Origin of the sequence: Modestobacter sp. VKM Ac-2978 (assembly GCF_026968025.1) — a bacterium.
Classification (GTDB): Bacteria; Actinomycetota; Actinomycetes; order Mycobacteriales; family Geodermatophilaceae; genus Modestobacter.
In genome coordinates this window covers 1-57,671 of sequence record NZ_JAPVBP010000008.1, presented here as the reverse complement: position 1 = coordinate 57,671, position 57,671 = coordinate 1, and the positions used below count along the sequence as shown (strand labels likewise).

The 57,671-nt window shown below is 73.6% G+C and carries 49 protein-coding genes (1 of these 49 running past the window's edge); 14 read left to right on the top strand and 35 right to left on the bottom strand.

Going from position 1 to position 57,671, the window contains the following annotated elements; genetic code table 11:
* The 10 genes from O2W53_RS18535 to O2W53_RS18490 form a co-directional block, all read right to left on the bottom strand.
* Window positions 1–258: the 5' end (the start) of a ComF family protein gene (locus O2W53_RS18535; RefSeq protein WP_269164549.1), read on the bottom strand. The gene continues 621 nt to the left of window position 1, outside the view; the window shows 258 of its 879 coding nt (coding positions 1–258); its start codon is at window positions 256–258; the stop codon falls past the left edge of the window.
* A 95-nt stretch (window positions 259–353) separates the two neighbouring features.
* Window positions 354–2,093 (bottom strand): LpqB family beta-propeller domain-containing protein, encoded by a 1,740-nt coding sequence (locus tag O2W53_RS18530; RefSeq protein ID WP_269164548.1) that lies wholly within the window; start codon window positions 2,091–2,093, stop codon window positions 354–356.
* Window positions 2,090–3,838, bottom strand: coding sequence for an MtrAB system histidine kinase MtrB (gene mtrB / locus O2W53_RS18525; RefSeq protein ID WP_269164547.1), 1,749 nt, complete (start codon window positions 3,836–3,838; stop codon window positions 2,090–2,092). Before mtrB ends, O2W53_RS18530 begins: the two co-directional genes overlap by 4 nt.
* 19 nt (window positions 3,839–3,857) lie before the next feature.
* Window positions 3,858–4,565, bottom strand: a complete 708-nt coding sequence (gene mtrA / locus O2W53_RS18520; RefSeq protein WP_269164546.1) for an MtrAB system response regulator MtrA — start codon at window positions 4,563–4,565, stop codon at window positions 3,858–3,860.
* 178 nt (window positions 4,566–4,743) lie between these two features.
* Entirely contained in the window at window positions 4,744–6,228 is a 1,485-nt protein-coding gene (ahcY, locus tag O2W53_RS18515; protein WP_269164545.1) for an adenosylhomocysteinase, read from the bottom strand.
* A gap of 183 nt (window positions 6,229–6,411) precedes the next feature.
* Window positions 6,412–7,587 (bottom strand): mannose-6-phosphate isomerase, class I, encoded by a 1,176-nt coding sequence (gene manA / locus O2W53_RS18510; protein WP_269164544.1) that lies wholly within the window; start codon window positions 7,585–7,587, stop codon window positions 6,412–6,414.
* A gap of 147 nt (window positions 7,588–7,734) precedes the next feature.
* The gene (locus O2W53_RS18505) at window positions 7,735–8,877 is read right to left on the bottom strand and encodes an SIS domain-containing protein (RefSeq protein ID WP_269164543.1); all 1,143 of its coding nucleotides are present in this window, start codon (window positions 8,875–8,877) and stop codon (window positions 7,735–7,737) included.
* On the bottom strand, window positions 8,874–9,089 hold the full coding sequence (locus tag O2W53_RS18500; RefSeq protein WP_269164542.1) for a Trm112 family protein: 216 nt from the start codon (window positions 9,087–9,089) through the stop codon (window positions 8,874–8,876). The genes O2W53_RS18505 and O2W53_RS18500 overlap by 4 nt, the downstream gene beginning before the upstream one ends.
* Window positions 9,086–10,465, bottom strand: a complete 1,380-nt coding sequence (locus tag O2W53_RS18495; protein ID WP_269164541.1) for a phosphomannomutase/phosphoglucomutase — start codon at window positions 10,463–10,465, stop codon at window positions 9,086–9,088. Before O2W53_RS18495 ends, O2W53_RS18500 begins: the two co-directional genes overlap by 4 nt.
* A gap of 80 nt (window positions 10,466–10,545) precedes the next feature.
* On the bottom strand, window positions 10,546–10,896 hold the full coding sequence (locus O2W53_RS18490; RefSeq protein WP_036333830.1) for a DUF3499 domain-containing protein: 351 nt from the start codon (window positions 10,894–10,896) through the stop codon (window positions 10,546–10,548).
* Between the two features lie 142 nt (window positions 10,897–11,038).
* Between O2W53_RS18490 and O2W53_RS18485 the strand changes: the two genes are divergently transcribed.
* From O2W53_RS18485 to O2W53_RS18475, 3 genes are read left to right on the top strand one after another with little or no spacing between them, the layout of a single operon-like run.
* Window positions 11,039–11,803, top strand: a complete 765-nt coding sequence (locus O2W53_RS18485) for an SDR family NAD(P)-dependent oxidoreductase (protein ID WP_269164540.1) — start codon at window positions 11,039–11,041, stop codon at window positions 11,801–11,803.
* Window positions 11,804–11,847: 44 nt separating this feature from the next.
* Window positions 11,848–12,306: a metallopeptidase family protein gene (locus O2W53_RS18480; RefSeq protein ID WP_036333828.1), complete on the top strand. Its 459-nt coding sequence runs from the start codon at window positions 11,848–11,850 to the stop codon at window positions 12,304–12,306.
* A gap of 40 nt (window positions 12,307–12,346) precedes the next feature.
* The gene (locus tag O2W53_RS18475; protein WP_269164539.1) at window positions 12,347–13,819 is read left to right on the top strand and encodes a hypothetical protein; all 1,473 of its coding nucleotides are present in this window, start codon (window positions 12,347–12,349) and stop codon (window positions 13,817–13,819) included.
* On the opposite strand, the gene O2W53_RS18470 is transcribed toward O2W53_RS18475, so the two are convergent.
* On the bottom strand, window positions 13,794–14,657 hold the full coding sequence (locus tag O2W53_RS18470) for a hypothetical protein (protein WP_269164538.1): 864 nt from the start codon (window positions 14,655–14,657) through the stop codon (window positions 13,794–13,796). The genes O2W53_RS18475 and O2W53_RS18470 overlap by 26 nt on opposite strands.
* A gap of 157 nt (window positions 14,658–14,814) precedes the next feature.
* On the bottom strand, window positions 14,815–15,078 hold the full coding sequence (locus O2W53_RS18465; RefSeq protein ID WP_269164735.1) for a WhiB family transcriptional regulator: 264 nt from the start codon (window positions 15,076–15,078) through the stop codon (window positions 14,815–14,817).
* 384 nt (window positions 15,079–15,462) lie between these two features.
* Between O2W53_RS18465 and cofD the strand changes: the two genes are divergently transcribed.
* From cofD to O2W53_RS18445, 4 genes are read left to right on the top strand one after another with little or no spacing between them, the layout of a single operon-like run.
* A complete protein-coding gene (cofD, locus tag O2W53_RS18460) occupies window positions 15,463–16,425 on the top strand; it encodes a 2-phospho-L-lactate transferase (RefSeq protein ID WP_269164537.1) in 963 nt (320 codons plus the stop codon).
* On the top strand, window positions 16,422–17,504 hold the full coding sequence (locus O2W53_RS18455) for a coenzyme F420-0:L-glutamate ligase (RefSeq protein ID WP_269164536.1): 1,083 nt from the start codon (window positions 16,422–16,424) through the stop codon (window positions 17,502–17,504). Before cofD ends, O2W53_RS18455 begins: the two co-directional genes overlap by 4 nt.
* A gap of 50 nt (window positions 17,505–17,554) precedes the next feature.
* Window positions 17,555–18,157 carry a dTDP-4-dehydrorhamnose 3,5-epimerase family protein gene (locus O2W53_RS18450; protein WP_269164535.1) on the top strand — a complete coding sequence of 201 codons (603 nt, stop codon included), beginning with the start codon at window positions 17,555–17,557 and terminating at the stop codon, window positions 18,155–18,157.
* Window positions 18,158–18,182: 25 nt separating this feature from the next.
* A complete protein-coding gene (locus tag O2W53_RS18445; protein WP_269164534.1) occupies window positions 18,183–19,964 on the top strand; it encodes a hypothetical protein in 1,782 nt (593 codons plus the stop codon).
* A 9-nt stretch (window positions 19,965–19,973) separates the two neighbouring features.
* Here O2W53_RS18445 and O2W53_RS18440 read toward each other — a convergent pair whose 3' ends face one another.
* The 7 genes from O2W53_RS18440 to O2W53_RS18410 form a co-directional block, all read right to left on the bottom strand.
* A complete protein-coding gene (locus tag O2W53_RS18440; protein WP_269164533.1) occupies window positions 19,974–20,909 on the bottom strand; it encodes a DNA-3-methyladenine glycosylase family protein in 936 nt (311 codons plus the stop codon).
* A 26-nt stretch (window positions 20,910–20,935) separates the two neighbouring features.
* Window positions 20,936–21,706 carry an SDR family NAD(P)-dependent oxidoreductase gene (locus tag O2W53_RS18435; protein ID WP_269164532.1) on the bottom strand — a complete coding sequence of 257 codons (771 nt, stop codon included), beginning with the start codon at window positions 21,704–21,706 and terminating at the stop codon, window positions 20,936–20,938.
* A 68-nt stretch (window positions 21,707–21,774) separates the two neighbouring features.
* Window positions 21,775–22,155: a DUF2304 domain-containing protein gene (locus O2W53_RS18430; RefSeq protein ID WP_269164531.1), complete on the bottom strand. Its 381-nt coding sequence runs from the start codon at window positions 22,153–22,155 to the stop codon at window positions 21,775–21,777.
* Complete coding sequence (locus tag O2W53_RS18425; protein ID WP_269164530.1) at window positions 22,152–22,907, bottom strand: glycosyltransferase family 2 protein; 756 nt, start codon at window positions 22,905–22,907, stop codon at window positions 22,152–22,154. The genes O2W53_RS18430 and O2W53_RS18425 overlap by 4 nt, the downstream gene beginning before the upstream one ends.
* A gap of 73 nt (window positions 22,908–22,980) precedes the next feature.
* Window positions 22,981–24,084: a mannose-1-phosphate guanylyltransferase gene (locus O2W53_RS18420; protein WP_269164529.1), complete on the bottom strand. Its 1,104-nt coding sequence runs from the start codon at window positions 24,082–24,084 to the stop codon at window positions 22,981–22,983.
* A gap of 25 nt (window positions 24,085–24,109) precedes the next feature.
* Window positions 24,110–25,024, bottom strand: coding sequence for a glycosyltransferase family 2 protein (locus tag O2W53_RS18415; protein WP_269164528.1), 915 nt, complete (start codon window positions 25,022–25,024; stop codon window positions 24,110–24,112).
* On the bottom strand, window positions 25,021–26,121 hold the full coding sequence (locus tag O2W53_RS18410) for a glycosyltransferase family 4 protein (RefSeq protein ID WP_269164527.1): 1,101 nt from the start codon (window positions 26,119–26,121) through the stop codon (window positions 25,021–25,023). Before O2W53_RS18410 ends, O2W53_RS18415 begins: the two co-directional genes overlap by 4 nt.
* A gap of 105 nt (window positions 26,122–26,226) precedes the next feature.
* Between O2W53_RS18410 and rfbA the strand changes: the two genes are divergently transcribed.
* Entirely contained in the window at window positions 26,227–27,102 is an 876-nt protein-coding gene (gene rfbA / locus O2W53_RS18405; RefSeq protein ID WP_269164526.1) for a glucose-1-phosphate thymidylyltransferase RfbA, read from the top strand.
* 39 nt (window positions 27,103–27,141) lie between these two features.
* On the opposite strand, the gene O2W53_RS18400 is transcribed toward rfbA, so the two are convergent.
* From O2W53_RS18400 to O2W53_RS18390, 3 genes are all read right to left on the bottom strand, one after another.
* Window positions 27,142–28,533 carry a hypothetical protein gene (locus O2W53_RS18400; RefSeq protein WP_269164525.1) on the bottom strand — a complete coding sequence of 464 codons (1,392 nt, stop codon included), beginning with the start codon at window positions 28,531–28,533 and terminating at the stop codon, window positions 27,142–27,144.
* Between the two features lie 68 nt (window positions 28,534–28,601).
* Window positions 28,602–30,335 (bottom strand): DUF6077 domain-containing protein, encoded by a 1,734-nt coding sequence (locus O2W53_RS18395; protein ID WP_269164524.1) that lies wholly within the window; start codon window positions 30,333–30,335, stop codon window positions 28,602–28,604.
* A 202-nt stretch (window positions 30,336–30,537) separates the two neighbouring features.
* Entirely contained in the window at window positions 30,538–31,635 is a 1,098-nt protein-coding gene (locus tag O2W53_RS18390; protein WP_269164523.1) for a glycosyltransferase family 4 protein, read from the bottom strand.
* Window positions 31,636–31,713: 78 nt separating this feature from the next.
* Here O2W53_RS18390 and O2W53_RS18385 point away from each other — a divergent pair, with 78 nt between their 5' ends.
* Window positions 31,714–32,796 (top strand): glycosyltransferase family 4 protein, encoded by a 1,083-nt coding sequence (locus O2W53_RS18385; protein WP_269164521.1) that lies wholly within the window; start codon window positions 31,714–31,716, stop codon window positions 32,794–32,796.
* On the top strand, window positions 32,751–33,851 hold the full coding sequence (locus tag O2W53_RS18380) for a glycosyltransferase family 2 protein (protein ID WP_269164520.1): 1,101 nt from the start codon (window positions 32,751–32,753) through the stop codon (window positions 33,849–33,851). Before O2W53_RS18385 ends, O2W53_RS18380 begins: the two co-directional genes overlap by 46 nt.
* A gap of 21 nt (window positions 33,852–33,872) precedes the next feature.
* Here O2W53_RS18380 and O2W53_RS18375 read toward each other — a convergent pair whose 3' ends face one another.
* The 4 genes from O2W53_RS18375 to O2W53_RS18360 all read right to left on the bottom strand — a co-directional run bounded on the left by O2W53_RS18375 (window position 33,873) and on the right by O2W53_RS18360 (window position 40,556).
* The gene (locus tag O2W53_RS18375) at window positions 33,873–36,377 is read right to left on the bottom strand and encodes a glycosyltransferase (protein WP_269164519.1); all 2,505 of its coding nucleotides are present in this window, start codon (window positions 36,375–36,377) and stop codon (window positions 33,873–33,875) included.
* Window positions 36,377–37,651 (bottom strand): ABC transporter ATP-binding protein, encoded by a 1,275-nt coding sequence (locus O2W53_RS18370; protein ID WP_269164518.1) that lies wholly within the window; start codon window positions 37,649–37,651, stop codon window positions 36,377–36,379. The genes O2W53_RS18375 and O2W53_RS18370 overlap by 1 nt, the downstream gene beginning before the upstream one ends.
* Window positions 37,648–38,481, bottom strand: coding sequence for an ABC transporter permease (locus O2W53_RS18365; RefSeq protein ID WP_269164517.1), 834 nt, complete (start codon window positions 38,479–38,481; stop codon window positions 37,648–37,650). Before O2W53_RS18365 ends, O2W53_RS18370 begins: the two co-directional genes overlap by 4 nt.
* A 122-nt stretch (window positions 38,482–38,603) precedes the next feature.
* Window positions 38,604–40,556 (bottom strand): methyltransferase, encoded by a 1,953-nt coding sequence (locus O2W53_RS18360; protein WP_269164516.1) that lies wholly within the window; start codon window positions 40,554–40,556, stop codon window positions 38,604–38,606.
* Between the two features lie 562 nt (window positions 40,557–41,118).
* Between O2W53_RS18360 and O2W53_RS18355 the strand changes: the two genes are divergently transcribed.
* Window positions 41,119–42,384: a glycosyltransferase family 39 protein gene (locus O2W53_RS18355; protein ID WP_269164515.1), complete on the top strand. Its 1,266-nt coding sequence runs from the start codon at window positions 41,119–41,121 to the stop codon at window positions 42,382–42,384.
* Window positions 42,385–42,884: 500 nt separating this feature from the next.
* Here O2W53_RS18355 and O2W53_RS18350 read toward each other — a convergent pair whose 3' ends face one another.
* The 5 genes from O2W53_RS18350 to rfbB form a co-directional block, all read right to left on the bottom strand.
* Window positions 42,885–45,314, bottom strand: coding sequence for a hypothetical protein (locus O2W53_RS18350; protein ID WP_269164514.1), 2,430 nt, complete (start codon window positions 45,312–45,314; stop codon window positions 42,885–42,887).
* Window positions 45,311–45,883, bottom strand: coding sequence for a hypothetical protein (locus O2W53_RS18345; protein ID WP_269164513.1), 573 nt, complete (start codon window positions 45,881–45,883; stop codon window positions 45,311–45,313). Before O2W53_RS18345 ends, O2W53_RS18350 begins: the two co-directional genes overlap by 4 nt.
* A gap of 151 nt (window positions 45,884–46,034) precedes the next feature.
* Complete coding sequence (locus O2W53_RS18340) at window positions 46,035–48,929, bottom strand: N-acetylmuramoyl-L-alanine amidase (RefSeq protein WP_269164512.1); 2,895 nt, start codon at window positions 48,927–48,929, stop codon at window positions 46,035–46,037.
* A 164-nt stretch (window positions 48,930–49,093) separates the two neighbouring features.
* Complete coding sequence (rfbD, locus tag O2W53_RS18335; protein ID WP_269164511.1) at window positions 49,094–49,987, bottom strand: dTDP-4-dehydrorhamnose reductase; 894 nt, start codon at window positions 49,985–49,987, stop codon at window positions 49,094–49,096.
* Complete coding sequence (rfbB, locus tag O2W53_RS18330) at window positions 49,984–50,979, bottom strand: dTDP-glucose 4,6-dehydratase (RefSeq protein ID WP_269164510.1); 996 nt, start codon at window positions 50,977–50,979, stop codon at window positions 49,984–49,986. Before rfbB ends, rfbD begins: the two co-directional genes overlap by 4 nt.
* A gap of 170 nt (window positions 50,980–51,149) precedes the next feature.
* Between rfbB and O2W53_RS18325 the strand changes: the two genes are divergently transcribed.
* Complete coding sequence (locus tag O2W53_RS18325) at window positions 51,150–52,670, top strand: LCP family protein (protein WP_269164509.1); 1,521 nt, start codon at window positions 51,150–51,152, stop codon at window positions 52,668–52,670.
* A gap of 86 nt (window positions 52,671–52,756) precedes the next feature.
* Here O2W53_RS18325 and O2W53_RS18320 read toward each other — a convergent pair whose 3' ends face one another.
* From O2W53_RS18320 to O2W53_RS18305, 4 genes are read right to left on the bottom strand one after another with little or no spacing between them, the layout of a single operon-like run.
* Window positions 52,757–53,512, bottom strand: a complete 756-nt coding sequence (locus tag O2W53_RS18320; protein ID WP_269164508.1) for a decaprenylphospho-beta-D-erythro-pentofuranosid-2-ulose 2-reductase — start codon at window positions 53,510–53,512, stop codon at window positions 52,757–52,759.
* Complete coding sequence (locus tag O2W53_RS18315) at window positions 53,509–54,870, bottom strand: FAD-binding oxidoreductase (RefSeq protein WP_269164507.1); 1,362 nt, start codon at window positions 54,868–54,870, stop codon at window positions 53,509–53,511. The genes O2W53_RS18320 and O2W53_RS18315 overlap by 4 nt, the downstream gene beginning before the upstream one ends.
* Window positions 54,863–55,960 carry a decaprenyl-phosphate phosphoribosyltransferase gene (locus tag O2W53_RS18310; protein WP_269164506.1) on the bottom strand — a complete coding sequence of 366 codons (1,098 nt, stop codon included), beginning with the start codon at window positions 55,958–55,960 and terminating at the stop codon, window positions 54,863–54,865. Before O2W53_RS18310 ends, O2W53_RS18315 begins: the two co-directional genes overlap by 8 nt.
* A gap of 2 nt (window positions 55,961–55,962) precedes the next feature.
* Window positions 55,963–56,499 carry a phosphatase PAP2 family protein gene (locus O2W53_RS18305; RefSeq protein ID WP_269164505.1) on the bottom strand — a complete coding sequence of 179 codons (537 nt, stop codon included), beginning with the start codon at window positions 56,497–56,499 and terminating at the stop codon, window positions 55,963–55,965.
* Between the two features lie 101 nt (window positions 56,500–56,600).
* Here O2W53_RS18305 and O2W53_RS18300 point away from each other — a divergent pair, with 101 nt between their 5' ends.
* Together O2W53_RS18300 and O2W53_RS18295 are read left to right on the top strand one after the other, a co-directional pair.
* Window positions 56,601–57,383 (top strand): TIGR03089 family protein, encoded by a 783-nt coding sequence (locus O2W53_RS18300; RefSeq protein WP_269164504.1) that lies wholly within the window; start codon window positions 56,601–56,603, stop codon window positions 57,381–57,383.
* A 41-nt stretch (window positions 57,384–57,424) separates the two neighbouring features.
* Window positions 57,425–57,671 (top strand): CoA-transferase (locus O2W53_RS18295; protein ID WP_331253809.1); only part of this gene is annotated, 247 nt, incomplete at its 3' end.

The following is a 57,671-nucleotide window of genomic DNA, read 5'->3' as shown; positions in this document are numbered from 1 at the left end:
GCCGTGCTCCTTGAACGCCAGCACCGCCGGGCGGACCGGACCGGCGTAGGCACCCGCCGCCACAGTCGGCGGGAAGCCGGGCGGATGTCGCCGCGGCTCGGCCAGCCGGGGCCGGGTGAGCCGGCGACGGCAGGCCGGGCACAGGACGTCACCGGGCCGTGCGCAGCCGGCGCAGCTGCGCGGCAGCACCAGGTCGGCCAGCACCCGGCTCCCGGCCCGCAGCACCTCGGCGACACCGCCGTCCGCGTCCCGTCCCATGCCGGGAGCCTGCCCGTCCCGTGCCGCACCCCGGCCGCCCGGCGAGGAGCTGGGGACCCAGGGTGCGGATGGGGACGACGGCCGGCGCCGTCCGGTCACATCGGGTAGAAGGGCGCCCTTCCTGCCAGCGGCTCGGCACCCCGTACCGCGGTCACCCAGTTGCCCCCGGGCAGTTGCCACAGCGTGCCGCCGGCGCTGACCAACGGCTGACGCCCCGGCGCTGCCGCGACGGCGGTCGGCTGTGCGGGCAACCCCGCGGTGGTCAGCTCGGTGAGCCCCCAGCCGTCGACGCTCACCTCGTAGGGGACGGTGCGCCCGGTGCTCGGGTCACCGGCCAGCAGCAGCAGCGACCCGGCGTTCCGCCAGGCGACGTCCACCACCTGCCGGATCGACGGGGTCACCGAGCGCAGGTCCCGGACGCTGACCGCGTCCTCGGCCCGTACGACCGTCCCGACGTAGAGCTGGCCGCCCTCGGGGCCCTCGATCACCACGGCGGCCCGCAGTCCGTCCGGGGAGAGCTGGAACGTGGTCGCCCGGCCCAGACCGGGCAGCGTGGGGGCACTGACGGTCTGCGGCGCACCGCCGTCGGGCAGCCGGATCACCTCGGCACCGTCCCGGACGGTCCAGACCTCCGCCCGGGTGCCGGCCGTCGTCGGCTCGGTGAAGCTCGCGCCGGTCAGCGCGGGCACCAGCTCCCCGCCGTACTGGCCGGCGTACAGCGTGGCCGGCGCCCCCGACGGCGAGACCGAGGTGGACACCCCCACGGTCAGCCCGAGCGCGCTGGTCCGGCCGTCGACCGAGACCGCCGCCGAGTCGAGGCGGTACACGCCCTCGCCGGCGGGACCCGGCGCGGCGCTGCCGTCGGACGCGCGACGCAGCGCACCGTCGGCGACGTAGTGCCCGACGGCATCGGCCGGGACGACGTCCGGGTCGTACTGCTGCCAGTCGTCGACGCGCTGCTGTCCGGGCACGTCCGGCAGGCCGAGGTCCTGGCCGTCGCGCAGCACCTCGACCGAGGTGAGGTCCAGCTGGTCCAGGGACCAGACCAACTGCGCGGAGGCCGCCTGCAGGGTCGCGTCGTCGACGTCGGCGGGGAAGCTGAGGTCGACCGTCGCCGTCCGGCCGGAGGTGCTCACCGTGCTGCGCAGCTCCGCGCCGCTCAGCGGGTTGAGCACGCCGGCGGCGATCTGCGGGGACGGGCCGTCGAGCAGGCGCTCCACGAGCGTGTTCGGCTGGGCACCGCCCTCGACCAGGTAGCGGGGATCGGGCACCACCCGGGTGCCGGACTGGTCGAGGAAGTAGGCGTCGACGGGTTCGTAGGTGCGGGCGAAGTCCGGCTCGAGCATCAGCAGCCCGTCGGGTGGGTCGCTGATCCGCCACTCCCCCGACTCGTCGGTGAGCGTGAAGTCCCGGTTGTAGACCTCGCCGGTGCCGACCGTGAAGCTGCCGCGTTCATCGACTCTCCCCACCTCGGCTGCGGTGACCTCGACGACGCCGGGTTCGGTGCGCACCGGTGCGTAGTCGCCGCTGATGACGGTCAGCCCGTCGCTGTCCCGCCAGGTCTCGGCGGCCTCCTCGGTCAGGTACTGACGGGCCACCGGGTGGTTGCGGACGGTGCTGGCGTTGGCGTCGATGAACCCGCGGACGACCTCCTCCGGCGTCGCCCCCGGTACCGGCGCCGGCGGCTCGATGCCGACAGCGCCGGCCGGCGGAGCGGCCGCCTGGGTGATCCGCACCGTGGGGGAATCGCTGGGCACCGTGCTGCAGCCGGCCAGCAGGAGCGCGGCGAGCACCGCGACCAGCGGCGCGCGCCGGGCGGTGCTGCGCCCGGTCACGGTGCACCCCCGACGACGCGCGCCGGCGCCGGGCGCAGCGGGAGCGGTGAACTGGCCAGCCCGGCGCCGGCGGTCAGCGGCAGGGTGAGCCGGAACTGGGCGCCCTGCCCGGGCTGGCCCCACACCTGCAACCAGCCACCGTGCAGCCGGGCGTCCTCCAGGCTGATGGACAGACCGAGGCCGCTGCCGCCGACGGTGCGCATCCGCGAGGGGTCGGCGCGCCAGAACCGGTCGAACACGTGCTGGGCGGCGACCGGGTCCAGGCCGACACCGTGGTCGCGGACCGTGATCGCGGTCGCCGACCGGTTGGCCGCCAGGACGATCTCGACGGGCTGCCCCTGCCCGTGCTCGATCGCGTTGCCGATCAGGTTGCGCAGCACCCGCTCCACCCGTCGACCGTCCACCTCCGCGATCACCGGCGACGTCGGGACGGAGATCTGCAGCGCACAGCCGTGCCGCTCGGCGAGCGCGGACATGCCGCCGGCCACCCGCTCGACCAGCGGGCCGAGATCCTGCGCCTCCGCCTCGAGCGTCGCCGCACCGGCGTCGTAGCGGCTGATCTCCAGCAGGTCGGTCAGCAGGCCCTCGAACCGGTCGAGCTCGGCCCGCAGCAGCTCGGCGGAGCGGGCGACGGCCGGGTCGAAGTCCGCGCGCGCCTCGTGCAGCACGTCCGCCGCCATCTGCACCGTGGTCAGCGGCGTCCGCAGCTCGTGCGAGACGTCGGAGGTGAACCGCTGCTGCAGCTGCGAGAGCCCCTCCAGCTGGGTGATCTGCTTCTGCAGGCTCTCGGCCATGGCGTTGAAGCTGGTGGCCAGCCGCGCGAGGTCGTCCTCGCCGCGCACGGCCAGGCGCTCTTCCAGGTGCCCGGCCGCCAGCCGCTGGGCCCCTCCGGCGGCGCTGCGCACCGGGCCGACGACCAGCCGCGTCACCAGGACGCCGATGCCCACGACGAAGAGCACGAGCGCGGTCCCGCTGATCACCACGGTGCTGCGGATCAGCCCCAGGCTCTCCTGCTCCTGGTCCAGCGGGAAGGCGAAGTAGACCTCCACCCGGTCGCCGCTGCGGGCATCGGTGGGCACGGGCGCCCCGACCACGAGGGTGGGCACGGGCTCCCCCTGCCCACCGGGCACCGGGGCGTACTTGTAGGCCGGGGACCCGTCGGCCACCTCGGCGCGCAGGTCGGGAGGGAGGGCCGGGTAGATGTCCAGCCGGCTCCACGCCGGGCGTTCCTGGTCGCCCGAGCCGTAGACCATCACGACCTCGAAGTCACCGGCCGCACCACCGCGGGAGGTCAGCCCCTCGACCGTGCGGGCCAGCGTGGACCGGACGCTCGCCGAGTCACCGGTGGCGATGCCGCTGACCTCGGTCTGGGCGTACGCCACCCCGTTCAGCACCTGGTCGATGGCGGCGTCGCGCTTGACCCGGAGCAGCTGGTCGCTGATCTGGCTGAACAGCACCAGGCTCACGATCACCACGACGGTGCTGGCGACCAGCATGGTGATCGCGCCGATCCGCAGCTGCAGCGAGGACCGCCAGGCGTGCACCGCGCGGCGCAGGGCGCGCGCCCCGACCACCAGGGCGCGCCGCCGTGCCCGGCGCGCCCGGCGGCGCACCCGTGCCGCCGGCGGACGACGGTCGGGCCGGGGCCCGGGCGCGCGGACGGCGGCGGTGCCCGGTGCAGCCACGCCGGCCCGGTCGACGGCCGGCTCCCCGGTGTCGGTGCCCACGACCGGCGAGGTGCTCACGACCGGCGGGGTGCCCTGGTCACGGCGGGCCGGCCTTGTAGCCCACGCCGCGGACGGTGAGGACCACCTCGGGCTTCTCCGGGTCGCGCTCCACCTTCGCGCGCAGCCGCTGGACGTGCACGTTCACCAGCCGCGTGTCGGCGGCGTGCCGGTAGCCCCAGACCTGCTCGAGCAGCAGCTCGCGGGTGAAGACCTGACGGGGCTTGCGGGCGAGGGCCACCAGCAGGTCGAACTCCAGCGGGGTCAGCGCGATCGGCTCGTCGTCCCGGATGACCTGATGGGCCGGGACGTCGATCTGGACGTCGCCGATGGCCAGGGTCTCCGCCTGCCCGCTCTCCCCGCGGCGGAGCTGGGCACGCACCCGGGCGACCAGCTCGACCGGCTTGAACGGCTTGGTCACGTAGTCGTCGGCCCCGGCCTCCAGCCCCTGGACGACGTCGATGGTGTCGCCCTTGGCGGTCAGCATCACGATCGGCACGGCGGACTGGGTGCGGATGTCGGCGCAGATCTGCAGGCCGTTGCGGCCGGGCAGCATCAGGTCCAGCAGCACCAGGTCCGGGCGGACCTGCTGGAAGGTGGCCACGGCTCGGGCACCGTCGGAGACGAACGCCGGGTCGTAGCCCTCCCGGCGCAGCACGATGCCCAGCATCTCGGCGAGGGCGGCGTCGTCGTCGACGACGAGGACGCGGCCGCGGCTGGTCCCGGAAGTGGGAGCTGAAGGTGGCACGGCCCCATTCTGCGCGACGAAGTCCAGGAAGCGGTCCGCCCCGCCCGGGAGATCTCCCCGGACGGGGCGGAACGTGCAGATCAGAGCCGCAGGTGACCGTCCGAGGTCACCAGCCGCCGGCCCCCTTCCAGAGGCCCACCACGAGCTTGCGAGTGGTGGGGAGGGAAGGGGTCCTTTCTCAGTAGCGGTAGTGGTCGCTCTTGTACGGACCCTCGACCGGGACGCCGAGGTAGTCGGCCTGCACCTTGCTCAGCGTCGTGAGCTTCACCCCGAGGGCGTCCAGGTGCAGCCGGGCGACGTGCTCGTCCAGCTTCTTCGGCAGCACGGTGACGCCGGGGGTCTGGCCCTCGTAGGCGGCCCGGTTGCCCCACAGCTCGATCTGGGCCAGCGTCTGGTTGGAGAACGACGCGCTCATCACGAAACTGGGGTGGCCGGTGGCGTTGCCCAGGTTCAGCAGCCGGCCCTCGGAGAGCACGATGATCGTGTGGCCGTCGGCGAACCGCCACTCGTCGACCTGCGGCTTGATCGTCGTCCGCACCACGCCGGGCGTGCGGGCCAGGCCGGCCATGTCGATCTCGTTGTCGAAGTGGCCGATGTTGCCGATGATCGCCTGGTGCTTGGTCGAGGCCAGCTGCTCGGCGGAGATGATGTCCTTGTTGCCGGTGGTGGTGATGACGATGTCGGCCTTGCCGATGACCTCGTCCAGCGTGGTCACCTCGTAGCCGTGCATCGCCGCCTGCAGGGCGTTGATCGGGTCGATCTCGGTGACGATGACCCGGGCGCCCTGGCCGCGCAGCGACTCCGCGCAGCCCTTGCCGACGTCGCCGTAGCCGCAGACGACGGCGACCTTGCCGCCGATCATCACGTCGGTGGCGCGGTTGAGGCCGTCGATCAGCGAGTGCCGGCAGCCGTAGAGGTTGTCGAACTTGCTCTTGGTGACCGAGTCGTTGACGTTGATCGCCGGGAAGAGCAGCCGGCCCTCGCGGGCGAGCTCGTACAGCCGCAGCACACCGGTGGTGGTCTCCTCGGTGACGCCCTTGATGGCCGCACCGATGCGGGTCCAGCGCTGGTCGTCCTCGGTCAGGCTGGTGCGCAGCGCGTCGAGGATGACGCCGTACTCCTCGGAGTCGGCCTCGGTGGTGTCCGGGACGACGCCGTCGGCCTCGAAGCGGGTGCCCAGGTGGACCAGCAGCGTCGCGTCGCCGCCGTCGTCGAGCAGCATGTTCGGCCCGATGATCGTACCGTCGGCGTCGGTGAACTCGAAGAGCCGCTGGGTGCACCACCAGTACTCCGGCAGCGTCTCGCCCTTCCAGGCGAAGACCGGCACGCCGGTCGGCTCCTCGGGGGTGCCGTCGCCGACGACGATCGCGGCGGCCGCGTGGTCCTGGGTGGAGAAGATGTTGCAGCTGACCCAGCGGACGTCGGCGCCGAGGGCGACCAGCGTCTCGATCAGCACGGCGGTCTGGATGGTCATGTGCAGCGAGCCGGCGATGCGGGCCCCGGCCAGCGGCTGGGCGTCCCCGTACTCGGCGCGCAGCGCCATCAGGCCGGGCATCTCGTGCTCGGCGAGGCTGATCTCCTTGCGGCCGAAGCCGTGCAGGGAGAGGTCGGCGACCTTGAAGTCGCCGTCGGTCAGGGTGCGGGTGCCAGTGCTGGCGGTCATGTCGCTCCAGTGTCCGGCCCTGCCCGGGGTGGGCGGGCTCTGTCGGTCGCTGTGGTCCCCGCTCGTGCGGGGCGAGCGAGCATGCCGAGGCTTCGGCGGGGCTCGTGCCGTCGTCCAGGGTACCGCCGCGAGCGCGGGATCGTGCTGGAACGACCCCACTGCAGGGGGTAGGAGGGTCCTTCGTCAGCGCAGCGCGGTGGTGGCGCGGTAGAGCACCGCGGGCCCGCGGGCGGTGACCGCCTGCCCGGCCGGTACGAACACCGACTCCCCCTGCCGCACCGTCAGGTCGCCGTCCGTGCCGGTGAGCACCGCGTCGCCCTCCGCGCACAGGACCACCTGCGGCCCCGCCGTGGTGAGCACCCCCGGGTCGACGTCGACCTGCACCCGGGTCAGGTCGAAGTCGTCGACCGGCGTCGGGTAGCGCAGCCCGCCGGGGCCCAGCACCGGGTGGATCACCGGCACCCTGCCGTCGGTGAAGTCCAGCACCTCGATCAGCGCTGCGAGGTCGACGTGCTTGCTCGTGAGCCCGCCGCGCAGCACGTTGTCCGAGCTCGCCATGACCTCGATCCCGGCCCCGCACAGGTAGGCGTGCAGGTTGCCGGCCGGCAGGAAGACCGCCTCCCCCGGAGCGATCCGGAGGTGGTTGCACATCAGCGAGATCACCACGCCGGGGTCACCGGGGTAGGTGCCGGCGAGCGTCGCGGCCCAGCGATAGGTGTTGATGAACTCGGGGTCGTGCGCGGCGACGAAGGACGCCGCCCGGGCCGCGACGGCGCGGACCAGCGACTCGCGCCGGCGCTTCGACAGGGCCAGCAACTGGGGGATGGCGGCCCGCAGTCCACCGCGGGCCAGGGCCGCGATGGTCGGCATCAGCTCCGGCAGCTGGAGCTTCGCCAGACAGTGCAGCGACTCCTCCACCGGGCGGAACCCGCACAGCGCCTCGACCGGGGTGATCGCGAGCAGGATCTCCGGCTTGTGGAAGGGGTCCTTGAAGGTGCGCGTGGGGTCGTCGTGCGGGATGCCCGCGGCCTCCTCGGCGGCGAACCCCGTCTCGGCCTGCTGGGTGGTCGGGTGCGCCTGCAGCGACAGCGGCTTGTCCGCCGCGAGCACCTTCATCAGGAACGGCAGCCGGTCACCGAACCGCTCGCGGACCGTCGGGCCGAGCAGTCCTGCGGGGTCGGCAGCGATCGCCTCGGTCAGGGTCCGGCCGTCGGAGAGCACGCTGGGCGCGTCGGGGTGCGCCCCCATCCACAGCTCGGCGTACGGCTGGTCAGCCGGCGAGGGGAGCCCGAGCAGCTGCGGGATGACCGTGCGACTGCCCCACGGGTAGTGCCGCACCGGACTGCTGAGCTGCCACATCGGGGCTGAGGTTACCGGCGGGGACGTCACGGGACAGACGTCGGATCGGCCCGGCCCGTGCTGGAGCCCACGGGGACGGCGCTCACCCGCGCGGGGCAGTCGGGTCGCCGGCCGCTCCACGGCCGATCGACCGACGGTTCCGGCCGGTCACGGGTGCAGTGCCCGCTCGTGGTCCAGGGCCAGCGCCAGGTAGACGGCGCTGAAGTCGGCGACGGCCAGCTGCCGGGCGAGCCGCGCCAGCCGGGGGTGGCGTTCCGGCTCGGCGTGCTCGGCCAGCGCGCTGACCGGGACGTTGTGCGCTGCGGCGGTGCGGAGCACCTCGGCCATGGCCTCGCCGGCCGAGCGCGGGTCCCGCTCGCCGCCGTCGTGCTCGCCGGCGTCCGCGTCGCGGATGGTGATCAGCCGGAGCCGGCGGCCGGCGTCGTCGGCCCGGTCCCGGAAGAAGTCGTCCTGGCCCTCAGCGGGGGCCAGCGGCCCGCCGAGGACCGTGCGGGCAGCGACCCGCTGGTCGGGCAGCCGGAAACCGGTCACCGGGAGCCCGGCCAGCGTGGCCAGCTGGTCGGCGACGCGGCCGGCGGCGGCCCCGGCCAGCGGCCCCTCGGCGACGATCACCGGCAGCGCGTCCAGCAGCTCCAGCGCCAGCGTCTTCGCCGGGTTCACGAACGACTCACGCGCCGGGCCGCACTCCGCCGCCGCCTCGTCCAGCGCGGCGGCGACCAGTTCGGTGTCGGCGGCGTCCTGCGCGACCAGCCCGAGCTCGGCGGCGAGCAGCAGCATGGGGGTGAGCAGGGACCAGAGTGCGGTGTGCTGCACCCGGGACGCCGGCAGCGGCACGTACGGCGCCCGGGCGCTGGCGCACGCCGCGTGCAGCGGCGCGTCCTCCGCGCCGATGCCGACCAGCACGACACCGCGCCGCGCGGCCTCGTAGGCCGGGGTGACCGCGTACCGACCGGCGCCGGTGCGGGTCGCCACCACCGCGATGTCCGAGGGGCCCATCCAGACCGGCAGGTCCGGGCCGGGGACGACGTCCACGGTCACCGGGCTGGCCGGGCCGAGCAGCGCCCGCAGCACCGACGCCGCGACCGCTCCCTCGCGCCGGCCGACGATCACCAGCCCCCGCGGGCGGCCCCCCGAGGTCGCCCGCTGGAGCCCGGCCTCCCGGGTCAGCTGGGTGGTCTCCCGCACCTGGGCGCCGGCACCGGCCACCGCCGGCAGCAGTCCCCGCGGGTCGCGGGCACGCAGCAGGTCGAGGTCGTCGAGGACCTCCTCGGCGAGCTCGGGCGAGGTCATGCGCGGCGCTGCCGGGCCTCGTCGAGCAGCAGCACCGGGATGCCGTCACGCACCGGGAAGGCCCGGGAGCAGGTCGGGCAGACCAGCTCGCTCGCCTCGACGTCGACGGTCAGCGCCGTGTGGTGGGTGTCCGGGCAGGCCAGGATCTCCAGGAGGGCCGGTTCGATGCCCAGCGTCTGGTCGGTGGCGCCTGCCGGCGTGTCGTCGCTCATGCCCGCACCATCTCCAGTACCTCGTCGCGCAGTTCGGCCATCCGCGCCGCATCGGCTGCCTCGACGTTGAGGCGCAGCAGCGGTTCGGTGTTGCTGGCCCGCAGGTTGAACCACGACCCGTCGGGCAGGGAGACGGTGAGGCCGTCGAGGTCGTCGATGGTGACGCCGTCCCGCTCACCGTAGGTCTCCCGGACCGCCGCCACCCGCCCGGCCTGGTCCTCGACGGTGGAGTTGACCTCACCGGAGGCCGCGTAGCGCTCGTAGGCGGCGGTGAGCTCCGACAGCGGGCGGGACTGCTCGCCGAGCGCGGCCAGCACGTGCATCGCGGCCAGCATGCCGGTGTCGGCCCGCCAGAAGTCGCGGAAGTAGTAGTGCGCCGAGTGCTCGCCCCCGAAGACGGCGTCGGTGCGGGCCATCTCCTCCTTGATGAAGGAGTGCCCGACCCGGGTGCGCACCGGCTCCCCGCCGTGCTCGCGCACGATCTCCGGCACCGCCCGGGAGGTGATCAGGTTGTGGATGATGACCGTCCCGGTGCCCTTGGCGAGCTCGCGGACGGCGACCAGCCCGGTGATCGCCGACGGGCTCACCGGCTCGCCGCGCTCGTCGACGATGAAGCAGCGGTCGGCGTCCCCGTCGAAGGCCAGCCCGATGTCGGCGCCGTGCTCGCGGACCCCCGCCTGCAGGTCGACCAGGTTGGCCGGGTCCAGCGGGTTGGCCTCGTGGTTGGGGAACGAGCCGTCCAGCTCGAAGTACATCGGCACGATGTCCAGCGGCAGGCCGGAGAGCACGACCGGCACGGTGTGCCCGCCCATCCCGTTGCCGGCGTCGACCACGACCTTCAGCGGCCGGATGCCGGAGAGGTCGACCAGGTCCCGCAGGTAGGCGGCGTACTCCACGGCGACGTCACGGGTGGTGACCGTGCCCACCCGGCCGGGATCACGGTCGAACACCGCTGCCCCCTCCAGGAGCTGCTCGGCCCACTCCCGGACCTGCACCAGCCCGGAGTCCTGGCCGATCGGCGCGGCCCCCGCCCGGCACATCTTGATCCCGTTGTACTGCGCCGGGTTGTGGCTGGCGGTGAACATCGCACCCGGCATCTCCAGCGAACCGGCGGCGAAGTACAGCATGTCGGTGGAGCCCAGACCTGCCTCGACGACGTCGACCCCACGGGACAGCACGCCCTCGGCGAAGGCCCGGGAGAGCGGGACCGAGGAGTCGCGCATGTCGTGGGCGGTGACGACCGAGGTGGCCCCCGTCTCGGCGTGCACGAACTCGGCGAAGGCGGTCCCGATGGCGCGGGCGACGGTCTCGTCCCACTGATCCGGGACGACTCCGCGCACGTCGTAGGCCTTGATGATCGACGTCAGGTCTGCCACGGCGCTGACCCTATAAGGGCCCCACTGCCCCCCACCGCTCGCAGGCTCGCGACGGGACCCTGCAGTGCGGCCGCCTGCGGCTAGGGGAGGTTGGGGAGGACGCGCAGGTGGCCGCGGCGGGTGCCGCTGCCGTCGTCGGCCGGGTCGCGCGGGGGCTCCGGGCGCGCGGCCTCGCGGACCGCGTCGGCGAGCGCGAGCAGGTCGTCGCCGGTCGGGCCGGCGTCATCGGCGTCGATCTCGTGGCGGACGACCTCCCAGCCCCGCGGCACGGTGAGCCGCTCGGCGTGGAACTCGCACAGGTCGTAGCTGTGCGGCTCCGAGTAGGTCGCCAACGGGCCGACGACGGCCGTGGACTCCGCGTACACGTAGGTCAAGGTGGCTGCCGCCGGTTGCGCGCAGCCGCTGCGCGAACAGCGACGTGACTGCCTCACCACCGGTTCCTCACGCCGGGCACACTATCCGCAGCCGGCGTCGTCTGGGGAGCAGGCGCACCGGATCGCGCACGTCCATCCCCTCCCCTCCGTCCAGGCACACCCGACCCAGCCGCCCCTGCCGCACGACCTGGGAGAGAGCATGACGACCGGCCCCGACACGGTGCTGCTGCTCGGCGGGCGCAGCGAGATCGGCCTGGAGCTGGCCGAACGGCTGGTGCGCGACGGCGCCCGGCGGGTGCAGCTGGCCGCCCGACGCAGCGACGAGCTCGAGGTCGAGGAGGGGCGGCTGCGGGCGGCCGGCGCGACGTCGGTGCAGCGGCTGGAGTTCGACGCCGACGACCTGGCCGGCCACGAGCAGCTGCTGGCCACCGCCCTGGACCCGGCCGGCGGCACGGACCCCAGGACCACGGTCGCGGTGCTCGCCTTCGGGGTGCTCGGCGACCAGGCCCGCGCCGAGGTCGACGCGGCCCACGCCCTGGCCGTCGTCTCCACCGACTACCTGGCCCAGGTCTCCGTGCTCACCCACCTGGCCAGGCTGATGCGTGCCGCAGGTGGAGGGCACATCGTCGTCTTCTCCTCGGTCGCCGGGGTCCGGGTGCGCCGGGCCAACTACGTCTACGGCTCGGCGAAGGCAGGCCTCGACGGCTTCGCCAGCGGCCTGACCGACGCCCTGCACGGTTCCGGGGTCCGGCTGCTGCTCGTCCGGCCGGGGTTCGTGGTCGGGCGCATGACCACCGGCATGTCCCCGGCCCCGCTGTCCAGCACGCCCGCCCAGGTCGCCGCAGCCGTGGCCGACGCACTGCGCCGGGACCGGTCCGTGGTCTGGGTACCGGGCACCCTGCGGGTGCTCGCGGCGGTCCTGCGACTCCTGCCTCGCCCCCTCTGGCGCCGCATGCCCCGGTGATCCGGCGCGGCCGGGGCACCGGCAGGCCGTAGGCTCCTGCCGCGATGGACCGCCTCCCTGCCCGTGCCCGGCGCGACCGTCATGGCCGCGGCCTGCGCGGTCGTCTCGTGCCGCCGACGGTGCCGCTCTCCCGGAGCCGCGCCGAGCAGTTCGACGACCTGGTCCTCGACGCGGTCGAGGACCTGGAGCGCCGCTGGGAGCGCGAGCTCGCCGGCGTCGAGTTCGCCGTCGAGGACGTCCCCTGGGTCGACCACACCAGCCCGGACGACGTGGTGCTGGACGCCGACGTGCTGGAGGACGGCAGCGTCCCGCTGGCCCGGGTGCTGCCCGCGCACCGGGAGGGCGGGCAGGAGCACCCGGCCCGGATCGTGGTCTACCGCCGTCCGCTGGAGATCCGCGCCGCCGACCGCGACGACCTCGCCGACCTGGTGCGGGACGTCGTCGTGGACCAGGTGGCGGTGCTGCTGGGCCGGGACCCTGAGGAGATCGACCCCGCCGGTTGACCGGGTCGCACCCGGCCCCTTTGCCATGCTGGGGGCCGAGATGAGCGCAGCGAACCAGCAGTCCGGCCCGCGCGGTGTCCGGCGGGCAGCCGTCACCGGGGTCCTCGCCGTCCTGGTCGTCCTCGCCGCCGGCCTGGTGCTGCTCGCCCTCCAGCCCCGGACGACGACGGCCACCGCGACCCTGACCGTGACCCCCCGCACCGAGGCCGGCGCGGACGCCGCCCTGCTGCTGGCCGACCGGTACACCGCGCTCGCCGGGTCGGCCGACGTCCTGGACGCGGCGCAGGCGGACGAGCCGGCGCTGGCCGACGTGTCGCTCACCGAGCTCCAGGAGGGCATCGAGGCCGGGCGGCCGCCCGGCACCGCCACCGTCGTGGTGCAGGTGACGCTGCCCGACCGGGACGCGGCCGTGACCGCCGCCAACGCGGTGGTCGGCCGGCTCGTCGAGGCGGGCGCCGACGAGCAGCTCGTGGACGTCGACCCGGGTCGGGAGGCCTCGCCCGCCCGCGCCACCGGCTCGTCGGCCACGGCCCGGTGGGTGGTCGTCTCGGTGCTGCTGGCCCTCGCCGCCGGGCTGTGCGCCGCGCTGGCCTCGATCCTGCTGACCAGGGGGCGGGCTGCCGGGCGGGCGACCGGGAGCCCGGACGCCGAGGGCCACGCCGAGGCCCGCGTCGAGGCGCTCGACGACCTGCCCGGCTTCCTGGCGGACCCGCCCGGCTCCCCCGCACCCGTGCCGCCGCGGACCAGCCGGACGGGGGCGACAGCCGTCCCGGTCGGGACACCCGGCGGCGCCGTCTCCCGCACGACCGCGTCCGTCGCCACCCTGACGGCCGCAGCGCTGCTGGTCCTCGCGGCGGTGGCGGTCGGCGCCCCCACCGGCCGGGCCGGGGACGACACCCTGGCCGCCCCGCCGGCCGGCACCACACCCTCCGCCGCGCCCGTCCCCAACCCCACGGCGCCGGACCCGGACGTCACAGCGCCGATCACGCCGGCCGCCGGGACGGGCGCCGGCGCCCTCGCGTTCCGATCGGTGCCGCTGGGCGCGGACGGGCTCGCGGCCACGGCGAGCTTCGGCGGCGTGCTGCTGGAGGAGCGGGCCGTGGGGCTGACCGTCACCTACCCCGACGTCAGCCTCACCACCGACGGCCGACGCGCCCTGGCGCACGTCCGGCTGCCCACCTACAACTGCCTGACCACCGAGCCGCCCGCCGACCCGGTGGCCGCCGGCTGCATCCGGTCGATCACCGAGTACGCCGACCTGGCCAGCCCGGAGCTGCAGGTCACCCGGGACGGCGACCGCATCGAGCTGGCCGGCCTCTTCCCCACCTACACGCGCCCGAACGGCAGCGCGCCCAGCTACACCGGGCGGGCGTACCAGCTGGCGGCCTCGATCGCCCCCGACGGCCCGCGCCGGGACGGCACCACCCCGGCGACCGGGGTCGTGCGGATCGGGCTGGACAGCGCGACCACCGCACCCGAGCGTGGGGTCAGCCGGCTGCAGCACCCCGGCTGAGCGCGCCCCGGCGGCCCAGCTGGGTGAGGCCGGCGGCAGCGGTCAACGTGCCCGAGGGTGCACCGAGCTCGCGGCGCAGGCCCCCGATCTCGCTGGTCCCCCACCACGGCCAGCGCTCCTCGCCGGCGGCCCCGCGATCGAGCAGGGTGAGCAGCAGGGCCCGCGGCCCGTCGTCCGCCGGGACGACGGCGACCTCCAGCTCACCGATCGCGGCGTGCAGCCGGGCCGCGGCGCGCACGAACGTCCGCTGGGCGGGAGGCAGCTGCGCGAGCACGGCCGGCAGCCAGCGCTCGACCTCGCCCGGGTCCCGGCTGCGGGAGACGTCGGCGACGCTGTCCAGCTCGTCGATCAGCCGGCGGCTGCGCGTGGTGGCCAGCTGGGCGTCCGGCAGCCCGGCGGCGAGGTGCCGCACCGTCGGGTCGCCGAGCGGCAGCCCGGCCAGCCGGAGGGTCCACGGGCCACGGACCTGGTCCAGCAGCCCGATCACCCCCGCGGCGAGGCGTTCGGCGACGTCGTCGTCCTGCGCGGGGAACCGGGACTGTGGCCGCCCGGGCGGCAGCGGACCGGGCTCGGCGCCGAGCAGGCCGACCACGGTGCCGACGCCGCGGCGCCGGAACGACAACAGGGCCGCCCCGGCGGGACGGCTGTGGGCGTCCCGCTCCACCACCACCGCGTGCGGACGGACCCGACCGAAGGGCCGGCCGGCCTGCGCGTTCAGCGCGGCGGTGAGCCACGGCCCGCGAGCCGGGAGGGGTACGGCGCGTTCGGCCAGGAGGGGCGCAGCGGCGCGGACCTCGCGGACCACGGCGGCGCGGCCGTCGACGACCCGGGTGTGCACGGGTTCCAGTCGACCACACGGGGCCCGACGTGGAGAGCTGGGGAGTGGCCGGGCGATCAGCTCGAGGGAGGGCCTCGCCGGGCTGCTCGTCGGCGCGTCGTTGCGCCGACCGTGCGGGAGGAGAGCGGGTGGTGCAGTGGTGCGGGTGGGTCCTTCGTCAGCCGGCCTGGCGGCGGAGGCGGCGACGCTCGCGCTCGGAGAGCCCGCCCCAGATGCCGAAGCGCTCGTCCATGGTCAGGGCGTACTCCAGGCACTCGGCGCGCACCTCGCAGCCGGTGCAGATCCGCTTCGCCTCCCGGGTCGAGCCGCCCTTCTCCGGGAAGAACGCCTCCGGGTCGGTCTCGGCGCACAGGGCGCGCTCCTGCCAGCTCTGGTCCTCGACGTCCGCGCCCGGGAGGCCGGCGTCGAAGACGTCGGCCATGCCCAGCACGTCCCGCCCGTAGGAGGCCGGTGCGGCCCCTGCTGTGGAGCTCTCGTGCTCGCTCAACCACGACACCTCGGCCATCACGTTGCGTCCCCTCTCGCTCCGTCACGACGCCTGCTCCTGGGCGGTTCCCAGTCGCCAGCGCCTGATGACGACATCGGAATTACACGCGTGTCGTTGAGTCGAGGTCAAGTCGGGCCGGTGTATCGCGACGCCACACGGACCACACCGATCACAACTCGTCCGTGGGTCGTCACAGACCACCCCGACACGCCGCGCCCAGGAACACCATCTGCCATCGAGACCGAGCGGTTTCGTAGAGATCGTCCGGGGCCGACCCGGGTCCGCCGTGGAGTTCTGCCGATCAGGCACCATGGTCGGGTGCACATCGTCGTACTCGCCGGCGGGGTCGGCGGCGCCCGCTTCCTGCGCGGCGTCCTCGCCGCGGCCCCCGGCGCCGAGGTGACCGCCGTGGTCAACACCGGGGACGACGTGACCCTGCACGGGTTGCGGATCTGCCCCGACCTGGACACCGTCATGTACACGCTCGGTGACGGGATCGACGACGAACGTGGCTGGGGCCGTCGCAGCGAGAGCTGGACGGTCAAGGACGAACTGGCCGCCTACGGTGCCGAACCGACCTGGTTCGGCCTCGGCGACCGCGACCTCGCGACCCATCTGGTGCGCACCCGGATGCTCGACGCGGGCTACCCCCTCTCCGACGTCACCGCCGCGCTCGCCCAGCGCTGGCAGCCCGGGGTGCGGCTGCTGCCGATGAGCGACCAGCGGGTCGAGACGCACGTCGTGGTGACCGACCCCGACACCGGCCGCCCCCGGGCCATCCACTTCCAGGAGTGGTGGATCCGGCACCGGGCGGCCCTGGACGCCAGCAGCTTCGTCCAGGTGGGGGTGGACGACGCCCGGCCCGGCCCCGGCGTCGTCGAGGCCCTGACCACCGCCGACGCGGTGCTGTTCGCGCCGTCCAACCCGGTCGTCTCGATCGGCACCGTGCTGGGGGTGCCCGGCATCCGCGATGCCGTCCGGGGGGCTACCGGACGGGTGGTCGGCATCTCTCCCATCGTCGACGGCGCCGCGCTGCGCGGCATGGCCGACCGCTGCCTGCCCGTGGTCGGCGTCGAGGTCAGTGCGGAGGGCGTCGGCCGGCACTACGGCGCCCGGTCCGCCGACGGCCTGCTGGACGCCTGGCTGGTGCACACCGGCGACCAGGCCACCGTGCCCGGCGTCGACGTGCGCGCCGTCCCACTGCTGATGAGCTCACCCGAGGCGACCCGGGCGCTGGCCCGGGCCGCGCTGGACGCCGCAGGCGTCCCGACCACCCCGTGACCGGGCCCGGCCTCCCCCCGGGGATCTCCGTGCACCCGGTGCCCGGCCTCCCCGAGTTCGCGCCGGGCGACGACCTGGCCGCCGCGATCGCCGGGGCGGCGCCGTGGCTGGCCGACGACGACGTCGTGGTGGTGACCTCCAAGGTCGTCTCCAAGGTGGAGGGCAACCTGGTCCGGGTCGAGCCCGACACCGACCGGGAGACCGCCCGGCAGCAGGCCGTCGACGCCGAGACCGTCCGGGTCGTCGCCCGCCGCGGGCCGCTGCGGATCGTCGAGACCCGGCACGGCTGGGTGGTCGCCGCAGCGGGGATCGACGCCTCGAACGTCGCCGCCGACGCGCTGGTCCTGCTGCCCGAGGACGCCGACGCCTCCGCCCGGCGGTTGCGCGACCGGCTGCACGGGCTGCTCGGGGTGACCGTCGCCGTCGTGGTCAGCGACACCTTCGGCCGCCCGTGGCGGGACGGCGTCACCGACGTGGCGATCGGTGCGGCCGGGCTGCCGGCGCTGGTCGACCACCGGGGTGCGGTCGACCCGCACGGCAACCGGCTCGAGACCACCCAGGTCGCGGTGGTCGACGAGCTGGCCGCAGCGGGCGACCTGGTGAAGGGCAAGCTCGAGGGCGTCCCGGTGGCCGTCGTCCGGGGTCTGCGGTTCGGCCCACCGGAGCCCGACACCGGCACCCGTCCGCTGGTCCGGCTGGGTGCCGGCGACCTGTTCCCCACCGGCACCCGGGACCTGGTCGGCAGCCGTCGCACCGCCACCACGCTCACCCGCCGGGACGGCGCCCTGGCCGCGGTCACCGAGGCCTTCCGGACCGCCGTGGCGGCGCTGCCGGAGTTCCCGGTGGTCTTCCGCTACGGCAGCGAGGAGGGCAGCGAGGAGGGCGGCGGCGGGGACGTCGTCGACGTCCACCTGGCCGACCCGATCACCCCGGTCACCTCGCTGTCCCTCGGCGCGGTCGTCGGTGCCGCACTGGTCCAGCTGCAGGCCGACGGCTGGGCGACCCGCTGGGAGCCGGCCGGCACCTTCGGCGGTGCGTCGCTCGCCGGCCGGCTGTGGCTGGGCGCAGACGCCGGCTGACGCCCGGGGCAGGTCGGGCCGGGCACGAGCCACTCGGCTAGCGTCGAGCCGTGCAGATCCGTGAGCTCGCCGTCCCTGACAGCTACGTGCTGGACCTCGTCCCGCACGGTGACAGCCGCGGCCGGTTCACCGAGTGGTACCGCGCCGACGTGCTCGCCGCCGAGACCGGGTTCGGGCTCACCCTGGCGCAGGCCAACCACAGCGTCTCCGCCCGCGGCGTGCTGCGGGGCGTCCACTTCGCGCTGGTCCCCCCGGGGCAGGCCAAGTACGTCTACTGCCCGGCCGGCAAGGTGCTCGACGTGATCGTCGACATCCGGGTCGACTCGCCCACCTTCGGCGTGCACGACTCCGTGCTGCTGGACAGCGAGCAGCCGCGCGCGGTGTACCTGGCCGAGGGCCTGGGCCACGCGTTCGTGTCGCTGGCCGACCACAGCTCGGTGACCTACCTGGTCTCCAGCGGCTACTCCCCCGGTCGCGAGTTCGGGATCAACCCGATGGACCCCGCACTCGACCTGCCCTGGCCCACCGACGTCGAGTTCGAGCTGTCGGGCAAGGACACGGCCGCCCCCACGCTGGCCGAGGCCCGCGAGCAGGGCCTGCTGCCGACCATGGCCCAGTGCACGGCGCGGTACGCCGAGCTGCGCGCCCGCTGACCCGCCCCGACCACCGGCTCCCCCGTTGACCACGCAGACGACCCCGACCAGCGCCGACGCCACCACCCCCGTGCACGACCCGCGAGCGCGGTTCCGCAACCGGGTCGAGCTGGCCCTCCTCGGTCTCGTGGTGCTCGCCCTGGCCCTCCTGAGCTGGCGGCGACGCTGGACCTCCGACGACGCGTTCATCAACTTCCGCGTCGTGGAGAACCTCCTCGCCGGCAACGGCCCGGTGTACAACGCCGGGGAACGGGTGGAGGTGGCCACGAGCTCGCTGTGGCTGGCGGTGCTCACCGTGGCCGAGGCCCTGGTACCAGGGAACGCCGTCGCCTGGATCTCCGTCGTGCTCGGGATCGTCGCCACCCTGGTCGGCGTGGTGCTGGCGTCGCTCGGGAGCCGCCGGCTGTACGGCGGCGTCGCGCGGTGGCTGGCCGTCCCCTGCGGGGCCGTGGTCGTGGCCGCACTCCCCCCCTTCTGGGACTTCGCCAGCTCCGGCCTGGAGACCGGCTTGTCCTTCTGCTGGCTCGGAGCCTCCTTCGCCGCCCTGGTCCACGTGGCCCGTCGGGAGCCCGTGGACCAGCGTCGGACGCTGGTCGTGGCCGTCCTGCTGGGGTTGGGCCCCCTCGTCCGCCCGGACCTCGCGCTGATCAGCGCGCTGCTCATCCTCTGGCTGCTCAGCGTCCCGGGCAGTTGGCCGGCGCGCGCAGCACGGGTCGCGGCAGCCGGCGCCCTCCCGGTGGCCGTGGAGGTGTTCCGAGCGGGGTACTACGGGCTCCTGGTGCCGAACACGGCCGTGGCGAAGGAGTCCAGCCGGGCGGTGTGGGGCCGCGGTGCCGACTACCTGGCCGACCTGATCGGACCGCACCTGCTGTGGCTCCCCCTCGCGCTCGTCCTCGCAGTGCTCGCCCTCCTGGCCCCGCGCGCCGGCTGGCGGCCCCGCGAGTGGTCCCTGGTCGCCGTCGTCCTGGTCGCCGCTCTGCTCCACGCTGCCTACGTGGTGCGCGTGGGCGGGGACTTCATGCACGGTCGACTGCTCCTGCCGAGCCTGTTCCTGGTGCTCTGCCCGGTCATGGTCGTCCCGGTGCCCGCGCTGCGCCTCCGGGGGATCGCGGTGAGCGCGGTCCTCACGGTGCTGGCCGTGTGGGCTGCAGCGTCCGTGGTGGTGCTCCGTGCGGACTACCCGGAGGGCATGAGCTCGGCAGGCATCACCGACGAACGCCGCTACTGGGCCGAGCTGGCCGGCCGGGAGAACCCGGTGACCCTGGAGGACCACGGCGCGCAGAGCGTCATCCCCTACAGCGATCAGGTGGCTGCGCTGCACGAGCAGGGTGCCGACCTGGTCGTCGCACAGCCGCCCGTGGTGACCCCGGACTCCGGGGTGGCACGCATCGCGCCGTCCGCCGGCGGTGTGGTGTTCGGCGTGGGCAACGCGGGCTTCTACGGAGTGGCGCCCGGGCTCGAGGTCCGGGTCGTGGACGGGCTGGGGCTCACCGACCCCATCGGCTCGCACATGGAGGCACCTCCGCCCGGCCGCGCCGGGCACGAGAAGTCGTTCCCCGCGGAGTGGTTCATGGCGCGGTACGGCGCTCCTGAGCTCGCCGAGGAGGCCACGGCGGGTCTGCCCGCTCCCGCCGACGTGGCAGCTGCCCGGGCCACCCTCGACTGTGGCCCGGTGCGTGAGCTGCTCGAGGCCACCAACGCGCCGCTGACCTGGGGACGTTTCTGGGACAACCTCACCGGGGCTCCGTCCCGCACCTCGCTGCGGATCCCGGCCGACCCGGCCGAGGCGCAGGCCCAGTTCTGCTGAGGCCCCTGCTCAGATCGACCGGTACTGGGTGGGCGCCATCCGGGGACCCCGCTTGGGCGGCATGCTGCCGCCGACCTCCAGCAGCCGGACGACGCGCTGCCGGTGCCCGCGCCAGGGCTCCAGCAGCGCGAGCATCCCGTCGTCGTCGGTCTTCCGGCCGGCCAGCGACCAGCCCACCAGGTTCTTCAGGTGGTAGTCACCGACGCTGACCGAGTCCGGGCAGCCGACGGCCCGCTGGGCCACCTCGGCGGCGGTCCACACCCCGATGCCGGGCACCGACTGCAGCCGGCGGCGCAGGTCGGCGCAGTCGTCGTGCACGCCGGCCTCGAGCCGGGAGGCGACCGAGGCGACCGCCCGCAGCGCCCGGCGACGGGCGCCGTCCAGGCCGCAGCCGTGCCACTGCCAGTCGGTGACCGCCAGCACCCGCTCGGCCGAGGGGACGACCCGCATCCCCGCCGGCGCCGGTCCGGGGGCCGGCTCACCGGCCAGCCGCAGGAGTTCCCGGAAGGTGCGGTGCGCCTCGATGCCGGTCACCTTCTGCTCCAGCACGGCGGGCAGCAGCGCGTCCCACACCCGGCCGGTGCTGCCCAGCCGCAGCCACGGCGCCCCGCGGTGCAGCCGGGCGACCAGCGGGTGCGGGGTGGGGTCGAAGTCGTCCGGCCGGTCCTCCGCGCCCAGCCAGCGCGGCGCCGCCTCCCCTGCCCAGCCGGCCCCCGGGCCCCAGACCTGCACCCGGATCGCGGCGGGACCCCCGGTCAGCCGCACGGTGGCGGGGCCGTCGGGCGTGGTCGTGGTCCGCCAGACGCCGTCCTCGGCGTAGCGCAGCGTCGGGTCACCGGTGCCGCGGCGGTCCCGGGACAGCGTCCGGCGCACGTCCAGCGGCCAGTCCGGCGTCCAGACCCGGTCGTGGACCGGCGCGTCCACGACCAGCAACTGCTCCCCCATGACGTTCCCCCCAGCCCGCGCTGCCGTCAGCGGGGCGCCATCCGCAGCGCGCCGTCCATCCGGATGACCTCGCCGTTCAGGTAACCGTGCCGCACGACGTCCAGGGCGAGCTCGGCGAAGTCCTCGGGGCGGCCCAGCCGCTTGGGGAACGGGATGCCCGCGGCGAGTGCCGTCCGGGCCTCCTCGGGCAGGGCAGCGAGCAGGGGCGTGTCCACCAGGCCGGGGGCGATGGTGCAGACCCGCACCCCCACGGAGGAGAGGTCCCGCGCCGCCGGGAGGGTCAGCCCGACGATGCCGCCCTTGGAGGCGGCGTAGGCGATCTGCCCGATCTGGCCGTCGTAGGCGGCGATGGAGGCCGTGTTGACGACCACGCCCCGCTCGCCGTCCTCGTCGGGCTCCGTACGGGCCATCGCAGCGGCCGCCAGCCGCAGCACGTTGAAGGTGCCGATCAGGTTGACGGTCACGGTGCGGCTGAACGGGGCCAGGTCGTGCGGGGAGCCGTCGCGGCCGAGCACCCGCTGCGCCCAGCCGATGCCGGCGCAGTTGACCGCGATCCGCAGCGGGCGGTCCTTGCCCGTCGCGTCCTCGATCGCCGCCTGCACCGACGCCTCGTCGGTGACGTCGGTGCGCACGAAGGTCGTGTGGCCACCCAGCTCGGCGGCCAGTGCCTGCCCGCGATCCTCCTGCAGGTCCAGGACGGTGACCGCGACACCGGCCGCGGTCAGCGCACGGGTGGTGGCCTCACCGAGGCCCGAGGCCCCGCCGGTGACGACCGCGGCGACGTCGAGGTTCTTCATGCGCCCGAGGTTAACCAGAGCCGTCTGCCCGCGACTGCGGGAGCCACGCCCACACGCCGTTCAGGCGGTCAGGCGACCGAGCCCCGGGCCCGTGGCCCCGACCGCGCTTCACGGTCGGGGAGTCGCCTCTCCGCCTCGGTCAGGGCGACCGCACGGGCCAGCGTGACCATCCGCGCCTCCTGCTCCCGGAACCGGACGCCGGTGCTGCCGACCAGGTAGATGAAGGCCAGCGCCAGTCCGTAGAGCATCAGGTCGGCACCGCGGGTGACACCCACGGCATCGGCCGCGGCCTGGAGGAGGTCGGGGAACAACACCGCGATCGCGCCGGCGACGACGGTCAGCCCGGCCATGATCTTCCGCCGGGCCTGACCCCGCAGGGACGACCGAGCCCGCAACGACAGGACGACGGCCGCCACCAGCGCCGGGACGAGCAGGAACTTGATGATCACTTGCGCCGCCCGTGGCTGACCCGGTGGGCGAAGGTGTCGACCAGGATGTTGACGCTGTTGAGCAAGGGCTGGCCCTTCGAGCGCGAGTAGTCCGTGTAGAGGATGTGCACCGGGTACTCGATGATCTCGTTCTGCGGCCGGGTCAGGAAGTACTCGAGCTCCGACGCGTACGCCATGCCGGAGTGGGAGAGCTTGATCTGCGAGGCGATCTCCCGCGTGACGATGCGCAGCCCGTTGTGCGCGTCCGTCAGCCGCGTCCCGGCCCCACGGTTGAGGAGCTTCGTGGCGGTCCGCAGCATGAGGCTGCGCAGCCAGCTCATCTCCGTCTTCCCGTCCAGGAAGCGGGAGCCGATGACGACGTCATGGCCTTCGCGGATCAGCCGGATCATGCCCAGGAGGTCGTTGAGCTGGTGCTGACCGTCGGCGTCGAAGCAGGCCACGTAGCGGGCGTCGGTGAACCGCACGGCCGCCTCGTAGCCGGTCTGCAGGGCGCCACCGGCGCCCAGGTTCACCGGGTGCGTCACGCGCAGCGCCCCGGTCTTGTCGATCTCGTCCGCGGACGCGTCCGTGGACGCGTCGTCGACGGCGATGACGGTGAGCCCGGCGGTGATCAGCTCGGCGATCACCCCGCCGACGACCGGCGCCTCGTTGAAGACGCGGACCACGACGACCGTGTCGGCCCATTCGGCGGACGCGCCGTGCGGAGCCGCGAACTCCGCGACGACCTCGGAACGCGCTTGGCTGGGGTTCATCGCGGTCGAATGTAAACCCGGGACGGCGCCGAGCCGAAGACTCGCCACAGCACCCGCCCCTTGCGTCACACCGTCAACTGAAGCCCCGGCCGCACCGCTCCTCCACCGTGGCCAGCAACTGCTTGACCCGCTCGGCGTCCCCGACCGGGCACACCATCGTCACGTCCGCGGTGTGCACGACCACGCTGTCCCGGACGCCGACCAGCGCGACCAGGTGGTCGGGGTCGTCGCTGAGCACCACGTTGCCCGAGCTGTCCAGCAGGACGGTCAGCCCACGGGTCGCGTTGCCGGCGGCGTCGGTGCTGAGCGTGTGGGCGAGGGCCGGCCAGGAGCCGACGTCCAACCAGTCGACGTCCAGGTCGACCACGGCCACCCGGCCCGGCTCGGCGGCCGCCGGCTCGAGGACGGCGTAGTCGACGCTGATCTTGGGCAGCGTCGGGAAGACCTCGGCGAGCACGGCGTCCCGCTGCGGCCCGGCCGGTGCGGCGACGATGCGCCCCAGGCCGGCGGCCGACTCCGGCAGGTGGTCGGCGAGCGCCTCGAGCACGGTCTGCGCCCGCCAGACGAACATCCCGGAGTTCCAGACGTACTCGCCGCTGGCCAGGTACTGCTCGGCGGTGGCCCGGTCCGGCTTCTCCCGGAAGGAGGCGGCCTCGCTCGCGCCGGGCACCTCGGTCGGTGCGCCCTTCTGCACGTAGCCGAAGCCGGTGGCCGGCGACGTGGGGGTGACGCCGAGGGTCACCAGCGCCCGCGGCCGGACCGCGAGCAGGTCGTAGGCGGTGCGCAGCGCGGCGGCGAACCGCTCGACCGGCCGGATCACGTGGTCGGCGCTGACCACGGCCAGCTCGGCGTCCGGGTCGACGTCGGCGACGAGCGCGGCGGCCAGCCCGACGGCGTTGGCGGTGTCCCGGGCGACCGGCTCGAGCACCAGCCGGTCGGCGCGCAGCCCGGGCAGCGCAGCCCGGACCTGGTCGCCGTACCGGGCGGCGGTGCAGACCCAGATCTGCTCGGTGGGCAGCACGGCCTGCAGCCGGGTGAACGCCTCGGCGAGCAGGCTGTGGGCCCCGGCGCCGTCGGCATCGGCGAGGACGTCGAGGAGCTGCTTGGGCCGGGCGGCCCGGGACAGCGGCCACAGCCGCGTGCCGGACCCGCCGGCCATGATCACCGCGTGCTGCACTGCTGGCTCCAGTCGGTCGGGGAGGTCATCGTCTGCGCCACCGGCGGCGACCGGGCAGCTGCTCGGCACGCTGCTGCGGCTGCGCGCCCGCACCGACCCGCGCACTGACGTAGGACGTCAGCATCCGGGCGCCGAGACCGCCGCGCAGCACCCAGCGCAGCGGCGCGTGCCGCCGGCGCGGGTACTGGCCGGACAGGTAGCGCAGGGCGCTGGTGTGGTGCACCCGCTGCATCCGGTGCGGCTCCCGGCGGGTGGCGTGGCCGCCCTCGTGCACCACCACCGCGCTGGGCACGTAGACGTGCAGGTAGCCGCGCCGGCCGAGCCGCTCGGCCAGGTCGACGTCCTCGAAGTACATGAAGTAGCCCGGGTCGAAACCGCCGACCGAGTGGAACGCCTCCAGGTCGACCAGCAGGCAGGACCCGGACAGCCAGCCCGCGGGGCGCTCCCGGGGCGCCTCCCGCTCGCGTCGGTAGCGGGCGGTCCACGGGTTGCTGGGCCACACCCAGCCCAGCAGGGCGTGACCGATCCCGGTCGAGAGCGAGGGCAGGTCCCGCGCCGAGGGGTACAGCGCGCCCTCCGGCGTGCGGATCCCCGGCCCCAGGGTCGCGGCCCGGGGCCAGCGGGCCGCCGCGGCGAGCAGCTCGTCGACCGCGCCGTCCTCGAAACGGACGTCGGGGTTGACCACCACCGCCCACCCGGTGCGCAGGTCGGCCAGCCCGGCGTTCGCGGCCGGGCCGTACCCGACGTTCCCGCCGATCGGCAGGAGCCGGACGTCGTCCGCACCGGCCGCGACCCGCTCGGGCCAGCCGTCGGTCGAGCCGTTGTCGGCGAGCACGACGTCCAGCGGTCGGGTCGTCGCCCGCCGCAGGCTGCTCAGCAGCCCCTCGATCGCCTCACCGGGCGAGTAGGTGACGGCGACCACGCGCAGCGGGCCGGTCACGCCGCGGCCGCCGCGGCGTAGGCGGTGAGGTGCGCCCGGGCACAGGCACGCCAGTCGAACAGCGCTGCGCGGGCCCGGCCGGCGGCAGCCAGCTCGGCCCGGCGGACGGGGTCGGCCAGCAGGTCCCGGAGCGCCACGGTGATCGCCGGTGCGTCGGGCTCGGTGTAGGCCACGGCGTCGCCGCCGACCTCGGGGAGGGACAGCAGCCGGGTGGTCAGCACCGGCGCACCGGAGGCCATCGCCTCCAACACCGGCAGGCCGAACCCCTCGCCCAGGCTGGGGTAGGCGACCACCGTCGCCTCCCCCAGGAAACCGGCCAGCATCTCCAGCGGCAGGTAGCCCGGGCGCAGCAGCCGGTGCGTGTCCGGCACCTCGGCGGCCGCCCGGTCCACCTCCGCGTCCCATCCTCGGCCCCCGGCCAGGACCAGGGCGGGCGGGTCGGTCAGCGCGCTCCACGCCCGGATGAGCGCCGGCACGTTCTTGCGCGGTTCCAGCGTGCCGAGGAAGCCGACGTAGGGGCCCGTGAGGCCGAGGTGCTCCCGCACCGCGGCGCGCTCGGCGTCCGAGGGGACGTGGAACCGGGCAGCGTCCACCCCGAGGTGGGCGACGTCGATCCGGGCGGGATCGGCACCGGCCACCCGCACCAGCTCCTCGCGCGTGGCGGCCGAGGGCGTGATGCACCGGGCGGCCCGGGTCAGGGACACCCGGGTCCAGGTGGTGAAGAACCGGCGCTTGACCGCCAGGTGCAGCTCCGGGTGGGTGAAGAAGGTGGCGTCGTGCAGCGTCGTCACGACGGGCAGCCCTCCGGCCAGGGGCATCGTGTAGTGCGGGCAGTGCAGCACGTCGGCACGGGCCCGCCGGGCCAGCAGCGGCAGGCCGACCTGCTCCCAGACCAGCCGGGCCGGCCGCCGGCCGATGCTCGCGGGCGCCGCCAGCAGCTCGACACCGGGGAGCAGCCGTTGGTAGTGGGCGACGTCGTGCGCCTGACAGACGACGACGAGGTCCGCACCCTCGGCCTGCAGCGCCGGCAGCAGCTCGTCGACGTAGCGGCCCACCCCACCCCGGTCGGCGGGTACGGCAGTGGCGTCGACGAGCACGCGAGGTCGGTTGCTCAGGAGTGACTCCGGGGGCGGTCGAGACGGGTGGGGGCTGTTCGAGACTACGAGAGGGCCGCTGCGGGACGGCGCCGATACGCTGACCCGATGCGAGGCATCATCCTGGCGGGCGGAAGTGGCACCCGGCTGTACCCGATCACCAAGGCCATCAGCAAGCAGCTGATGCCCATCTACGACAAGCCGATGATCTACTACCCCTTGTCGTTGCTGATGAACGCCGGGATCCGTGAGGTCCTGATCATCACCACCCCCGACGACCAGGCGCAGTTCCAGCGGCTGCTCGGCGACGGCTCCGACGTCGGCATCGAGATCAGCTACGCCGTCCAGCCGAAGCCCGAGGGGCTGGCCCAGGCCTTCGTCATCGGCGCGGAGTTCATCGGCGACCAGCCGGTGGCGCTCGTGCTCGGCGACAACATCTTCTACGGCACCGGTCTGGGCAAGAACCTGCGGGCCAACACCGACCCCACCGGTGGCCGCGTCTTCGCCTACCACGTGGCCAACCCCCGCGACTACGGCGTCGTGGAGTTCGACGCCGACGGCCGGGTCATCTCCATCGAGGAGAAGCCGGCCGTGCCCAAGAGCAACTACGCGGTTCCCGGCCTCTACTTCTACGACAACCGGGTCGTCGAGATCGCCTCGAAGATCACGCCCAGTGAGCGGGGCGAGCTGGAGATCACCGCGATCAACGACGAGTACCTGCGCCGCGGCGAGCTCACCGTCACCGTGCTGGAGCGTGGCACCGCGTGGCTGGACACCGGCACGCACGTCTCGATGATGCAGGCCTCGGAGTTCGTCCGGGTGGTCGAGGACCGGCAGGGCTGGAAGATCGGCTGCATCGAGGAGATCGCCTGGCGGCGGGGCTACATCGACGCCGGGCAGCTCGAGGCGCTCGCCAAGCCCCTGCGGAAGAGCGGCTACGGCGACTACCTCCTGAACCTCCTGGCCGAGCCCGGACTGGACTGACGGCGGGGTCCTCCCCGTCGACTCAGCCCGGCCTCCGGCTCAGCCGTCCAGGGCCGGAGGCCGCGCAGCGGCCGGTCGATCCGTCAGGGCGAGGACCGCGAGGGCTGCGGTCAGGACGACCGCGCTGCTGAGGCCGTAGCGGACATTGGCGTCCGCGCCCTGGGCGGCTGCGAAGAAGCAGCCGTTCACGACCGTCCCGAGCCAGACGGTCGCCAGGACGAGGGTCTGCCGCCGGCCGCCCGACCGCGCGGGCTCTCGGTGCCCTCGTCTGCGTGTGACGGCGGCTGTGACGAGCACGGGCAGGAGGACGAACCCGACCGCGAGGAAGGCGCGGGACAGGTCGGGCCGGTGTGCGCTCATCCGGGTGATGTTCCACGCGGTCGGGGTGTCGGAGTCGTCTCCGGTCACCGCTCTGGCGGTCCCTTCGACGGCGAAGGTGACCGGGGCGAACGCGTACTCGATCGCATCCGCGCCCGCTGTGGCCGCCACCTCCACAGCGCAGCAGCGCAGGGTGGCAGCCAGAGCGGCGCGGACCACGCCGGATCCCCCGTCGTCCATCTCCAGCATGCGCTGGGTCATCGGCAACGCGTTGTTGTTGTGCTCGTCGAAGGCCGCCGCTTCCTCGGCCGAGATCTGCGCGCGTACGTCCGCAGGCAGGTCGCCACGGACCTCCGACAGATGCGGCCAGACGATCCGACTGACCGCCGCCGGCGCGGCACCGGCCTCCGGCCGGCCGTAGTCGGTCGTCTGCGTGGCCCGGTTGACCGCCGACCCCAGGAGAGCGGGCAGCGCCAGGACGAGGACCGCCGCCACGGGCAACCACCTGCGGCCCACTCCCGCCTGCCGCCGGCGCACCACGAGGCACGCGATCCCGGCAACGATGGCCAGGACCAGCAGCACGGTCGCCTTCTCGGTGCGGAGCAGAGCTGTGCTCAGCGCCGCCCCCACCGTGATCGCAAGGGTCCGGCGAGCGACGTCCCCGTCGATGACCACACGGGCGAGGCCGGTGAGTGCCACCACGAACCCCGAAGCGGCGAGGGAGTCGCTGAGCACGCTGGTCGCGTAGTGCAGGGCCAGCGGCGAGGTGACGACGACCGCCGTCATGAAGGCGACGACGCCACGCCTGGCAGCCGGTGCCACGGTGTGGATCAGGTACCACGAGGCTCCTGTGACCGCCGCCGTCTGGAGCAGGTAGATGGGCACCTGCAGCGGGACACCGAGCGGCTCGCTGACGACCGACGCCACCCGTACGAGCAGCGGGTAGGCGAGCGTCCGGTAGCCGTCCACGCGCAGGTCATCGGCCAGCCGGAAGTACTCGGGGGTGTCGCCGTAGGCCGGGACGGCGGTCAGGTTGGCCAGCCACCAGACCAGCCCCACGACCACCTGGACGGCCGCCAGGGCAGTCACCACCCACATCCCCCACCGCCGCATGCCGGTACTCCTCCGTTCCGCTGGTGACTGCGGCCGCCGGATCGTCCGCGACCGCACGGGACTGCTGATCACGCGCTGGGCACCCGGCAGACGAGGTCGTCCGTCCCGGTGTAGCCGACCTCCATGCCCTGTTCCTCCAGGACGGTCGCCAGTTCGACGAGTCCCGTGCGGTGGCACACCACGCCCACGTCGAGCGTCGTCAGGGCCTCGGGTGCGCGCGCCAGGTCGGCGGGGTCCGTGCCTCCCTCGACCAGCCGCTGGAGCAGCAGCCGGGTGGCGACCCGAGCCCCGGGCCGATCCGCGTACACCTCGAGGTACTCCCCGCGGGAGCTGACCGGACGGGCGTCGGGCTGGACCACCCCGAGCGCGGCGACCACGTCGACCGGCGCCAGCACACGCTCGCCGGACGCCTCGGCCGCCGCCCACCGCGCCGCGGCCAGCGGACCGGCCGGGAGCTCCCACGTGCCCGGCGCGGCGACGGTCGCCCCGTTCAGCGGGCTCCACAACGGGAGTCCTCCCACCAGCAGCGCGGCTGCCGCGCCCACGGCGACCACACCGCCCTTCACCCGACCGGGCACCCCTCCGAGCAACGCGACGAGGGCCGGGACGGGGACGATCCAGGTCAGCCGCCACGCGATGGCGTCGGTGCCCATCACCGACCCGGCCAGGGCGTAGAGCGCCGGGACCGCGATGAGCAGGCCGGCGGCGACCGCCGCCAGCGCCGTCCAGCGAGCCTCGGGGTCGCAGGCCGCCCAGTGCTCCGGCAGGAGGCAGCCGGCAATGAGGACGACGGCCGCCGCGAGGGCCACGACGGCCGGGAGACCGGTGCCGAGCACCTTCTCCCAGGCGTCCTCACCGGCGGCTCCCGGGACGAAACCGCCCTGCCCGGTGCCCCCGGCGACGAGCATCACCGCACCGGCGGCCAGTGCCGGGCCGGCGCCGATGGCCAGGAGCCGGCCGACGTCGGCCCACTGGCGCCGCAGTGCGCCGGGCACGCTGCCGGCCAGCACGACCCCGGGGACCACGAAGACGGCAGCCGGGGTGAGGCCGACGGCCGCCACGGACGCCAGCCCGACCACCGCCATCGCGGCTCGGCGCTCCCGCCCGGCCCCCGCGGCCCACAGCCAGGCGCACGCCGCGTAGAGCAACGGGACGACGATGGCGAGGAACAGCACCTTGCCCTGCCACATGCGGGCGAGATGCAGGTTCCCCCACGACGCGTGCGTCGCACCCCCGAGCACGAGGAAGAGCGCGGCGAGGAGCAGCCCGACCGCGGGACGACGCACCCGCCACGCCCGGAGCAGCATCCACAGCGCCCAGACCGCGCCCGCGGTGGCCAGCGGGGGCAGCAGGACGTAGGCCACGTCGCCCACGCTGAGACCGGTCACCCGGGAGACCCAACCCAGGAGCGCCTCGATGGACGGGAGGTAGGGGGTCTGGGCCGGCAGTCCGGGCCACCGGCCACCGGAGAAGATGACGTCCCCCACCCGGACGTCGCCGTGCGCGGCGATCCACGTGCTGCGGACGACGTACGACGCGTCGTCCAGGTCGAAGCGGACGATGACGGCGGCGAGGCCCGCCAGGACGGCCGACACCGCCAGCGGCACCCACGGCCCGGCCACCGGGAGGGCGGCGACCGTCGGGGCCAGCGACCGCCGGACGGCGATCACGACCACCGGCCCGAGAGCGACCCACCCCCAGAAGGCCCAGGCCGACGGGATCGCACCGGCCAGGGCCAGGAGGTAGGCAGCGGTCCAGGTGGCGAAGAGGGCCAGCCCGGCCAGGACCGCGAGGTCGAGCATGCGGGTGACCCGGCTCGCCGGACCGTCGGCTGCGAGACGCCCGGCGCCGGCCACGGCAGACGGGTCCGTGGCGGCGCGTTCCCGGACGGCGGAGTACGGCACGCGCGACGCTAACCCGCCGGCCACCGGCTCCCCGGCACGGTGCTGGCGAGTTGACGACCGACGCTGCACAGGCTGCCCACCCGCCCCAGGGTCCCCGACCTCAACCGCACAGCTCGGCGTACAGCTCCACCAGACGGTCGGCTGCCCGGTCCCAGGTGGCCGCCGCCGACACCCGTCGCCCGGCGGCCATCATCTCCGCCCGGACCCCCGGCTCACCCACGACCTCGCCCAGCACCCCGGCCAGCGCCGGCGCGTCGCCCACCGGCGCCGTCCGGGTCGCCCCGTCCCCCACCTCGAGCAACGCCGGGTCGTCGGAGGTGACCACCGGGACCCCGGCCGCCATCCCCTCCAGGACCGGCAGGCCGAACCCCTCGGCCCGGCTGGGCACCACCAGCGCGGTCGCTCGGGCGAGCAGGACGGCCAGGTCCTCGTCGGTGACCCGGCCGAGGACCCGCACCCGGCCCGGGGGCAGACCCAGCTCCGCAGCTCGCCGCAGCGGGTCGACACCGCCCCACCCGGCCTGGCCGGCGACCAGGAGCGGCAGGTCGGGGGCGCCGGGGAGGGCCAGCGCCGCCAGCAGCACGTCGAGCCCCTTGCGTGGCTCGAGGGTGGCGAGACTGAGCAGGTACCCGCCCGGGGGCAGCCCGAGCCGGTCGGCACGTGCGTCGGCGTCGGGGACGGGCCCGGTGAGGACGGCGGCGACGCCCTCCCCCACGACCTCCACCCGGGGCAGCCGCACGTGCGGGCGCAGCGCCGCCTCCACCGCACGGGTCGGGACGACGACGGCATCCGCCTGCTCTGCTGCCCGCTCGGCCATGGACCGGTGCCAGCGGACCCCCCGCGGGGTCAGCGTCTCGGGGTGCGTCCAGGGGACGGCGTCGTGGACGGTCACCACGAGCGGGCGACCGCGTCGCGGCGGGAACAGGAGGGTCGGCGCGTGGACCAGGTCCGCTCGCCGCGGAGCGGGCCCGACGCCCCGCTCCCATGCCGCGACCAGGGGACGCCGGGCCAAGGGGAACCGACGAGGTCCGGAGACCCCCGGGACCTGCGCAGCGGTGGTGTGCCGGTGCCAGGCGACCCAGCCACGGACGTCGATGCCCGGCGGGCGCACCAGCGAGCGGGCCAGTTCCGCGGAGTACCGGCCGGTGCCGCCGGGGACAGGGCTCAAGCACTGTTCCAGGACGACGGCCACCTCCACGGCCCCGACCCTAGGTCCCGGCACGGGAGCCGGCCGCCCCGGCCCGCGGGGCACCGCACCGTGAGAACATGTCGCCGGATGAAGATCGCCCTCGATGCCACCCCGCTGCTCGGCCGTAGCACCGGGGTCGGCACATACGTCCGTGGCCTCACGTCCGGGTTGGCGGAACTGCCCGGCCTCGACCTGCGGGCCGTGCCGTTCACGCTGCGCGGCGGGCGCCGTCCGGCGGGACTGCCCCCGGCGGTGCACTGGCGGCACCTGCCGGTTCCCGCCCGAGCGCTGCAGGCCGCCTGGACCCGGGCCCCCCTCCCGCCGGTCGAGGCGTTCAGCGGCCGGGTCGACGTCTTCCACGCCACCAACTTCGTCGCGCCGCCGGCGCTGCGCACGGCGTCGGTCGTGACCGTGCACGACCTGACCTACCTCCGGTTCCCCGAGTGGGTGACCGACGCGGTGCTGCGCTACCGGGACCTGGTGCCCCGTGCGCTGGACCGGCCGGGCACCGTGGTCGTCACCCCGACCCGGGCGGTCGCCGACGAGGTGACCGCGGCCTACTCCCTGCCCGACGACCGGGTCGTCGTGACCCCGCTCGGGGTGGACCCGGCCTGGTCCGGAGCCCACCCGGTCGACGATGCGTGGCTGGCGGCCCGGGGCCTGCCGGACGAGTTCCTGCTCTTCGTCGGGGCACGCGAGCCGCGGAAGAACCTCAGCACCCTGCTCGATGCGCACCGGCGAGCGCGCGCGGAGGGCTCGGTCCCCGACCTGGTGCTCGCCGGGCCGGCCGGCTGGGGGCCGGAGGCCGAGCAGGGCGCCGGAGTGCACGTGACCGGCTGGCTGAGCCAGTCCGAGCTGCACGGTGTGGTCGCCCGGGCCCGGGCCGTGCTCCTGCCGTCCCACTACGAGGGCTTCGGGTTGCCGCTGCTGGAGGCCATGGCCGCCGGCACCGCGGTGGTCGCCAGCGACGTCCCGGCACACCGGGAGGTCGCCGGCGGGCACGCCACCCTGGTCGCCCCGACGGACGTGGACGGCTGGGCCGAGGCGCTCACCGCCGCTGCGCCGTCGGAGGGACCACGCCGGGCCGAGGCTGCGGCCTGGGCGCGGCAGCACACCTGGCGGGCATGCGCCGAGGCGACCGTCGACGCCTACCGACGGGCCATCGGGTGACCGGCACCCCGCGACGGCCCGTGCTCACCGTGGTGATCGTGACCTGGAACGGTCGACACCTCCTCGACGACTGCCTCGGCGGTGTGGCCCGGCAGGACCTCGGCCGGGACCGTTTCGACGTGGTCGTGCTGGACAACGCCTCCACCGACGGGACCGTCGAGCACCTGGCCCGGCACCACCCCGACGTCCGGGTCCTGACCGCGCCGTACAACACCGGTTTCGCGGGAGGCGCGCACCGCGCCCTGGCAGCGGTGTCGACCCCGTACGCGGTGCTGCTGAACAACGACGCGGTCCCCGAGCCGGGGTTCCTGTCGGCGCTGCTGCGGGCGATCGAGGCACCCGGGGCCGAACGGGTGGCCGCCGTGACCGGCAAGGTGCTGCTCCGCCCGCGCTTCCGCCGCTTGCCGCCCGGCGCTCCGACCGCCGAGGGCGACGTGGTGGCACCGACGGGCACCTACCGCCCGACCCCGGACGGCGACGTCGACCTGGTCAACTCCACCGGCAACGAGGTGACCCGCTCGGGCTACGGCAGGGACCGCGGGTGGCTCCAGCCGGACGAGGGCCGGGAACCCTCTGCCGAGGTCTTCGCCTTCTGCGGCGCAGCGGTGTTGCTGCGCGCCGCCGCGCTGGCCCAGGTCGGCGACTTCGAGCCCCGGCTGTTCCTGTACTACGAGGACACCGACCTGTCGTGGCGGCTCCGCACGGCCGGGTGGACGATCCGGTACGAGCCCACGGCGGTCGTCCGGCACGCGCACGCCGCCAGCAGCGACGTCCGGTCGGCGCTGTTCCGCTTCCACGACGACCGGAACCGGCTCCTGGTGCTGACCCGGAACGCCCCCGGCCGGCTGGCCGTGCGGGCGGCGCTGCGGTACCCGGTGACCGTGCTGCACCTGACCCTGCGCCAAGGGCCCGCCACGGCGATGACGGTCACCCGGCTGCGGGCGTTCGGCTCCTACCTGCGGTGGCTCCCCCGTGCCGTGCGGGTACGCCGGGCAGCGGGCCGGTCCGCGCTCGTCCCGCGAGCGCAGACCGCGACCCTCCTCGTCGCCGACTGAGGCCACCCGGCCGGCCAGGCGTCACCGGAAGCGGGCGACCCCGCCACGGACGTTCTTGCGGATCCGCCCGGCGACCCGACGGCCCAGCTCGACCGGCCCACCCTGCTGCATGTACTCCCGGATCAACCCGAGGTCGCCACGCAGGTTCGGCTCGTACGACGTGTCGATGAGCCGCCCCTGGACGACGGCCTCGAGTTCCTTGCCGTTCGCCCCGGCGAGGTCGGGTGCTCGGCGGGGGGCGCGGCAGAACTCCAGCAGCGGGCTGAGCGCCCGCTCCCACGCGTAGTCGTTGCGGACCCGGTCGACCGCGTCCCGGCAGGCAGCGGCGAAGGGCTCGTCGTAGAGCGTCCGCTCCAGTCCCTCGGCCAGCGCATCGACGTCCTGCTCGGGCACCGTCACACCGAGCCCCTGTGCCGAGATCAGGTCGCCGAACGTGTCGCCGCCGGTGGCCACGATGGGCAGCTGGGCCCACAGGTAGTCCAGCATCCGGGTCCGGAAGGAGAACGTGGTCTCCACGTGCTCGAAGTGCGTGGACACGCCCACGTCCGCGTCCAGGAGGTAGTTCTCCCGGTCCCGGAAGTCGACCCACTCCTCGTTGAAGAACACGTGCTTGCCGGTGAGGCCCAGGGAGTCGGACAGTTCTCGGGTCGCCGCGGCCATGCGCATCTCGGGCACGTGCGGGTTGGGGTTGCGCATGCCCAGGAAGAACATCCGCACGTCGGGGCGGCGCTGGCGCAGCTGGTCGATCGCCCGGACCAGGGTCAGCGGGTCGAACCAGTTGTAGACGCCGCCGGCCCACAGCACGACCTTGTCGGTCTCGGCGATGCCGGGGACGACGCCCTTGATCGCCGGACGGGTGCGGCGCGGGGGCACCGAGCTCAGCCCGAAGGGGACGACGGCGAGCAGCTTGCTCATCGAGGAGTCCGCGTCGTAGGTCGCCGGGTTGAGCCGGCCGACGGCGGCCATCTGCCCCAGCCAGAAGTGCCGCTGCTTCTCGCTCGCGCAGAGGAAGAAGTCACCGCGGCCGAGCTGCTGGTTCAGCACCGTGGTCGTGTTGGCGACGTCGCGGGTGCGCTGGCCGCCCTCCTGCCCGCGGGTCTGCTCGAGCTGCTCGAGGTGCATCGGGTCATAGATGTCACAGACGATGATCTTCTGCGAGCGGACCAGCCAGGGCGCCGCGGCCATGGCGAAGCCCTGGAACACGATGATGTCGGCCCACGCCTCGTGCGGCTTGAGCTGGTCAGGCACCCCCACCGCGGAGACCGCGAAGCGCGGGTCGGAGATGCTCGCCCCGCTGGTCGAGACCAGGCGGACGTCGTGCTCGTCGGAGAGGTGCTCGGAGATCGCCCAGGCGCGCATCGCCGGGCCGGCCATCTTGGCCGCCAGCGGGTCGCCGGTGATCACCAGGATGCGCCGCCGGGTGGCGAAGAGGTCGGCGATGCCGAAGGACTCGACGAGCTCACCGTGCGCCTTGAGGTAGCGCGCCAGCGGGAACGCCGGCTCGATCGCCTGGCGGAACAGCGGTGCGAGCTCCAGGTCGTTGCGGGTGCGCTGCTCCTGCAGCCGCGCCCGGTCGGCCCACAGCCCGGCGACGTCGGTGGCGGCGTCGGCGATGGCCAGCACCCCGGCCATGGTGACCTTGGGGACGCTCATCTCGCCGATGTCGTCGCCGCCGGGTGAGCGCTTCAGGTCCAGGGCACCCGGGTCGATCTCGCCCCGCTCGGCGGCCCGGCTGATGGCCAGCATGAGCGCCGGCGCCAGGGTCCGCGACAGGGCGTCGTCCCCGTAGTTCTTGATCATGCTGAACAGCGCGTTGCGCTCCAGCAGGAACGTCTCCCGGTAGCTGCCGAACTTCTTCATCGACGCGTGGTGCTTGTGGAAGGCGATCGAGTCGGGCACGTAGCGCACCCGCCAGCCCAGCAGGTTCAGCCGCCAGCCCAGGTCGACGTCCTCGTAGAACATGAAGAAGCGCTCGTCGAAACCGCCGACGGTCTCGTAGACGTCCTTGCGGACGAACATCGCCGCGCCCGTGCCGAAGAGCACGTCCCGCGGGGTCTCCCACTCGCCACTGTCGGGCCGCTCGACCTCGCGCTTGTAGCCCATGCCGAACCAGGTGAGGGACCCGTCGACGTAGTCGATGTGGGTGCCCTCCCAGTCCAGCACCTTGCTGGCGACCGAGGCGACCGAGCGGTCCCGCTGGAGGACGTCGACGGCGGCGCGCACCCACTGCGGGTCGGGGCGGGCGTCGTTGTTGATGAAGCCGACGACCTCACCGCGGGCATGGCGGACCCCGGTGTTGCACCCGCCGGCGAAGCCGCTGTTCTCACCCGCCTCGATGACGACGGCCCCGGGCACCTCGCGACGGATCCGGTCGACGTCGTCGCCCCCGGAGTCGTTGTCCACGACGATCAGCTCGAGCTGGTCCGCGGGCCAGTCCAGCTCGCCGAGGGACCGCAGGCAGGTGATGGTGTCCTCGGCGCCCTTGTAGTTGACGAGGACGACCGAGACCAGCGGTTCGGTGGGCATCAGACGGTGGCCTCCGAGGCGATTGAAGGGAGATCCGCGTTCCAGCGACCACCGAGCGCGACCACTCCCCCGGACTCGCGCAGCTCACCGGTCTCGACGACGAACCGGTAGCAGTGGCGCAGGAAGTCGTAGGTGTGGGTGAGCGTGTGGTCCAGGATGCGGGCGCTGAGGTCGAACGTGTAGGGCTGCAGGGTGAGGTTGGGGATCGCGAGGTCGATGTGGCCCGACCCATCGATGTAGGCGATGTCCAGCCCGCCGTCGCGGGTGTGGTGCGCCCAGATGCGCATGCCGTCGACGGTGTCCAGCGCCAGTGCGAAGGCCGGCCGCTCGACCCGCTCCGAGCACTCGTAGGAGATCCGGATGGTGGCCTGCTCGCCGGTCCGGAACCGGTTGGCCGGCAGTCCCCGGGCGTCCAGGACGGTGACGTCGGTCAGGATCGCCTCGCCGGACCCGATCCGCGTCTGGACCGGCGTGCCGTCGGGAGCGGCGCCGTCCGACGACGCGGACGTGGCCGACGACGAGGGGACGACGACCTCCTGCTCGTGGCTCTTGTCGACGTAGCGGTCGACGATCTGGTCCGCCCGGCCGACCTCCACGAGGGAGCCGCGGTCGAGCCACGCGGCCTGGTCGCACAGCGTCCGCATGGAGCCCATCGCGTGGCTGACGATGACCACCGTCTTGCCCGCGCGGCGGAAGTCGACGAACTTCTCCATGCACTTCTCCTGGAAGGCGGCGTCGCCGACGGCGAGCACCTCGTCGACCAGGAGCACGTCCGGGTCCACGTTGATCGCCACGGAGAAGCCCAGGCGCATGTACATGCCCGAGGAGTAGTTCTTGACCGGCTGGTCGATGAAGGCCTCGATGCCGGCGAAGTCGACGATCTCGTCGAACTTGCGCTCCAGCTCACGCTTCGTCATGCCCAGGATCGAGCCGTTGAGGAAGACGTTCTCCCGACCGGACAGCTCGGGGTGGAAGCCCGACCCCAGCTCCAGCAGGGCGGCGACCGTGCCCTGGGTGCGGATGTCCCCCTTCTCCGGCTCCAGGATCCGGGCGATGCACTTGAGCAGGGTCGACTTGCCCGACCCGTTCTCGCCGATCAGCGCGAAGGTCGAGCCCTGCGGGATCTCGAAGGAGACGCCGCGCAGCGCCCAGTACTCGTCGTAGCTCGCCCGGCCCCCGCGCATGAGGGCCGCCTTGAGGGACTGGTTGCGCTCCTTGTACAGCCGGAACCGCTTCGAGACCTCGTCGACCACGACGGCCGGGGTGCTGCTCACAGTTCCTCCACGAGGCGGTGCTGACTCCGGTTGAACACCGCGAAGCCGATCACCAGGGAGCCGACTGCCGCCACGAGGCAGAACAGCAGGTCCCCCCAGTACGGCATGACGTTGTCGTACAGCATGGCCCGGAAGACGCTCACGAACCGCTCCAGCGGGTTGAGACGGTAGATCGTCTCCAAGGGGAAGTCGTTCCCGGCCGCCCGCATGCGGGCGGCCTGGTCCTGGATGAGCTGGTACGGGTAGACGATCGGCGTCGCGTAGAACCACAGCTGCATGCCGATGGTGACGAAGTGCTGGGTGTCCCGGAAGTAGACGTTGGCGACCGACAGCAGCAACGCGATGCCGAGGGCGAAGGCCGTCAGCAGGACGACGACGAGGAGCAGCAACGGGATCCACGGCAGCGGCATGCTGCCGAACAGCAGCAGCAGCACCACCAGAACGCCCAGCTCGATGGCGAAGGTGACGTTCAACGACAGGACCGTCGCGACCACCAGCGTCGGTCGCCAGAAGAAGACCTTGCGCAGGAGGTTGGCGTTGGCGATGAGCGAGCCCATGCCGCTGCTCACCGCGTTGTTGAAGAAGTTCCACGGCAGCAGGGCACAGGCCAGGAAGAGGACGAACACCTGCAGGCCACTGTCCTCGCCCACGGGCACCGGCACGCGGAGCACGAACCCGAAGACCAGGGTGTAGATCAGCAGGGTCGCGATCGGGTTGAGCAGCGACCACCCCTGACCGAGCAGGGTGCGCTTGTACTTGCCCCGGACCTCGCGGAGGGTCAGGTTGACCAGGAGCCCTCGGGAGTCCTTGAGGTCACTCACGACGCTCATGACAGTTGTTCTCGCATCGTGACGGAACCTTACCTCTCAGTACCTGGTGGAACGGCCGTCTCGAGCGACGCGCCGAGGGAGGCCGTCCCAGTGACCCCGGTGGTCACGGCCGGCCTCAGGGGTCACCGGACCCGGCGGCGGACGGCGTCCAGGACGCCGCCGATGACCGAGCGCCGGACCGAGCCACGGGGCACCACCCGGCCGGCGACGACGCGGCCACGAGCCAGGGCGCGGTACCCGCCCGACTCCTTGATCCCGGTCAGCTCCTGCACCGTCACCTCGAGCGCGGCGTGGGTGCGCGCCACCTCGTCGTGGAGCTGCGCCTCGAGCCGCTGGGCCTGCTCGGCCTCCGAACGCAGCTGCGCCACCTCGGCCCGCGCCTGGTCCCGCTCGGCGATCAGCGGTCCGAGCTTGGGCCGCAGCGGGGACATGGGGTGGTCCAGCAGCCCCGCGAGCTCACCCTCGGTGCGCTCGACCTCCGCTGCGAAGGCCTCGTCGTCGCGGCCGCAGCGCAGGAGCTCGGTCTGCAGCACGGCCTCGCGGTGCAGGGTCCGGGACAGCCGCTCCTCGTCGAGGTGCGTGTCGACCAGCGCGGCCAACTCGTCCAGGAGTGCCCGCCGGGACGGCCGGGTCTGCCAGGGGGTCGGCACGGTGGACAGCCGCTCGCACAACCAGATGAGGCCGCGTGCGACGACCTCGTCGACGGTCCACTCCGTGCTGCGCCACTCGTCGTCGATGTGGACCAGCCCGCCGTCCTCGTCGACCAGCAGGTTGTGCGGGACGAGGTCGACGGCCACGCCGTCGGGCTCCGCGGCCGAGGCCTCCACCAGCTCCCGCCACTCGGTCAGCGCGCGGCGGGTGAACTCCACGTCGCCCTTGGCGATCTCGTCGACGAGCGAGCTCCCGGGCAGGATCGGACCGGAGGTCACGCGGTGCGCGGGTCCGGCCGACTCACGCCGGTCCCCCAGCACGCTGCGCTCGAGCACCAGGCCGGTTCCGTCCTGACGGATGACGCTCTCGGTGGCCCGCCCGGGACGCCGTTCCGTCGTGTAGAAGGCGGCCCGCCGGTCGGTCGGCCAGAGGTCCTGCTGGCTGCCGTCGGGGGTGCCGACGACGACGAACGAGTTGCCGTGCTCCTTGCCCTGGCCGGCCGAGACCAGGGTGCGCCACAGCAGCTCCTCGTTCGGGCCGAAGTCCCGGGCGGTCTGCCAGTCGGGGCTCGGGAACCGCGGCAACCGACCGGCCAGCCCCGAGGGGTGGACCATGAGCTCGTCGGCGATGACGGCGCGGGTGAGCTTGTAGTCGGGGAACGCGCTGAAGAAGGTGGGGTCCATGCCGGCGCGCTGGAACAGGCTGCCCAGCGCCGCGCGGTCGAAGGTCCGTGCCGGGGAGCCGATCGGGTAGTCCTCGAGGGAGTCGTAGGCCCGGTCGCTGTGGTCCTCGGGTGAGCCCGCCAGGTACTTGACGCCGAGCTTGTTCTCGATGGCCAGCAGCAGCCGCCCTCCCGGCAGCAACCGGCGACGGATGTCGTCGAGGAACGCCAGATAGGGGGCCTCGTCGGCCGTCCCGCCGCCCACGTACTCCAGCACGCCGATGACGACCACCAGGTCGTAGGCGGGCTCGTCCGGCAGGTCCGCGAGCTCACCGGTGAAGACGCGGGCCCCGGGGCGGTCGGCCAGCCGCGCGGCGGCCACGGCCGCGCGCGCCGGCACCGGCTCGAGTGCGTCCACGACGGCGCACTCCTCGGCCAGGTAACGGCTCATGGCGCCGCACCCGGCACCCACCTCGAGCACCCGGGTGGCCGACCCGACCTCGAACGCCCGCAGCACGTTCGCCCGCTGGCGGTCCAGGTGGTAGCGCTCGGCCCAGCCGACCGCCCGGGAGTGGAGCTCCTCGTTGAGGGACCCACGGTCCTCGCTGCCGCGCACCAGCTCCAGCAGCGCCTCCTCGGCGCCGTCCCGGTAGCCGGAACCGACGTCCCGGAGCAGCGTCGGGCTCCCCGACACCGCATCGGGACGTGCCTGCCGGATCGGCGTGGCGGTCTCGACGGCTACGGACGGAACGGTGGGGGGCATTGCGACCTCTGTCTTGAGGGGAGGAGGGCGTGGAAGCGTCACTCACCGGGACGTGGCACACAGCCGCGACGACGGCGAGCAGGCTACCCGCTCCGGCGCCATCGACCGTCCGGCGGTCGAGGCAGGACCCGGGGGCAAGACCCTGAGGAAAGCGCACCCGGACGTCGGAGGCCAGCACCCGGTGCGCCCCGTGGGGTCACAGCGCCGCGCGGGACTGCTGTGGCGCCGGACGGCACGGTCCCGTGCTCGTGGCCCCAAATGCCCGGCCGGAGCTGATTACATACGCCGGGCCGCAGCGACACCGCCGGCCCCGGCGCGCACGCCGGACCGCGCCCCTGCGCCACACCCCGCCGGACGATGGAAAAGGGTCATGACGAGCACTGACACGGAGCGCAGAGCCGAGGCGGACCTGGATGGCAGCGCCGAGGCGAGGCAGCAGCAGGACACGCCCGCCGCAGGGACTGGTCCCGGCTCGACGACCTCGACGGGGTCCCACGCCGCCAGGACCGGGGGCCGGTTCCTCGCCCGCGCGAGGAGCTCGATCGCCTGGTGGGGCGCGCTGGTGGTCACCTCCGCCCTGTTCGTCCTCCACATCGCGATCTACAACCCACTGTCGCCCGTGGACGAGATCCAGCACATCGACTACGTCCTGCACATGCTGGACGGGGACGCCGTCGGAGCTGGGGACACCTTCACCGAGGAGGGCCAGGACATCCTGGCCTGCCGGTGGATCGACACGGCGGCTCCCCTGGGCATGCCGTGCGGAGGACCGTACGACCTGAGCCGGATGCCGGGCGGTGGTTACGACACCGCCTACATCCACGCGCCGTTCTACTACGTCACCCCGGCGGTCGCCGCGCTCGCGGGCAGCGCACTGGGCGTCGACGGCGACCTGGTCAACGTCATGCGCTTCTCCTCCGTCCTGTGGTGGGCACTGTTCGTGGGGATCGCGTGGCGGCTCTTCCGTGAGCTGGGCGTGCACAAGTGGGTCGGCGCGGCCGGCATCCTGGTCCTGGCCGCCTCGCCGGTGATCCTGCAGACCTTCACCATCGTCAACAACGACGTCACGGCCCTGCCGGCCGGCGCGGCGCTGACCCTGGCGGCGCTGAGATGGGACCGGGGCCTGCTCGGACTCCGGTGGCTGGTGCTGATCGCGGCCGTCGCCGTGGCCATCAAGTCCACCAACGTGACGATGGTCATCGCGGTCGCGCTGTTCGTGCTCGCCCGACACTGGCAGGGCACGAACCCCCGTTCCTGGCGGGAGTGGCTGCCGTCCCGCAGGCCCCTGCTGGCCATCGTCGCCCTCGGGGTCACCTCCGCCGTCGTGGGGCTGGCCTGGACCGTCGTCCAGGCCCAGCTGCAGACCATGGACCCGCTGCTGGTCCCGCAGAACCAGTCGTTCTTCGCCCCCAGCTTCGAGCCGATGTGGCTGATCAGCTCCATGGACGCGTTCTTCACGCCGATCAACCCGGAGTTCTACGACTCGACCCTGGCCGGGGACACGGCCCGGCTCGTCGCGGTGCTGACCGACTACGGGTTGATCACGCTGACGATCCTCGGCGCCGTGATGGCCGCACGGGGCAGCCAGGTCCGCGCGTTGGCGTTCGCCCTGGGCGGCACGGCGCTGTTCGTCCCGATGCTGCTGATCATCGTGAACTACGAAGCGGTGAGCATCTTCGTCCTGATCACCTCCCGGTACGGCCTGTCGCTCGTCCCGGCCGCGCTCGCCATCGGGCTGACGTTCATCCGCCCCAAGCCGGCTCGTGTGGTCTTCACTGCCGTGGCGGTCGCGTCGGTCGCCGGGATGGCCCACACGATGCTCACCTGACGCCGACGGCAGAGCCGTGAGCCCCCGTCCGCCAGCGACGGGATCGGACGCCTGCCCCTGCGGAGACCTCCGCGGAGCACCCAGCACGGGTGCTCCGCGGAGGTCTTCTCACGTTCCGGACCGCCGTGCAGGACGGAGCGTCCCCTGTGCGGTGTCGGTCCGCGGCGCTGAGCCCGTCGTCAGCGCCGGCGTGCACCCTGGCGACGAGGGCGCAGCCGACGGTGGGTCACGGAGCTCGCCCGGAGGTGTTCCCCGGCACCAGGCGGCCGGCCCGCTGCCTGGCGCACTCAGCACCGGCCCGGTGGACCAGAGCCCACCCCGGCCCGGACCGCGGTCTGCTGCACCGGACCGTCGGGGACGGCAGGAGAGCCGGGTCCCGGAAAGCGCGATGCCCGCTCCCCGCCGTCGGCGGGGAGCGGGCATCAGACACCTGCACGATCAGGACGCGCCGGGCGGACCTCCCGGGCGGGAGCCACGTCCTCCGGCGCGCAGCTCGCGCGTCAGGCGGTCAACCGCACGCACCGGAGGACCGTGGGCGTCCCGCCCACCCCGGTGGAGAGTGCGGAGACACAGACCTCGTGCGGTCCGGCTGCCAGCGGCAGCCTGATCGCGAACCCGTGCGCAGCCCCGGCCTCGGGGTGCACCCGCCCCACGTCCGGGCGTGAGCCAGCGGCGGGGAACACCCCCTGGTCGACGCCGTCGATGGCCACCCGCACCTGCACGGTCTGGGTCGGCGCGTCCGGATCGAACGTCCAACCCTGGACCGCGACCTCACCGGGCGCGCCGACCGCGACGGAGTCCACCGACCCCATGGGCATGCGGTCGGTGACCGTCACCTGGGAGCAGTCGAGGAGGGGGTTGGTCCCGGCGAGACCGAGGTTGATGGCGAAGGTGCAGACCTGGTGCCGCCCCGTTCCGATGTCGAGGTACGTGTTGAAGCCGTGCGCTGCCCCGACCCCGGGGAACGCTGCGGCGATGTCCGGCCGGTGCCCGTCGGCCGTGAACGCACCGTGGTAGCGGCCGTCGACGTAGATGTGGACGTTCGCCGGCGCGGTCGGGACGCTGGGGTCGAACACCCAGCCCCCGACGCGGACCCGCCCGTCGCCCACCGGGGCAACGGCGTCCACCACACCTTCCGGGGCCTTGTACTGCAGGTCGGCCGCGGTGCAACCGATCACCGGGTTGGTCCCGGCGACACCGATGTTGATCCCGAACACGCAGATCTGGTTGCGTCCCGGGAACGAGGGGAGCGTCGCGTCGAAGCCGTGCGCCGTCCCCGCTCCCGAGTACGCCCGACCGATGTCCTCCCGCGTCCCGGTGGCGTCGATGGCCACACCCCGTCCGTTGACGTAGGCGTGCACCTGGATCGGTGCCGCGGGCATGCTCTCGTCCAGCGCCCACCCCTGGATGCGGATCTTCCCGTCCACGGTCTCGGCGATGGAGTCGACCGACCCGACGGGTGCGCGATAGGCGTACTCCCGGCAGGCGACGGTGCGGTTGTTCCCCGGGGCGACGCCGTCCACGGCGAAGACGCACAGGTCGGTCCTGCCCGAGAGCGGTCCCACGGTGATCCGGAACCCGGCGGCCGGTCCCGCCGCCGGGAACGCGGCCTGGACGTCAGGCCGGGGGACGTTCGGGGTGTGGGCCACGCCGCGCCCGTTCGTGTAGACGTGGACCTGGGGCGCGTTCCCGTCGGGGTCGTAGACCCACCCCGACAGCAGGATCGAGCCGTCGGGCTGCTCGGCCAGGACGTCCAGGGACATCTCCGGAGCGCGGTCGGTGAAGGTGACCGGACGGCAACCGAACTGGAAGTTCATCCCCTGACCGGCGAGGTTGTCCGCGATCAGGCAGACCTGGTGGGTGCCGTAGCTGAGCAGCCCGGACACCTCGAACCCGTGGTTCGGCCCCACGCCGTGCACCGAGCCCACGTCCGGGCGTGATCCGCCGGCCGAGGTCGAGGCCACCGTCGCGCCGTCCACCGTGGCACGCACCGTGACCGGCGAGTGCGGTGCGTCCGGGTCGAAGGCCCACCCCTTGGCGGTGAAGCCCGAGGCAGTCAGCGAGAGGTTGTCCGCGAGCCCCTTGGGGGTCGCGGCGGCGATCGCGTCACTCTGGGTGGACCCGAACCAGTCGGTGAAGTACAGCCAGAAGTTGCGGTTGCCGTAGGCGGAGCAGCCGTCGCCGGTGCCGTACCCGGCCCGCAGCGCGGCAGCGTTGGGCTGGTACGGGGTGTAGATGTAGAGGTTCGCCGTCGCCTGGTTCGCGATGGTGACCGGACCGGATCCGCAGGTGGCGGTCGGGCTCCACAGCACGTTCACCGTCCGACCGGCTCGGTAGGCGTAGTTGGCGGCGTTCGCCGTGTACCGCTGGTACTGCCGCGCAGCGCTGTACACCTGGTTGTGGAAGCCGAAGTAGGCCTCGTCGCACGGAGCCGTGTCCGGGCAGGCGAAGCCCATGGCCTTCTTGTAGCGGGTGGCGGTGAGGCCCGAGCCGGAGCCGAGCACCAGCCCCTGCTCCTTCTGCAGCATGACGAGCAGCACCTTGGGGTTGATGCTGCAGGAGATCGCCGTCTTGGCGATGATCGTCGCCGCCGACTCCCCGGGCGCGCCGGCGTAGCCGTTGCAGTAGACGTCCGCCGGCCGGTTGTTCGTGTCCTGCCGGTAGTCCTTCAGGCACGGCGAGCCATCGGCTCCCGGCTTGCAGTTCCCGACCTTGGCGTTGAGGAAGGTCTGCACGTCCCCCGCCGACATCGCGTAGCCGGCGAAGAAGACCTCGTCGCTGATGATGTTCCCGGCGTCGAACTGGCTCAGGTCCGCCACCCGGTCGAACGGCCACAGGTCGTCCGGTCGCGTTCCCTGCAGTGTGAGCAGGGACCCTGCCGTCACCAGGACGGCGAGCGCCACCACGACCCGGCGCACCAGCCTGCTCATCGGGTCGGCACCTCGACCGGCATGGGCTCAGAGGAGCCACGCGTGGTCTGCGACTCGTACGAGAGCGTGGCCTGCCACTCCCCTGCCTCGAGCCCGTCCCCGGGGATCGTGATGAGGCCACAGTTGGTCGTCGTCGCATCGGCCTCGCCGGTGCTCGTGCCGGTGACCTGCGTGGCGCCGCGGACGAGCTCCAGGGTGCACGTGCCACCGGACTCGATCACACCGGCGACGAACCCGGCGGCCTCCACCCGGCCCTCGGCGACGGCCCAGTCTGCGTAGGCCAGCCCGACCACGGCCGTCGTGAGCTCCGGCGCGTCGCTCGCCGGGGTGGTCGGAGTGGCACTGATCGGCGCCACGGGTGTGGTGCCGGCGTCCGCACCCGCGGCCGGGTCGGGGTCCCCCGTGGGTACGGACGCCGTGGGTGCGGACTCCGTCGGGGCGGCGGCCGTCGGCCCGCTCGCGGCCGGGGCGGGGTCCGCCTCGCCCGTGGAGAGGGCCACGGCCACCACCGCGGCGGCCAGCACCGCGCCCAGCACGAGGAACACGCCCCGTCGCCTCGTCGTCGTCATCCCGATGCCCTTCGCCGCTCTGTGACACGGCCGCCCGACGGACGGCCGCACTGGAGGGTGCAGGGCACCCCCGCCTCGGCACGAGCCGCCGCGCCGGGCGTCCGCACCTTTCCGTGTCTGATTGATTACCTTCGGTGATGAACCGAACCGATCAGACGGTGACCCGTTCACACCGCATGAGGGTCGGCGTCGTCCTGATGTCGGTGGACCGGGCGGAGACGCAGACCTCGCGCTGGCCGGGGGGAGCTGCCAGGTCGATCGAGAAGCCGTGCGCGGCGCCGGCTTCCGGGTACACCCGACCGACGTCGGGCCGGGACGCGTCGGCGGCGAAGCTGCCCTGGTCCACGCCGTCCACGGAGACCTGCACCGTCGTGCTCCTGGCCGGCGCATCCGGGTCGAACGCCCACCCGGACACCCGCAGCTGCCCGGCACCAGCGGCTGCGATCGAGTCCACCGATCCCACGGGCGGCCGGTCGTGGACCGTCACCGTCCGGCAGCCCATCAGCGGGTTGGTGCCGGCGGTCCCCAGGTTGATCGCGAACACGCAGACCGAGTGCTGCCCGGGAGCGAGGTCGAAGATCTCGCTGAAACCGTGCTGCGGACCCGCTCCGGGGAACGCCGAGGCGATGTCCGGGCGGGAGTTGGTGGCCTGCACCGCGCGCTGGTACTGCCCGTCCACGTAGAAGTGCACGCCGACCGGAGCCGCCGGGACGCTGCGGTCCACGGCCCAGCCACTGACCCGCAGCCGCCCGTCGCCCACGGGGGCATAGGCGTCGACCACGCCGTCCGGGGCCACGTACTCCGTGGAGACCGTCCGGCATCCGAGCAGGGGGTTCACCCCGCCGATCCCGACGTTGATCGCGAAGGCGCACACCCGGTTCGAGCCTGCGCCTGCGGGGAGGGTGGCGTCGAAGCCGTGCGCGTCACCCGCGCCGGGGAACGCCCTGCCGATGTCCGGTCGGGAGCCGCCGGCGCCGATCGCCGTGCCCCGACCGTTCACGTAGACGTGGACGTCCAGCGCGGTCTGCGCCGAGCTCTCGTCCATCGCCCAGCCGGTCACCCGCAGCTCGCCGGTGGTGGTCTCCACCACGTTGTCCAGCGAGCCCAACGGCTCCCGGTACCTGAGGTCACGGCAACCGTCGAAGACGTTGTTGCCCGCGGCCACGGTGTCGGCCACGAAGAGGCACAACCGGTGCCCCCCGGTCAGCGGTCCGACCGTGATCGCGAAACCCGCCGTCGGCCCGGCAGCCGGGAAGGCGGCCTGTACGTCAGGACGCGCGACCGTCGTCGTGTACGCGCGACCCCGGTCGTTGTCGTACAGCTGCAGCTCCGGAGGGGAGCCGTCCGGGTCGAAGGCCCACCCGCTGATCCGCACGGTGCCGTCTGCCTGTTCGGCGAACTGGTCCACCGAGAAGACGGGGGCCCGGTTGGTGAAGTTGACCTCTGCGCACCCGAGACGCACCGCCGACCCCGGCCCGGCACTGTTCTCGACGTACACGCACACGTCGTGGACGCCGTGGGACAGCAGGGCGGACACCCGGAAGCCATGGTTGGGGCCCACCCCGAAGGCTGCATCGACGTCCGGCCTCGCCTCGGTGACCGAGGTGCCGCTGACCTTGGCACCGTCGATGACCAAGCCGACCACGGCTCGGGAGGAGAGCGCGTCCGGCTCGTAGGCCCAGCCCGCTGCGGTGACCCCGCTCGGCGTGACGGCCAACGAGTCCACCGAACCCCGCGGGTCGTGTGCCATCGACGCAGCCACGAACGCCGCGGCCCGCGTGCGGATGTCGCCCAGCTTGGCGTACCCGGACTGCCCCGGACACGACGTGCTGCCCACGTCCCGGTGCCCGAAGACCGTCGGGACCCGGACACTCGTACCGGCGGCGAACTTGGCGGTGCCGCCACCCCCGGACACGAGGGTCGTGGTGCCGCGGGGGTCGACCCCGTAGAGGGAGAGCTTCCACGCCACCAGCGCTGCCACCGTGTCCACCACCGCCTCGCTCGGCGTGGTGGTCGAGTAGTCACCGAGCATGGAGACGCCGAACGTGCCGGTGTTGAAGCCTCCTGCGTGCGCACCGACCACCGGGCTGGCGATGCCGCGGGAGCCGCTGTAGCGCCCCTCCCATGCCCGGCCGAACTTGTCGACGATGACGTTGTAGCCGATGTCCCCCCAGCCCCGGCTGATGGTGTGGTACGCGTAGATCGCCCGCATGATCCCCGGCACCGCGTCGGCGGTGTAGCTGTTCTTGTCCGCCGTGTGGTGGATGGTCGCCGCCTTGATCGACGGCGCGTAACTCGGGTCCCAGGCGCGGATGGACTCATCCGCGCCCCACTGCGCGCGGGAGTAGACGGGGGGCATCGGCGTGGCCGCCTCGGCCTCGTCCAGCGCCCTGGACTCCGTGACCGCGGCGTCCGCGGGGCTGGTGCCCGGGTCGATCAGCTCGATCCGGACGTCCCGCGGGGAGCTCCCGTCCAGCGCCTGGACGATCACCTCCATCCCCGAGGCCGGGCCGGTGTAGTACGGCGCGGTGCCGTCCCGGACGCCGTCGCCGGGGTCGGTCTGCTCCGCGTCGTCCTTCTCCAGCCGGGTCCACGAGCCCCAGGAGCCGCCCTCGGCCCGCACCCGCACCTGGGCGACGACGTCGTCGACCGAGTCGTCCCGTTCCCAGGTCACCCCCACCGCGGAGAAGGGGGCGGACTCCGGCCGCGAGACCGTCAGGGCGGGCAGCCCGGGGACCTCCTCGCCGGTGGCCGGCGGGTCGATCTCCTCAGCGTCCCCGCCCTCAGCAGGCTGCCCGACCGCGGGGCTGCTGCCGGTGGGCTCGGCCGGTGCGGCCGGTGCGGCCGAGCCGGCCGGTGCGCCGCCGACGGTGTCCTCGGCGACCTCCGTCGAGTCGGTCGACGCCGCGAACGACCCGAGAGCGATGGTGTCCACCGACGGTGCGACGGGCTCGGGAGCTGGTCCCGGCGCGACGTAGACCGGCAGCACGATGAACGCACCGGTCATCGCGATGAATGCAGTCAGGCCCGCGGTGGTGCGGCGCACGAGGGGTCCTCCGATGAGCGACAGCGGTGGTCGACCCAGAGGTCAGACCGGTTCTCTGTCCATTCCATCGGCAGGACCCCGCGTGTACCTGCAGCACAAAGTGACGAAAAGTCGCCAGGACGTGAATCTTTCGAGCTGAGGCGCGCGCGACCGCGAGCCGTCGATCAGTCGCGGAACCCCTGCTGCATGGCCACGTCGAGCGCGTCACGCCAGGGACGGGCCGGGGTCAGCCCGGCCGCCCCCCACGCGGACCCGTCGAGCACCGAGTACGCCGGTCGCGGCGCCGGGCGGGGGAAGGCATCCGTGGTCGTCGGCTGCACCCGCTCCGGGACGGCACCCAGCTCCTCGAACACGGCGCGGGCCAGGCCGAACCAGCTGACCTGCCCACTGTTCGTGTAGTGCAGCACCGGCGGGACGGCGCCGGCCCGCTCCCCCAGCTCGACGAGGCCCGCGGCGAGGTCGGCCGACCACGTCGGCGAGCCGACCTGGTCGTCGACGACCGAGAGGGTCTCGCGCTGGGCCTCCAGGTTGGTCATCGTGCGGACGAAGTTCCCACCGTGCCGGCCGTACACCCAGGCGGTGCGGACCACGGTCGCGTCGGCCCCGACCGCGGCGATCGCCTGCTCGCCGGCCAGCTTGGTGCGGCCGTACGCCGACCGAGGAGCCGTGGGCGCGTCCACCCGGTAGGGCTCGGTGGCCGAGCCGTCGAAGACGTAGTCGGTGGAGACGTGCACCAGCCGCCCGCGGCCGGCCATCTCCTCGGCCAGCCACCCCGGCGCCGCGCCGTTGACGACCTGGGCGGTGGCCTCGTCGGTCTCGGCTGCGTCGACCGCCGTGTAGGCGGCGGCGTTCAGCAGCACCGGCCGGGAACCGGCGGACCGGTCCAGCCAGTCGCGGACGGTCGCCCGGACGGAGGCCTCGTCGGTGAGGTCGACCTCGGCCCGGCCGACGGCCGTCACCTGGTCGTCCGGCCGCCCGGCGAGCACCTCGAGCAGGTCGTGGCCCAGCTGCCCGCGGGCGCCGGTGACCAGCCAACTGATCGGCGAGGCGGTGCTCATGCGCGCGCGGTCGCCGCGGCCGCCTTGAGCGGCTCCCACCAGGCGCGGTTGTCCCGGTACCACTGCACGGTGAGGGCGAGCCCGTCCTCGAAGGACATCCGGGGGGCGTAGCCGAGCGCGCCGGTCTTCGAGTAGTCGACCGAGTAGCGCAGGTCGTGACCGCCACCGCGCGGGTCGACGATGTGCTCGACGGAGCTCCAGTCCCGCCCGGTCGCCTCCAGCAGCTTCTCGGTGAGCTCGCGGTTGGACAGCTCGCGGCCGCCGCCGATGTTGTAGTACTCGCCGGGCGCGCCCTTCTCCAGCACCAGCTGGATGCCCCGGCAGTGGTCGTCGACGAACAGCCAGTCGCGGACGTTGGCACCCTCGCCGTACAGCGGCACCGTGAGCCCGTCGAGCAGGTTGGTGACGAACAGCGGGATGACCTTCTCCGGGAAGTGGTACGGCCCGTAGTTGTTGCTGCACCGGGTGATGGAGATGTTCATCCCGTAGGTCTTGGCGTAGGCGCGGGCGATGAGGTCGCTGCCGGCCTTGGACGCCGAGTACGGGGAGTTCGGCTCCAGGATGTGGTCCTCGACCCAGGAGCCCTCGTCGATGGAGCCGTAGACCTCGTCGGTGGAGACGTGCACGACCCGCCCCACCTCGGCCCGCAGCGCGGACTCGAACACCTGCTGCGAGCCCAGCACGTTGGTCAGCACGAAGTCGGCGGCGCCGGTGATCGACCGGTCGACGTGCGACTCGGCGGCGAAGTGGACGACCGCGTCGTGCCCGGGGAGGGCGGCGTCGAGGTCCTCGGCCGAGCAGATGTCGCCCTGCACGAACCGGTACCGCGGGTTCTCCGCCACCGGAGCGAGGTTCGCGAGGTTCCCGGCGTAGGTCAGCTTGTCGAAGACCGTCACCTCGGCGTCCTCGAAGCCGGGGTAACCGCCGGAGAGCATGGTCCGCACGTAGTGCGAGCCGATGAAGCCGGCGCCGCCGGTGACCAGGATGCGCATCTGAGAAGAGCCCTTCGAGTGACTGGGCGGACAGGTGGTGCTGAGCAGTCTCGCAGAACTGCGTCGCTGCCCGGCGTGGACGTGTTCTGCACGTATCGTCGCCCGCACTCCGCCGCGAGACCTGAGGCGCGCTGAACGACCGAGGCCGGCGCCGCTACGTGAGGACATCTGTGAGCTACCACGACGACCGCACCGGGGCCTCCCGCCCGCTGCCGCCCCGGCTGGACCCGCGCGCCGGCCGTCCCTCGCGACCCGATGCCGCCGGGGACACGGCCGGTTCCGGCCGCCGCCGACTCGCCGCCGGCGCCCGGGTGGTCGCCGGCCTGCTCTCGCTGGTCCTGCTGGGCACCAGCGGCTGGGGTTGGTACCTCGGCCGCGTCGCCGACGCCAGCGTCAACCGCACGAACGCCATCCCCACCTCGGGCAACGAGCAGACCGTGGACACCGGCGAGGCGATGAACCTGCTGCTCGTGGGCAACGACAGCCGCGCAGGCGCCACGGAGGAGGAGCTGGCCCTGCTCAACACCGAGGCCAACCCCGGGCTGAACACCGACACCATGATCCTGGCGCACGTCCCGGCCGACGGGTCCGCGGCGTCGTTCGTCTCCTTCCCGCGCGACTCCTACGTGGAGATCCCCGGCTACGGGTGGGACAAGCTGAACGCCGCCTACGCCTACGGCGGGATGGAGGCCCCCGACGGCGCTTCCGACGCCGCGGTGCAGGCGGCCGGTGCGCAGCTGCTGATCCAGACGATCAGCTCGCTGACCGGCCTGCGGATCGACCACTACGCCGAGGTCGACCTGCTGGGCTTCTTCAAGCTGTCCACCGTCGTCGGCGGCGTGGAGGTCAACCTCTGCGAACCGGCGAAGGACAGCTTCTCCGGCGTGGACCTGCCCGCCGGCGTGCAGACCATCAGCGGCGAGCAGGCGCTGGCCTTCGTACGCCAGCGGCACGGCCTGCCGCGGGGCGACTTCGACCGCATCGTCCGGCAGCAGACGTTCATCGGCGGCATGATCCGCAAGATGCTCAGCGACAACGTGCTGCTGGACCTGGGCAAGCAGCGCGAGCTGGTCCAGGCTGCCGCCGATGCCCTGACCGTCGACCAGAACCTCGACCTGCTCCGGCTGGCACAGCAGATGCAGTCGGTCACCCCGGGCAGCATCGACTTCCAGACCGTCCCCTACGTCGGGACCGACCGGGACGAGCAGGACCGGTCGATCATCCGACTGGAGGACGAGGAGACCCTGCAGGCCTTCTTCGCCCAGCTCAGCGCAGAGCCCGCGCCGGCGGAGGAGGCGGCCGAGACCGAGGCACCCGCAGTGGTCAGCGCCGCCGACGTGGACGTGGAGGTCTACAACGGCTCCGGCATCTCCGGGCTGGCCGGCGACGCCGGCGAGGAGCTGACGGCGTCGGGCTTCCAGGTCACCGGGACGGCGAACGCCGACTCGATGGACTACGAGGTCACCGAGATCCGGCACGCCGCCGGGGACGAGGCGCTGGCGGCAGCGCTGGCCGCCCAGGTCCCCGGTGCGATCACCAAGGTCGTCGACGACGCGACCAGCGGCACCGTCCAGCTGGTGCTCGGCTCCGACTTCAACGGCGTGGGACAGGCCGTGACCGCCGCGCCCCCGGCGCCGGTGACGGAGGGCGCGGACGCCCGGACCGCCGCTGACACCGACTGCATCAACTGAGCCGACGCCGGCAGCCACGGCAGCCGACGAGGGAGGTCCCACCCGATCGGGTGGGACCTCCCTCGTGCACGTGGGGCGTCCGGGGCTCAGATGGGCAGGCGGCGGAACAGCGCGCGCGGGGTGTGCCGCAGCCCGCTCATGACCCAGCGCATCGCGCCGGGCACCCAGACCGTGTGCCGGCCCTTGCGGATGCCGGTGACGATCGCCTCGGCAACCGCCTCCGGGGTGGTCGCCAGCGGCGCGTCGTCCAGGCCCTCGGTCATCTTGGACCGCACGAAGCCCGGCCGGACGACGAGCACGGAGACGCCGGTGCCGACCAGCGAGTCGGCCAGCCCGGAGTAGAAGGCGTCCAGCCCGGCCTTGGTGGAGCCGTAGACGAAGTTGGACGCCCGCGGTCGCTCACCGGCCACCGAGGAGAGCGCGACGATGACGCCGTGACCCTGCCGGCGCAGCTGGTTGGCCAGCTCGGTGCCGACCACCGTGGGCGCGACGTAGTTGACCTGGGCCAGCTGGGCCACGGCCGTCGCGTCCGTCCGCAGCTGGTCGGCCTCCCCCAGCAGCCCGAAGGCGACCACCGCGATGTCGATGTCACTCGCGGCAGCTGCCTCGGCGACCATCCGGCCCGGCGACGCCGGGTCGTCGGCGTCGAAGTCGACGACCTGCACCTGCGCGCCCGCGGCGGTGAGCTCCGCGGCGACGGCGCTGCGGCGTGGGGTGTCCCGCGCGGCGACGACCACCCGCAGCGGGCGCTCCGCGAGGTAGCGGTGCGCGGTGGCCACCGCGATGTCGGAGGTACCGCCGACGAGCAGCAGCGAACTGGGCGAACCGAGCGCGTCGATCACAGCGCGAGCCTCCTGGCCAGGTCGGAGGTGAAGACGCCGTCCGGGTCGACCTGCTTGCGCACGGCCCGGAAGTCGTCGAGGCGGTCGTACATCTTCTCGAAGGTCTCCGGGCGCACCCGGGAGTCCTTCGCCAGGTAGGTCCGGCCCTGTGCTGCGATGACGACCTCGTCGAGGGAGTCCAGCAGGCCGGCCAGCCCCTTCATCACCGGGATGTCCAGCGCCAGCGTCCAGCCGGGTGAGGGGTAGGACAGCATGCCCGGGTTGCCCGGGCCGAACCGCTTGAGGACGGCGAGGAAGGACGCCGTCCCGAAGGAGCTGAGCCGGTCCAGCACCTCACGCACGGCCTCCTCCTGCCCGAAGGGCAGGGTGACCTGGTACTGCACGAAGCCGCGGGGGCCGTAGATGCGGTTCCAGCTCCCCACGGCGTCCAGCGGGTGGAAGAACGTCGGGATGCTCTGCAGCTGGTCGCGCTTGAGCTTCGGGGCCTTGCGGTACCAGAGCTCGTTGAACGCCGCGACCGTGGCCAGGTTCAGCAGGCCGGGCGGGAAGACGTCGGGCACGGACGCCTTGACCGAGCCGTGGTACCTCAGCGGGTCGGACCGGCGCTTGGCCGGCAGTTCGTCCAGCTTCGCGAACCGGCCCCGGGTGACCACCGAGCGGCCCATCCGCTTGCCCTTGGCCAGGGTGTCGATCCAGGCCACCGAGTACTCGTAGAGGTGGTCGGTCTCGGCCAGCAGGGTCATCAGGGAGTCGAGGTCGGGCGTGCGGTCGGTGTCGACCAGACAGCGCGAGGACTCGATCGCCTTCAGCTGCACCTGCGCCCGGAGGACGACGCCGGTCAGGCCCATACCGCCGACGGTGGCCCAGAACAGGTCGGGGTCGGACTCCGGGCTGACCCGGCGGACCTGGCCGTCGGCGGTGAGCAGGTCCAACCACCGGACGTGAGAACCGAAGCTGCCGGCGACGTGGTGGTTCTTGCCGTGGATATCGGCGGCGATGGCCCCGCCCACGGTCACCAGCCTGGTGCCCGGCGTCACCGGGACGAAGAAGCCCTGCGGCACGAACTGGTTCATCAGCTCGTCGAGGGAGATGCCGGCCTCGACGTCGACCAGTCCGGTCTCCAGGTCCGCGTGCAGGACCCGGGCGGAGGTGGTCATGTCGAGGACGGTGCCGCCGGCGTTCTGCGCGGCGTCGCCGTAGCTGCGGGCCAGGCCACGGGCCACGACACCGCGGCCGGTCGCGGCGAGCACGGCGGAACGGACGTCGTCGTCACTGCTCACCGGGACGAGCGCGGCACGGGTGGGCGCGGTGCGGCCCCACCCGACCAGCGGGACGATCGAGGTGGCGGGGTCAGGCACCGAAGACCCCCAGGCCGACGGTCAGCACCCACAGGGCGCCGAGGACCAGCAGGACACGGTCGTGCATGACGATCTCCTCTGGGGCGCCGGCGGCGCCCTTGTCGACGTCCCGCGCGTACCGCAGGATCGCCATCACGAACGGAGCGATCGAGATGGTCGCCCAGGGCACGCCGTCCTGGGTCGCGGCCATCTCGAAGGCCCACAGGCAGTAGGCGGTGACGGCCACGCCGGCCGACAGGCTCCACACGAAGCGCAGGTAGCTGGCCGAGTACTCCTGCAGCGTCTTGCGCGTGGCTGCGTCGTCGCCCACGAGGACGAGCTCGGAGTACCGCTTGCCGGCCACCATGAACAGCGAGCCGAAGGCGGCCACCAGCAGGAACCACTGCGAGAGGAGCAGACCCGCGGCGACGCCGCCGGCGATGCCGCGCAGCAGGAAGCCGGACGCCACCACGGCCAGGTCGATGACCGGCTGGTTCTTCAGCAACACGCAGTAGGCGAGCTGGATGACCACGTAGGTGCCCAGCACCCCGGCCAGTGCGGGCCGGGTCAGCAGGACCGCAGCCGTCAGGGCGACGGCGAAGAGCACCACGGCCAGCACCACGGCGAGCGGCCGGGGCACGAGGCCCGCGGCGATCGGGCGGTACCGCTTCCGCGGGTGCCGGCGGTCCTCCTCGACGTCGATCGAGTCGTTGACCAGGTAGACCCCGGACGCCGAGAGGCAGAACAGCAGGAAGGCCACCGCCGTCGGGCCCATGACGTCGGGGTTGAAGACCTCACCGGCAGCGAGCGGGGCGGCGAGCACCAGCCCGTTCTTGACCCACTGGCGAGGGCGCAGGGCGCGGACGACACCCCACGGTCGCGAACCCCGGAAGCCGGGGGTGCGCGGCGGCGGTGGGACCTTTGCCGGCCCGACGCTGTCCACCGCGGTGAGCGGGGCCGGAGCCGGAGCCGGCGGGTCGGTCACCGGGTTCGGGTCGGCCGATCGTGGTGCCGGGTCGACGGGGAGCGGGAGCACCGAGTTCGGCTCGACCTCGGTCGGCAGGCCGGGTGCCGTGGCGGGCCGAGGACTGTGTTCGGGCCGGACGGACATGATCACGCCTTCCTGGGGACTGAACGGCGCATCCGCCGCCGGACGACGGTGGCAACGCTGACACCCAGGGCCGCGCCGGAGAGAACGTCCGACGGGTAGTGCACACCGAGCAGGACGCGGGACACGAGCATCGCACCGGTCACCCCGGTCATGAGCGGACCGCCGAGCATCGGGGCGAACCCGATCGCCGCGGCCGCCGTCGACGTGCTGTGCGCGCTGGGGAAGGACAGCCGGCTGGGAGTGGCCACCAGCGCCGGGACGTCGTCCAGGGCGGGGCGCAACCGGCGGACCACCCGCTTCACCACGACGCCGGCCCCGTGCGCTGCCACGACCCCGGTCACAGCGGCGGCCCAGTCGGCTCGGTCGCGGCCACGCAGCCAGCCAGCGGCACCGAGGGCGATCCACCCGATCGCGTGCTCGCCGAAGTGGGACATGCCCCGGGCCACCGGGACTGCGGGCGTGCCACCCAGGGCGCGCCGCGTGGACCGGAGCAAGGAGTGGTCGAACCGGAGCAGCATCGTGTCGGGGGTTGCGCTCATCGAGGATCGACTGTAGCCGCGCCCCGGCTGCCCGGGCGCCCCTCACAGCAGCCCTCCCCCGGGGCTGTCACTCTGAGACGGTGCCCCACTCCGGTCCAGTCGTGCCCGCCGACCTCCTGACCGCCGCGCTCCGTCGCGACGCCGCCGCTCCCCTGGTGACCTTCTACGACGACGTCTCCGGTGAACGGACCGAGCTCTCGGCCACCACCCTCGCCAACTGGGTGGCCAAGACCGCCAACCTGCTGCAGGAGGAGTTCGACGTCGGCCCGGGCAGCACCGTCGGGCTGGCGCTGCCGGTGCACTGGCAGACCGCTGCGGTGCTGCTCGGGGCCTGGAGCTGCGGGGCGGCGGTGTGGGAGACCGCCGCCGAGGACGACGACCGGCTCACCGACGCCGACGTCGTGCTGGCCGACGCCGACCGGCTGCCCGCCCTGGAGGAGCTGGGCCTCGACGAGCTGCTGGGCCTGTCCCTGCACCCCCTGGGCATGGGCATGACCGGGTACACCGGCCCGGCCCGGGACTTCGCGCTCGAGGTGCGCGGCCACGGCGACGTCTTCTCCCCCTGGCAGCCGGTCGACCCCGCCGGGGTCGGTCTGGTGCTCGGCGGGGGGCAGCTGAGCCTGTCTGCCCTGGTCGAGACGGCGACCGAGCTGGCCGGCCGGCTGGGGATGACCGCCGGCGACCGGGTGCTGATCGACCAGCAGACGGCGACGGAGGCCGGGCCGGTCGCCTGGCTGCTGGCCCCGCTGGCGGCCGGGGCCTCGCTCGTGCTCTGCCGGGCGGCCGCACCGTCCGGCCTGCTCCGTCGGGCGGAGACCGAACGGGTCACCGCTACGCTCGGGGTGGAGCTCGACGGGATCCGCGAGCTGGGCCGCCCCGCCTGACGAATCGCCTGCCCAGCCCTCGAACGGACGGTGGTCAGCGCATGGACAAGGTCGTCGCGAGCGCACGGGAGGCCGTGGCCGACGTGCCCGACGGAGCGACCCTCTCGGTCGGCGGGTTCGGGTTGTGCGGGGTGCCGGTCGCCCTGATCGACGCACTGCTGGAGCAGGGCGCGTCGGACCTGACGACGATCTCGAACAACTGCGGGGTCGACGATCAGGCGCTGGGGGTGCTGCTCTACGCCGGGCGGATCGCCAAGACGATCAGCTCCTTCGTGGGTGGCAACAAGG

Coding starts and splice junctions, on each gene's coding strand:
- ahcY (WP_269164545.1), bottom strand. CDS start 6,228: ATGACCGCCAGCACTGGCACCCGCACCCTGACCGACGGCGACTTCAAG.
- manA (WP_269164544.1), bottom strand. CDS start 7,587: ATGTGGCAGCTCAGCAGTCCGGTGCGGCACTACCCGTGGGGCAGTCGC.
- O2W53_RS18505 (WP_269164543.1), bottom strand. CDS start 8,877: ATGACCTCGCCCGAGCTCGCCGAGGAGGTCCTCGACGACCTCGACCTG.
- O2W53_RS18500 (WP_269164542.1), bottom strand. CDS start 9,089: ATGAGCGACGACACGCCGGCAGGCGCCACCGACCAGACGCTGGGCATC.
- O2W53_RS18485 (WP_269164540.1), top strand. CDS start 11,039: ATGACGACCGGCCCCGACACGGTGCTGCTGCTCGGCGGGCGCAGCGAG.
- O2W53_RS18480 (WP_036333828.1), top strand. CDS start 11,848: ATGGACCGCCTCCCTGCCCGTGCCCGGCGCGACCGTCATGGCCGCGGC.
- O2W53_RS18475 (WP_269164539.1), top strand. CDS start 12,347: ATGAGCGCAGCGAACCAGCAGTCCGGCCCGCGCGGTGTCCGGCGGGCA.
- O2W53_RS18465 (WP_269164735.1), bottom strand. CDS start 15,078: ATGGCCGACGTCTTCGACGCCGGCCTCCCGGGCGCGGACGTCGAGGAC.
- O2W53_RS18440 (WP_269164533.1), bottom strand. CDS start 20,909: ATGGGGGAGCAGTTGCTGGTCGTGGACGCGCCGGTCCACGACCGGGTC.
- O2W53_RS18435 (WP_269164532.1), bottom strand. CDS start 21,706: ATGAAGAACCTCGACGTCGCCGCGGTCGTCACCGGCGGGGCCTCGGGC.
- O2W53_RS18425 (WP_269164530.1), bottom strand. CDS start 22,907: ATGAACCCCAGCCAAGCGCGTTCCGAGGTCGTCGCGGAGTTCGCGGCT.
- rfbA (WP_269164526.1), top strand. CDS start 26,227: ATGCGAGGCATCATCCTGGCGGGCGGAAGTGGCACCCGGCTGTACCCG.
- O2W53_RS18400 (WP_269164525.1), bottom strand. CDS start 28,533: ATGCGGCGGTGGGGGATGTGGGTGGTGACTGCCCTGGCGGCCGTCCAG.
- O2W53_RS18395 (WP_269164524.1), bottom strand. CDS start 30,335: ATGCTCGACCTCGCGGTCCTGGCCGGGCTGGCCCTCTTCGCCACCTGG.
- O2W53_RS18385 (WP_269164521.1), top strand. CDS start 31,714: ATGAAGATCGCCCTCGATGCCACCCCGCTGCTCGGCCGTAGCACCGGG.
- O2W53_RS18380 (WP_269164520.1), top strand. CDS start 32,751: ATGCGCCGAGGCGACCGTCGACGCCTACCGACGGGCCATCGGGTGACC.
- O2W53_RS18375 (WP_269164519.1), bottom strand. CDS start 36,377: ATGCCCACCGAACCGCTGGTCTCGGTCGTCCTCGTCAACTACAAGGGC.
- O2W53_RS18365 (WP_269164517.1), bottom strand. CDS start 38,481: ATGAGCGTCGTGAGTGACCTCAAGGACTCCCGAGGGCTCCTGGTCAAC.
- O2W53_RS18360 (WP_269164516.1), bottom strand. CDS start 40,556: ATGCCCCCCACCGTTCCGTCCGTAGCCGTCGAGACCGCCACGCCGATC.
- O2W53_RS18350 (WP_269164514.1), bottom strand. CDS start 45,314: ATGAGCAGGCTGGTGCGCCGGGTCGTGGTGGCGCTCGCCGTCCTGGTG.
- O2W53_RS18345 (WP_269164513.1), bottom strand. CDS start 45,883: ATGACGACGACGAGGCGACGGGGCGTGTTCCTCGTGCTGGGCGCGGTG.
- rfbD (WP_269164511.1), bottom strand. CDS start 49,987: ATGAGCACCGCCTCGCCGATCAGTTGGCTGGTCACCGGCGCCCGCGGG.
- rfbB (WP_269164510.1), bottom strand. CDS start 50,979: ATGCGCATCCTGGTCACCGGCGGCGCCGGCTTCATCGGCTCGCACTAC.
- O2W53_RS18310 (WP_269164506.1), bottom strand. CDS start 55,960: ATGTCCGTCCGGCCCGAACACAGTCCTCGGCCCGCCACGGCACCCGGC.
- O2W53_RS18305 (WP_269164505.1), bottom strand. CDS start 56,499: ATGAGCGCAACCCCCGACACGATGCTGCTCCGGTTCGACCACTCCTTG.